The 55,691-nt window shown below is 39.2% G+C and carries 46 protein-coding genes and 2 pseudogenes; 4 read left to right on the forward strand and 44 right to left on the reverse strand.

What is annotated here, in order from left to right; genetic code table 11:
• From ODU55_RS05985 to yaaA, 24 genes and pseudogenes are all read right to left on the reverse strand, one after another.
• On the reverse strand, positions 1-341 hold a 341-nt coding region (locus ODU55_RS05985), incomplete at its 3' end, for a PD-(D/E)XK nuclease family transposase (protein ID WP_398582249.1).
• 225 nt (positions 342-566) lie between these two features.
• Positions 567-935: pseudogene (locus ODU55_RS05990) on the reverse strand (UDP binding domain-containing protein); the annotation flags it as partial.
• A gap of 42 nt (positions 936-977) precedes the next feature.
• Positions 978-1,667 carry a CTP--phosphocholine cytidylyltransferase gene (locus ODU55_RS05995; protein WP_029187142.1) on the reverse strand — a complete coding sequence of 230 codons (690 nt, stop codon included), beginning with the start codon at positions 1,665-1,667 and terminating at the stop codon, positions 978-980.
• A 12-nt stretch (positions 1,668-1,679) separates the two neighbouring features.
• Entirely contained in the window at positions 1,680-2,600 is a 921-nt protein-coding gene (locus ODU55_RS06000; RefSeq protein ID WP_398582250.1) for a DMT family transporter, read from the reverse strand.
• A 52-nt stretch (positions 2,601-2,652) separates the two neighbouring features.
• A complete protein-coding gene (locus tag ODU55_RS06005; RefSeq protein WP_029187144.1) occupies positions 2,653-4,143 on the reverse strand; it encodes a nucleotide sugar dehydrogenase in 1,491 nt (496 codons plus the stop codon).
• A 195-nt stretch (positions 4,144-4,338) separates the two neighbouring features.
• Positions 4,339-5,394, reverse strand: a complete 1,056-nt coding sequence (locus ODU55_RS06010; RefSeq protein ID WP_398582251.1) for an NAD-dependent epimerase/dehydratase family protein — start codon at positions 5,392-5,394, stop codon at positions 4,339-4,341.
• Between the two features lie 92 nt (positions 5,395-5,486).
• Positions 5,487-7,031, reverse strand: a complete 1,545-nt coding sequence (locus ODU55_RS06015; RefSeq protein ID WP_029187146.1) for an NTP transferase domain-containing protein — start codon at positions 7,029-7,031, stop codon at positions 5,487-5,489.
• 10 nt (positions 7,032-7,041) lie between these two features.
• Complete coding sequence (locus ODU55_RS06020) at positions 7,042-7,896, reverse strand: phosphorylcholine transferase LicD (protein WP_029187147.1); 855 nt, start codon at positions 7,894-7,896, stop codon at positions 7,042-7,044.
• Positions 7,889-9,382: a lipopolysaccharide biosynthesis protein gene (locus tag ODU55_RS06025; protein ID WP_029187148.1), complete on the reverse strand. Its 1,494-nt coding sequence runs from the start codon at positions 9,380-9,382 to the stop codon at positions 7,889-7,891. Before ODU55_RS06025 ends, ODU55_RS06020 begins: the two co-directional genes overlap by 8 nt.
• 27 nt (positions 9,383-9,409) lie before the next feature.
• Positions 9,410-10,336, reverse strand: a complete 927-nt coding sequence (locus ODU55_RS06030; protein WP_029187149.1) for an ATP-grasp fold amidoligase family protein — start codon at positions 10,334-10,336, stop codon at positions 9,410-9,412.
• Positions 10,337-10,400: 64 nt separating this feature from the next.
• The gene (locus ODU55_RS06035; protein WP_398582252.1) at positions 10,401-11,621 is read right to left on the reverse strand and encodes an O-antigen ligase family protein; all 1,221 of its coding nucleotides are present in this window, start codon (positions 11,619-11,621) and stop codon (positions 10,401-10,403) included.
• Positions 11,618-12,685, reverse strand: coding sequence for a glycosyltransferase (locus ODU55_RS06040; protein WP_029187151.1), 1,068 nt, complete (start codon positions 12,683-12,685; stop codon positions 11,618-11,620). Before ODU55_RS06040 ends, ODU55_RS06035 begins: the two co-directional genes overlap by 4 nt.
• Before the next feature lie 457 nt (positions 12,686-13,142).
• On the reverse strand, positions 13,143-14,153 hold the full coding sequence (locus tag ODU55_RS06045; protein ID WP_398582253.1) for a glycosyltransferase family 2 protein: 1,011 nt from the start codon (positions 14,151-14,153) through the stop codon (positions 13,143-13,145).
• Positions 14,146-15,411, reverse strand: coding sequence for a hypothetical protein (locus tag ODU55_RS06050; protein WP_029187152.1), 1,266 nt, complete (start codon positions 15,409-15,411; stop codon positions 14,146-14,148). Before ODU55_RS06050 ends, ODU55_RS06045 begins: the two co-directional genes overlap by 8 nt.
• A complete protein-coding gene (locus ODU55_RS06055; RefSeq protein ID WP_398582254.1) occupies positions 15,389-16,222 on the reverse strand; it encodes a glycosyltransferase in 834 nt (277 codons plus the stop codon). Before ODU55_RS06055 ends, ODU55_RS06050 begins: the two co-directional genes overlap by 23 nt.
• Before the next feature lie 29 nt (positions 16,223-16,251).
• Entirely contained in the window at positions 16,252-17,469 is a 1,218-nt protein-coding gene (locus ODU55_RS06060) for a DegT/DnrJ/EryC1/StrS family aminotransferase (protein ID WP_398582255.1), read from the reverse strand.
• A gap of 9 nt (positions 17,470-17,478) precedes the next feature.
• The gene (locus ODU55_RS06065; protein ID WP_398582256.1) at positions 17,479-18,177 is read right to left on the reverse strand and encodes a sugar transferase; all 699 of its coding nucleotides are present in this window, start codon (positions 18,175-18,177) and stop codon (positions 17,479-17,481) included.
• Positions 18,178-18,213: 36 nt separating this feature from the next.
• Positions 18,214-18,930, reverse strand: a complete 717-nt coding sequence (locus ODU55_RS06070; protein ID WP_398582257.1) for a Fic family protein — start codon at positions 18,928-18,930, stop codon at positions 18,214-18,216.
• Positions 18,931-19,015: 85 nt separating this feature from the next.
• Positions 19,016-20,842, reverse strand: a complete 1,827-nt coding sequence (locus ODU55_RS06075) for a polysaccharide biosynthesis protein (RefSeq protein ID WP_398582258.1) — start codon at positions 20,840-20,842, stop codon at positions 19,016-19,018.
• A gap of 28 nt (positions 20,843-20,870) precedes the next feature.
• A complete protein-coding gene (gene cps4B, locus ODU55_RS06080) occupies positions 20,871-21,602 on the reverse strand; it encodes a capsular polysaccharide biosynthesis protein Cps4B (protein ID WP_024377021.1) in 732 nt (243 codons plus the stop codon).
• Positions 21,603-21,640: 38 nt separating this feature from the next.
• A complete protein-coding gene (locus tag ODU55_RS06085; RefSeq protein WP_024377020.1) occupies positions 21,641-22,327 on the reverse strand; it encodes a tyrosine-protein kinase in 687 nt (228 codons plus the stop codon).
• A gap of 9 nt (positions 22,328-22,336) precedes the next feature.
• Complete coding sequence (locus ODU55_RS06090; RefSeq protein WP_398582259.1) at positions 22,337-23,026, reverse strand: Wzz/FepE/Etk N-terminal domain-containing protein; 690 nt, start codon at positions 23,024-23,026, stop codon at positions 22,337-22,339.
• 15 nt (positions 23,027-23,041) lie between these two features.
• Entirely contained in the window at positions 23,042-24,481 is a 1,440-nt protein-coding gene (locus tag ODU55_RS06095) for an LCP family protein (RefSeq protein WP_398582260.1), read from the reverse strand.
• A gap of 105 nt (positions 24,482-24,586) precedes the next feature.
• Positions 24,587-25,321: a peroxide stress protein YaaA gene (yaaA, locus tag ODU55_RS06100; protein ID WP_398582261.1), complete on the reverse strand. Its 735-nt coding sequence runs from the start codon at positions 25,319-25,321 to the stop codon at positions 24,587-24,589.
• Positions 25,322-25,443: 122 nt separating this feature from the next.
• Between yaaA and ODU55_RS06105 the strand changes: the two genes are divergently transcribed.
• On the forward strand, positions 25,444-26,703 hold the full coding sequence (locus ODU55_RS06105; RefSeq protein WP_398582262.1) for a PLP-dependent aminotransferase family protein: 1,260 nt from the start codon (positions 25,444-25,446) through the stop codon (positions 26,701-26,703).
• A gap of 256 nt (positions 26,704-26,959) precedes the next feature.
• On the opposite strand, the gene ODU55_RS06110 is transcribed toward ODU55_RS06105, so the two are convergent.
• Positions 26,960-27,811 carry a DegV family protein gene (locus ODU55_RS06110; protein ID WP_398582263.1) on the reverse strand — a complete coding sequence of 284 codons (852 nt, stop codon included), beginning with the start codon at positions 27,809-27,811 and terminating at the stop codon, positions 26,960-26,962.
• Between the two features lie 126 nt (positions 27,812-27,937).
• Between ODU55_RS06110 and ODU55_RS06115 the strand changes: the two are divergent.
• Positions 27,938-28,160, forward strand: a pseudogene (locus ODU55_RS06115) (TetR/AcrR family transcriptional regulator); the annotation flags it as partial.
• Between the two features lie 204 nt (positions 28,161-28,364).
• Here ODU55_RS06115 and proC read toward each other — a convergent pair.
• From proC to ODU55_RS06135, 4 genes are all read right to left on the reverse strand, one after another.
• Positions 28,365-29,150, reverse strand: coding sequence for a pyrroline-5-carboxylate reductase (gene proC, locus ODU55_RS06120; RefSeq protein WP_398582264.1), 786 nt, complete (start codon positions 29,148-29,150; stop codon positions 28,365-28,367).
• A 9-nt stretch (positions 29,151-29,159) separates the two neighbouring features.
• Entirely contained in the window at positions 29,160-30,398 is a 1,239-nt protein-coding gene (locus tag ODU55_RS06125) for a glutamate-5-semialdehyde dehydrogenase (RefSeq protein ID WP_398582265.1), read from the reverse strand.
• A gap of 64 nt (positions 30,399-30,462) precedes the next feature.
• Positions 30,463-31,539: a glutamate 5-kinase gene (proB, locus tag ODU55_RS06130; protein WP_398582266.1), complete on the reverse strand. Its 1,077-nt coding sequence runs from the start codon at positions 31,537-31,539 to the stop codon at positions 30,463-30,465.
• 154 nt (positions 31,540-31,693) lie between these two features.
• A complete protein-coding gene (locus tag ODU55_RS06135; protein WP_398582267.1) occupies positions 31,694-34,162 on the reverse strand; it encodes a bifunctional DnaQ family exonuclease/ATP-dependent helicase in 2,469 nt (822 codons plus the stop codon).
• 109 nt (positions 34,163-34,271) lie between these two features.
• Between ODU55_RS06135 and ODU55_RS06140 the strand changes: the two genes are divergently transcribed.
• Positions 34,272-34,907 (forward strand): MBL fold metallo-hydrolase, encoded by a 636-nt coding sequence (locus tag ODU55_RS06140; protein ID WP_398582277.1) that lies wholly within the window; start codon positions 34,272-34,274, stop codon positions 34,905-34,907.
• Between the two features lie 47 nt (positions 34,908-34,954).
• Here the strand turns inward: ODU55_RS06140 and ODU55_RS06145 are convergent, their stop codons facing one another.
• From ODU55_RS06145 to rplK, 15 genes are all read right to left on the reverse strand, one after another.
• Positions 34,955-35,455 (reverse strand): GNAT family N-acetyltransferase, encoded by a 501-nt coding sequence (locus ODU55_RS06145; protein WP_398582268.1) that lies wholly within the window; start codon positions 35,453-35,455, stop codon positions 34,955-34,957.
• 68 nt (positions 35,456-35,523) lie between these two features.
• Positions 35,524-37,539: a M13 family metallopeptidase gene (locus tag ODU55_RS06150; protein ID WP_398582269.1), complete on the reverse strand. Its 2,016-nt coding sequence runs from the start codon at positions 37,537-37,539 to the stop codon at positions 35,524-35,526.
• A gap of 60 nt (positions 37,540-37,599) precedes the next feature.
• Positions 37,600-38,622, reverse strand: a complete 1,023-nt coding sequence (locus ODU55_RS06155) for a PhoH family protein (protein WP_398582270.1) — start codon at positions 38,620-38,622, stop codon at positions 37,600-37,602.
• Between the two features lie 122 nt (positions 38,623-38,744).
• Positions 38,745-46,049 (reverse strand): ZmpA/ZmpB/ZmpC family metallo-endopeptidase, encoded by a 7,305-nt coding sequence (locus tag ODU55_RS06160; RefSeq protein WP_398582271.1) that lies wholly within the window; start codon positions 46,047-46,049, stop codon positions 38,745-38,747.
• A 152-nt stretch (positions 46,050-46,201) separates the two neighbouring features.
• Positions 46,202-46,417, reverse strand: coding sequence for a YozE family protein (locus ODU55_RS06165; RefSeq protein ID WP_004194895.1), 216 nt, complete (start codon positions 46,415-46,417; stop codon positions 46,202-46,204).
• A 5-nt stretch (positions 46,418-46,422) separates the two neighbouring features.
• Positions 46,423-46,878 (reverse strand): DUF1801 domain-containing protein, encoded by a 456-nt coding sequence (locus ODU55_RS06170; protein WP_398582272.1) that lies wholly within the window; start codon positions 46,876-46,878, stop codon positions 46,423-46,425.
• Between the two features lie 9 nt (positions 46,879-46,887).
• A complete protein-coding gene (locus ODU55_RS06175) occupies positions 46,888-47,808 on the reverse strand; it encodes a 2-dehydropantoate 2-reductase (RefSeq protein ID WP_398582273.1) in 921 nt (306 codons plus the stop codon).
• A gap of 3 nt (positions 47,809-47,811) precedes the next feature.
• A complete protein-coding gene (gene cvfB / locus ODU55_RS06180; RefSeq protein ID WP_398582274.1) occupies positions 47,812-48,666 on the reverse strand; it encodes an RNA-binding virulence regulatory protein CvfB in 855 nt (284 codons plus the stop codon).
• A 130-nt stretch (positions 48,667-48,796) separates the two neighbouring features.
• Positions 48,797-49,354, reverse strand: coding sequence for a ribosome recycling factor (frr, locus tag ODU55_RS06185; RefSeq protein ID WP_024384951.1), 558 nt, complete (start codon positions 49,352-49,354; stop codon positions 48,797-48,799).
• 464 nt (positions 49,355-49,818) lie between these two features.
• A complete protein-coding gene (pyrH, locus tag ODU55_RS06190) occupies positions 49,819-50,553 on the reverse strand; it encodes a UMP kinase (RefSeq protein ID WP_015445263.1) in 735 nt (244 codons plus the stop codon).
• 166 nt (positions 50,554-50,719) lie between these two features.
• Positions 50,720-52,360, reverse strand: a complete 1,641-nt coding sequence (locus ODU55_RS06195) for a polysaccharide biosynthesis protein (protein ID WP_029179721.1) — start codon at positions 52,358-52,360, stop codon at positions 50,720-50,722.
• A gap of 254 nt (positions 52,361-52,614) precedes the next feature.
• Positions 52,615-53,403 (reverse strand): glutathione-dependent disulfide-bond oxidoreductase, encoded by a 789-nt coding sequence (gene yghU, locus ODU55_RS06200; protein ID WP_398582275.1) that lies wholly within the window; start codon positions 53,401-53,403, stop codon positions 52,615-52,617.
• Between the two features lie 6 nt (positions 53,404-53,409).
• Entirely contained in the window at positions 53,410-53,697 is a 288-nt protein-coding gene (locus ODU55_RS06205; RefSeq protein WP_398582276.1) for a hypothetical protein, read from the reverse strand.
• A gap of 94 nt (positions 53,698-53,791) precedes the next feature.
• Complete coding sequence (gene rplA / locus ODU55_RS06210) at positions 53,792-54,481, reverse strand: 50S ribosomal protein L1 (RefSeq protein WP_004194879.1); 690 nt, start codon at positions 54,479-54,481, stop codon at positions 53,792-53,794.
• A gap of 40 nt (positions 54,482-54,521) precedes the next feature.
• On the reverse strand, positions 54,522-54,947 hold the full coding sequence (gene rplK, locus ODU55_RS06215; protein WP_002935890.1) for a 50S ribosomal protein L11: 426 nt from the start codon (positions 54,945-54,947) through the stop codon (positions 54,522-54,524).
• 154 nt (positions 54,948-55,101) lie between these two features.
• Here rplK and ODU55_RS06220 point away from each other — a divergent pair, with 154 nt between their 5' ends.
• The gene (locus ODU55_RS06220; RefSeq protein ID WP_105115022.1) at positions 55,102-55,470 is read left to right on the forward strand and encodes a DUF3397 domain-containing protein; all 369 of its coding nucleotides are present in this window, start codon (positions 55,102-55,104) and stop codon (positions 55,468-55,470) included.
• The last annotated feature ends 221 nt before the right edge of the window (positions 55,471-55,691 follow it).

The raw sequence follows: 55,691 nt of genomic DNA on the forward strand, positions 1-55,691 counted from the left end.
TGTGTCTGTGTGACCTTGTCACGAACATTGGGCAAATCCTTAACCAAATGTTGGCAGGAATAGGTCCATAAGCGTTTGATAAAACTGTTTTGATAGGCAACCTGTATCTCGATGATGACTTGTGTTCCATCATCCATACGAGCCAAAATATCCACCGTAGTACTAAAGTGGCTAGTCCTTTCCTTTTTTACATCCGCAATAGTTCCATTCAAAATCTGAACAGACTTGGGGCGAAAACCTAGAAAAGTATTGATGAAATCAATGGTGATTTCGTGGTCATTGAAAATCTTTTTTGCAATAATATCAGCCATTGGACTGACTGCCTGTCGGCGTTTTGTCATCTCTATCCTCCAAATAAAGTAATCGAGAAATACTCCCTATCTATTTATTCGGAAAAGTTTCTAGTTATATTATAGCACGGTATCTAAAATTTTCAAGTCACTTTCCTATTACAGCAACTACTAAAAAGCGTCCCAAAGCCATGTTGACTACGGAACGTTTTCTACTTTATCTGAAGAAAAAATGAAAATTCGTTCTATCCAAATGCAAGTTCAAATACCCTATATTTAATCCCTCCTAAAAATATCCCGTGTATAGACCTTGTCAAGAACATCATCCAAACTCAAGTCGTATCGATTGGCTACAATGGCTTGACTCATTTCTTTAAATTTCTTAAGATTGTTGACGACTTTGGAGCCAAAGAATGTCGTTCCGTTCTCTAAGGTCGGCTCATAAATTATCACCCTTGCTCCCTTAGCCTTCAAACGCTTCATAACTCCCTGGATAGAACTTTGACGGAAGTTATCAGAATTACTCTTCATGGTCAGACGATAAATTCCTATCGTGATATCCTTTTCTTGCTGTTGCGAATAGGAATCATGTTCTGAGTAAGCATAGTAGCCAGTCATCTTCAGTACCTGATCGGTAGCTACATCAACAATACGTTCGTTAATTCCGGAAATGCAGCAATCCTATGATTAGCTATGTGAATTTAAAAATTCTTGTAACTGTCCTAAATCATCAAGATTATCAATCTCAAATATAACGTTCGAAGGAATATCTCGCTTATACACTGTCAACTTATCCAAGTTATCTTTTACAAGATTATCCCAATACAAATTACAAAAATCGTTTGATTCTAACACTTCTTCAATAAGTTTGTTTAGAACCTGACCAGATTTTGCATCCCAATATGATACCCCAGATAGAATAGAGCCCTCGCCACTATCTATCACAATTTCTTTCACTTGACCATTATCATCACATTTTAAAAGCCACTCATCCTCAAAATTATCTTTATATGCCGAAAAATATGTAGAAATGGTTACATCAGAATCTAAGAAGTTCGTGTGCAAATAATTGTCCGCATCAATCACATAAGCATCACTTAAAAAATCCCTCACAAGATACATGCTATAAAAGTTATTATAGGTATCATATTTATCATTGTGAATTAACCTTACCCCATATTTACTCTCTAAAAAGTCAAACTTTTCTGATAAATAACCTGTCACAATAATAATTTCCGAAATACCTATTTCATTTAAAAATAAAATTTGTCTTTCTATTAATGTTTGATCTCCAACTTCAATCAAAGATTTAGGAGTTGTAAAAGTCAAGGGTCTTAATCTAGTTCCCATTCCTGCTGCTAAAATAATCGCTCTCATCAATTCTCCCCCTTAGTTTTTCAAGACAAATAGTGTACCAATAACAATAACTATACTACTGATGATTAACTTTATATCTAATTGACCACCGAAAAGAAACAGTGAAAAGATGACTGTCCAAATAGAATAAGTGACATTTAAACCTGTCGCTCTTACTGGACCTATAGTATCAATAGCAGAATAATAAAATAAATAGGAAAGCGTTCCTATAACGGAAAGACAAACGATAAAAAGAATAGACGGTGAACTAAAAACAGTTGCTATACTGTAAACAACATCCCCCTCTATTATCATAAATAACAGATAAACTAAGCTTGAAGTCCATTGCCTGATAAATAAAGCTTGTTTAGGTAAAATATCTTCTTTCATACCATAAGCAGTAATAACACTCTCTGATGCCCAGCCAATTACACATAGCAATGCTGCTAAAGAACCAATGAATAATTCTTCTATTTGAGAAAAACCACTATATCCAAGAAAAATAACTGCCAAGATAGTTAAAGCTAGCCCAAACCATCCCTTTCTTGTCAAATAATCTTTTAAAAAAATCATACCTAATAAAGCTGCGACTGCAGGGTAGATAGCGGATATTGTCGCTGTCAAGCCTGCCCCCAACTTCTCCACTGCAAATAGATAGGCTCTCATTCCTAAAGGTCCTGCGAATACTGCTGCTATCATTACAAAATAAGCACTTCTAGTTTTCAAAATTTGTATCGTATTTTTAAACCGACCTCTAATAGATAAGTCAATTGTTAAAAAAATAGCAGAAAAGAAATCGTGAAAAAATGCTAATAGTAACGTAGAGGATAATAGCTTGCTATCCCCAACAACGAAAGGAACCATTAACAATATCAAACTATTCAAGGATGTATCCAATCCCCAAAACATTCCTGATAACAAGCCCTGTAAATTTCCTCTTAAACTAATCTTCATAGTTACTCCTTTTAGAATAAGTATATATATATTTAAAACATCGATACATTCTTTAATCTCTTCTAAAAATATCTCGTGTATATACCTTATCTCGCACATCGTCCAAAGAACTATCATAACGATTGGCTACAATGGCTTGACATTGAGACTTGAACTTCTTCAAATCATTGATAATTTTAGAACCAAAGAAGGTTGAGTCGTCCTCTAGAGTTGGTTCAAAAATAATAACTTTTGCACCTTTGGCTTTCAATCGTTTCATGACACCTTGAATGGAACTCTGTCTAAAGTTATCCGAGTTGCTCTTCATCGTTAAACGGTAAACACCAACAGTAATTTCTTTTTCTTGCTGACGAGAGTAGCTATCATGTTCAGAGTAATCATAATAACCAGCCATTTTCAGCACCTGATCGGCAATAAAATCTTTCCTTGTTTTATTGGCTTCAACAATGGCCGTCATCATGTTCTGTGGAATATCATTGTAATTAGCCAATAATTGCTTTGTATCTTTTGGCAAGCAATAGCCTCCATATCCGAAAGAGGGATTATTATAATGATCGCCGATACGAGGATCCAAACCAACTCCTCGAATAATCGATTCTGTATCTAATCCTTTTAGCTCAGCATAGGTATCCAATTCATTGAAGTAAGAAACACGCAAGGCCAAATAGGTATTGGCAAAAAGCTTAACCGCTTCAGCTTCTGTCGATCCCATATGTAATACATCGACATCCTCTTTCAAGGCACCTTCTTGTAGTAGCGAGGCAAATAGTCTTGAACCTTCTACTACCGAATCTGGAGCTCCTTCTTCACAGGATACAATAATCCGTGAAGGGTAGAGATTATCATAAAGTGCTTTTGACTCTCTAAGAAACTCTGGACTAAAAATAATATTTTCCGTAGCAAACTTTTCACGCATAGACTGGGTGAATCCAACAGGAATCGTTGATTTGATGACCATTAATGCCTTAGGATTGACCGACAATACTGTTTGAATCACAGATTCCACATGACTAGTATCAAAGTAATTCTTAGCACTATCATAGTTCGTTGGAGCAGCAATTACAACAATTTCTGCCTCTTTGTAGGCTTTTTCTGCATCAAGTGTTGCTACTAAATTCAAGTCCTTTTCCGCAAGATATTTCTCTATATAATCATCCTGAATCGGAGAGTTCTTAGAATTGATTAAGTCAACTTTTTCTTGGATAATATCCACAGCGGTAACTTGATGATGCTGTGCTAATAAGACAGCGATAGAAAGACCGACATAACCGGTTCCTGCAACAGCGATATTTTTTGCCGGAAGAGTGCCGATTGACTTCGGAAAATCAGAAACAAATAAACTGTTAATTTCAAATTCAAGCACATTGCTCAAAGCCAGTAACTGAGGAATCGAAGGAAGATATTCACCTTGCTCCAGCTTGCTAATCATAGCCCGATTTATCCCTGTCAAATCAGAAAGTTCCTGCTGAGAATATCCCAACTCTTTTCTTTTAGAAAAAATAATAGTTTTAAGAAATTCTTGAGAAAATTCTTTGTTACTCATAATTTCACCTCTACAAAAAAATGATATACAAAGTATACCATTTGTTACTAAAAAAATCAAAAAAATATCATCGACAACATAGTTTTAATCAAGTGCTATAAGAGAACAAGATAAATCAATCCTTCTCATCTTTGTGTATCTTGATATATTTTTTATCCATACAAACTATGAGCATACTAGTCTAGAAAACAAGGTCTATTTATAATACTCCTTATACCATTGAGCAAATCGACGTAAGCCTTCTCTGAGAGTGGTAGAGGGACTAAAACCAAAATCTCTCTCCAAATCAGAAGTATCAGCGTAGGTTACTGGTACATCTCCAGCTTGCATAGGCACCAGTTTTTTATGTGCTTCAATATCAAAATCTTCTGGCAATACTCCTGCCAAAACTAGTTCCTCACTCAATATGTGAACAAAATCCAATAAGTTTTCAGGATTGCTATTGCCAATATTGTAGATTGCATACGGCGGAATAGGGAGACCATCACTTCCACTTCTCTTCTGTGGTGCGCCAAACATGACACGCTTGACACCTTCCACAATATCATCGACATAGGTAAAATCACGTTTACAATTTCCATAGTTGAAAATTTCAATCGTTTCCCCTTTTATCAGTTTATTTGTGAATCCAAAATAAGCCATATCTGGACGACCTGCTGGACCGTAGACCGTAAAGAAACGTAGTCCCGTTGTTGGAATGTCATAGAGCTTACTATAAGCATGAGCAAATAACTCGTTTGACTTTTTGGTTGCTGCGTAAAGCGAAACAGGATTATCAACCTTGTCATCTGTTGAAAATGGTACTTTTTCATTCCCACCATATACTGAAGATGAGGAGGCATATACAAGATGTTCAACTGGATAATGGCGACACGCTTCTAGGATATTTTGAAAGCCAATGATATTACTTTCAATGTAAACTTCTGGATTTGTAATCGAATATCTTACACCTGCTTGTGCTGCCAAATTCACAACAATATCAGGCTGATATTGTTCAAAAATTGAATTTACTAATCCTTTGTCCGCCAAATCGCCTTCAATAAAAGTCCATTTATTTTTACTTTCGTTTGATAGTTGATTTATTTGTTCAAGACGATACTGTTTCAACGTTACATCATAGTAATCATTCAAATTATCAAGACCGATAATACGACAAGGTTCTTCGCTCTTCAATAGCTCTAATACAAGATTACTGCCGATAAAACCGGCTGAACCTGTGATGAAAATAATTCTGTTCTTATTTAATTTCAATATACTTCCTCCCTATCTATTTTATAAAGCAAACATCTCCGATTATATTTGCATTCATCATTCAAACAAGAAAATAAAAATATTAGCACTTCCTAATTATCCTCATCTTCGAAAGTTGATAGATACTCACTGACAATAACTGAAAACTCTTTTGCATATTCATACTGGTATCGAGCGTAGTCACCAAACTCAACCCCTAGTTGCTGTTTATATTCACACCAATTGCTCCATAACAAACCAGCAGTAGCAACATATGCATAAATTTTCATTCTTATTCTTTCTTCGCACCCTTCTTCAAAGTATGCGTCTATCAAAAAATCTATTTGCTCCCTATTGTATTGAGAATAAATAGCAAACATCGCAATGTCTAAATCAGGATCCTGCATCCCAGCATACTCCCAATCAATTAAACGAACTTCTGTTTGATTATTTTTCTCAAAGATTAAGAAATTATCGGGATTTGCATCAATGTGACAAAGAACCTTTTTTTCTATATTCAACTGAATATAACTCTTAAGAGTAAGTACTCTATTTTTAACAGATTGATAGTCTTCGTATATAGATTCCCTATTTCCTCTTAAGCTTTCATAAAATTCTATTTCCCCAAATAAATCAAACTCATGAGAAGTAATTAATTCGCTTTCATGAAAACCTCTTAATTTTTTCATACATAAAGAAACATCGCTTTTATTATTTGAATCACAGTTTCTTGCACCATCAATAAAAGAAGTAATTTTATATCCTTTTTCAGGGCTAATATAAATCAATTCGTCACTAATACTTTCCCCAGCAATTACTCTGTAAACTTCAGCTTCCTGTTCTCGATTAATTAATTTATCGGTTCCCTCCCCAGGAATTCTCATAATGTAACTTTTGTCTTTGCATTCAAACATAAAAGAACGATTGGTCATGCCTTTTTTCAAGGCAAGTACATTCTTTATTTCTTTAGGAGCAATATCAAAAGTTGTACAAATAATATCTATTGTTTCTACTCTTAAATGATTAGACATATCATCTAAGAAAATCAAATCTTCAAATGTATTAATATCTTGTATAAAATGCTCGCAATTTTTGAATGTAGGTATTGCTAGTTCCCCATCTGTAACCAAAAGCTCTTCCCAAGCTAGCATTTGTTGACTAGGGTTATTTGCCAACTCTCGAAGCCTCTGTTTTATCCAAATTGAATCCGATTGCTCTATAAAAGCAACACCTAATCTTTCGCTCAAATCATCTAACTTTGTTACGTTTTTTGAAATATCAGCAATCATATACCAAGAAGAGTCATCTTTCTTGCTAGTAAAAGGATTTGTTGCGCACCAGATGTCACATGGAATTATATAGGAATTCGACAAATAGGATTCCGCTAAACTTAGGGAGTATAGTGTATTGGAGTTAGCAAAATCATCATTTTCAATTAATTCAACTTCGTACTTATCTATTAAATATCGGAATTGTTCTTTTTTGTATCCAATAACAATAATAATTTCAGAAACCCCTGCTTCTTTGAGTTGTACGATTAAGCGTTCAATCAATATCTCACCATTCACTTCTAGAAAAGCCTTGTGAGTCTCAAAATTTAATGGGATAGTTCGTCTACCTAAGCCCGCCGCGAGAATAATGGCATTTTTTAGTATCATCCATGCAACCTCAATAAATATTCTTAGACTGTAAACTATGATGTTTCAGTAATTCTTTGATTCTATTTTCTAATGCAGGTACCTTTAAATAATCACCATAGAGTAACGATAGTAAGTGCTTGTAAGACGTTGGCACACAAAATTCTCCTTCTAAAGTTTGCATTTTTTCTATCGATAGTACATTTTTTGTTGGAATCTCATACCATGTAGCAAAAATGTCTGCTGTTGTGGCGTAACTTGACTCTTCTAGTCCGTACATACTACATAATTTTTCAAATTTCTTATAATCTCTTTCAACATCGCGAAATAAGTATCTCAGCTTAAATAAGCCGATTTTTACTGCACCTTTAAATGAATTAGCTGATTTTATAAGAGAAATCAATTTATAGTATCTAATAAAGGCCAGTTGTTGTACTTCTTTAGAAAATCTCTTCCTTTCTTCTGACTCTTCTGGCATACCAATCAAATAAAATACATCTAAATGAAATAACTCAGTAGAATAACCTTTTGGTGCAATCCGCATCATATAATGACGACAGTTCTCATCAACTTCTGGACAGTAAAAATAAAACTCGTCGTTCAAATCATTCTTTAGTGCCTCAATAAGCTCCTCTTTTTTCGAATATGGAACAAAAACATCCACATCATAATCCCATGGAATTTGACCATTATCTCTCACAGCACCTAATAAGGAACCATATGCTAATTGATATGGAATTGAGTTCGTGACACAAACCTTATGAAATTCTCTCAAAGCATTCAAAATTAAATCTTGATAGGATTTGAACTCTTCAAAAATTTGTTCGAAATCTTTACGATAATATGAACTCTTACGAACCTCTTCCAAAAATTCATTTCTATCCATTTTTTCCTCCCAAAAGATTTTTTTTCTGATTTAAGAATTGTTTAAACTCTGCACGGAATTTATAAAGCACAAAACCTAGGTAAGTAAACATTACAACAACTCTGTACCCAAACTCAATATAACTAAATGTAAACGGATAGTTAAGATATGTAAAATACAGCCCAATCCCCATAAAAACAACAACTACCATGATGATATAGACAAGCTTTGAAAGCTTTAATCCTATATCTTCAAATCGTTTGCTAATTGCTATGACAATCCCGACTCGTATGAGCATTGAAATAAAATCTGCAAGGATTGAGCCGGTTATACCTAAGATTCCAATCAAATAATAAGAAATTACTACATTCACCAGGCTACTTGATAAGGTTGCAACAAAAATCAATCTTGATGCTTTCTTATGATAGAAGAGAATTTCTACATAAAAATAGTAAAGTATCTTTATCAAAAATACACTTACTATCAAAGGAATATACTTCCAAGAAGAAGCATATCCTTTATCTAATAACAAAATAATATAATCATGAGAAAATAGTGCAATGCCCAAAAGGAAAAAACCAATTACATACGTTAAAATTTCTGAAATTTTCGCAATATTCTTCCGAACTGAATCGTTTAATATCGTCATCTGCTCATAGAGCCATGGACCGTAAGCACTATTCACATAACCTTGAACTATATCAGCAATACCACCGAATTGGGAGGCAATCGCAAACAGTCCTACATCTCCTAGATTCCCAATGTCTCCGATAAAAAGCTTCGACAAAAAAACTGTAATATGGGTTGATAAATTATGAGGGATTATTGGTATCGAATATAGTAAAGCTTCCTTTAGTAATCTCTTATCCAAGCACCATATTATCATACTAGATTTCCATAAATCAATTAACATTACAAAGAAGTAAACAGCATATGTTATGAGATTGGCAAGTAAGACTCCATTTGCTCCGAGTTTAAAATGTACTACAAATAATATATTCAAAACTAGGGTAAGAATAAAAAATATCAGTGTAATGATTGCATACTTTCCAGCTTGCTGCTGACTTTTTAAAATATTTTCATAAATAGTATACTGACAATAAAAAACTAGCGATAAAATAGAAATGAATATTGTCGGAAAAAAGTCTATATTATTAAAAAAATAATAACCCACTATTTTCTTTCCAAGTATCATAACTATACTAGCAATAATACTAATTAGTAAAACAAATAAAATTATAGTTCCATAAAAACGACTTAACCTAACCGTATCATGTTTTAGATCTACATAAAAACGAAATATCGCAGAATACAACGATGCCGCAACAAGAAATGAACCTGTTATTAAAAAACTACTTACAAGACTCGTAATACCATAATCAACAGTGGTTAAATAAGAAGTATAAAGCGGAAGTAGAAAAAAACTAAATCCTCTGATTAACAACCCACAAACCATGTAAATAATAGTATTTTTAAATACAACTTTTGTCGTTAACTTTTTTATCAATTATATATCCTCATAGTCGATGATTTATCAAGGAGATGTTTTATCAATCTGCGACAAATCTAACAACTCTCCAAGTTTTTCATCTGTTTCTTTTGGTGAAAATGGTAAAAAACCTCCTGCTGGATAAAAGGTAAATTCCGAAAAATATATCCTACCATTAACAGAATACAAATCTATTCGTACAAATGGGGCATTACAAATATCATAAAGTTTTTCTGCTATCTTTCTCATTTCTGGAAAATTTGGAGGTAAGACAAAATCACCTAAACGTCTAAAATCAGCTCTACAAAATTCTAATTCATTTCCCTCTAAATCATAGAATGAAATTTGAGCAGTATTATGATCTTCAAGTCCTTTAGAAATATATATAAATTCCGCTCTCCCATTAAAAAAGAAAAATTTATAATCTACTGTATCAGCTACGTTAGCTAAATCTTCTAAATACTCTTCCGCTATAATTCTAGGTGGAACATCTTTATAAACCCATTCTCTATAAGGATAGTAAAAATTACGTTTTAATGCCCTGCAAAGCAATTTTCTTGCCTTTTCTCTATCAAATTCCTCTTTATCCCTGCAAATAATCACGCTCCCTGAATCATGCGTACATTTTAAAACAAATTGATTTGGCAACGTATCAAAATCGATTTCTTCAGCACGATTCCAAACGTCCAATGTGGGAACAATATACTGCTTGCCAATGCTTGCAGCAACAACCTCTTTCACTTTATATTTATCAACCAACTTGATATATTCTTTATTTCGATCATGAATTTTTAACCATTGTAATTTTTCGTTATATGTTTTAGGTGATAACAAATTCAACTCTTGGTTCATATTGATTTTATACAACCTTTTCAAAAAAACACTATCTGGCATATTTTTGAAAAAACCATTCCTTGCTAAAACTTTGAATCTGTAATCTTTATTAAATAAAAATTTAAAATATTTATTCATTTCTCACTCCCTAATGTCTATATCGGTTATCCATTTTAAAATTAATCGGACATTTGTTATTCTTCTATTTGGATTCAGGCTTCCGTAAAATTTCATTCAACATTGCGCAAGAAATAATAATAGGTAGGTACCAAAAAACCTGTGCGGAGAAAGTTACCGCAGACCATTCAATAAACAATATTGTACTAACTAAAGAAAAAGATAAGAGAGAAAAATTATTTTTTTTCTTATTTGCTAAATCCCTCAAACCATTCAAAGATATATAGAGATTATATATGTATCTACTGTAATATGTGAATAACCCCATCAAGCCAAATGTAACCGATAATTCTGCAATGTTACTATGTGAATAATCATAGTTTAAGGTTGTTTTTAAACCAAAATAATTCCATCCACCTCCAAAAATCGGGTGCTCCAGAAAAAAATGTAGGGATTCAACTAACATTTTTTCACGCATGTCCGTTGAATAAGAATATGTAAGAGTATTAGAATCCCCCAGTAAAGTCATCAACATCTGCTCGATTCGAAACCCCATAATAGAATAAAAATAGGGAATCTTAAAAATTAGAATCCATAAAAAAAAGAAAGACAGGATGACCTTTAACCAAATAATCGCTTTATGACGATTATGATAATAAAAAATAAATAAATTAGTCAATAAAAAAAATAAAGTCTTTTTAGATCCTGTCAGCAACATAAAAATTACAAATACTAAAAATAAGAGCAGATCGCGCTTATTCTTAGTTATACAATATCTCCATGCCAGCAAAGAACTAACCAAACCAAAGTTAAATCCTACAGAGTTTACATTTCCACTTAAGGAGGAACCTATTCGTACCCCTCCCGATAATATGTCTGCCCCCTCTTTAGAAATCAGATATATAATTGAAAACAATCCTGCTAGAACAAATGGAAGTGTTATTTTTATGTAATTCTTTCGTAAAATAGATGAAATCGATAAATATAAAGCAATATTTTCAAAATATCTGTACAGTATCGAATCAATAGGAAAAACTCCAGACCTTAGAAAAAATATTCCATAAACACAAAACATAAAGTAAATCACTGAAATCCAAATGATAAAATGATTCAATCTTACTCTATAGCGAAAATATTGCACTCCCAAGCTGTACGAAATAACCATACCTATCATTGTTAGCACCGAATAAACTTTTATACTCTCAGGAGTATAAAAGTTTATTTCAGATACTAAAATTAGCACAATTGCTATAATATTTAAATAAAACTCTAATGTTGAAACTTTTATTTTTCTACTTTCAATCATTTGATTCTCCGCAAACACTCTTCCCATTGATCATATATTTTTTCACTGCTAAATTCTTTTACACTATTATTTGCAGTTTTCCCCATTTCCTCTGCAATCTGCGGATTCCGCAACATCCACAACATCGAATTTGACAAGGCTGCCCTATCATTTCTTGGCACAAGAAGTCCATTTTCCTTATTATTAATAACATATCTCGCTCCCCCTGGTCGACAATCAGTCGAAATCACAGGTAAACCCAATGCCATTGCTTCTAATAAAGTATTGGGAACTCCTTCATAATCAGAAGACAATACAAACAAACTTGCGTCGATCATCTTTTTATGTATTTCTGAACAAGTTCCCTTTAAAAAAATTCGTTTTGATAAATTCAATCGTTGAATAAGGGTTCTTAATTCATTTTCAAGAGGTCCCTCTCCATAAATTTCCAAATCATAGCCTTCAAGTTGTTTGGAAATATCCGCAAATGCCTTTATTAATAACTTTTGATTTTTTTGTTCATGTAATCTACCAACTGAAACAATCACTTTTCGTCGGCAAATCAATTCTGGAAATTCCAAATCGTTTATAAAAATAGGATTCATGATAATCTTACTTTTTCTTTGAACTTTTTGGTTGAAAAACTCCTGTGCTCCCTTTGATTGAAAAATAAAATAATCAATTCTAGGAATACTAATCATACGAATTAGCCCCATAATTCCTTTATATTCCTTATCACTTGGATCTCCACGTTCTGCGTAAATAATTTTACCAGTTACTTTCTTAGACATAAATGATGTCAAATAGGCTGTTTGAAACCAAAAATGAATAGTGATATCAGGTTTAATTTCACTCAAAAATTCTTTTATAGCAGAATATCTAGCTAAAAGTCTACCTACTCCCTTTGCTGTGTCTTTCAAGTATATATACTTAACTTTCGTAGACAGCTCATAACATACATTATCTACAGAGAGGGATACTAACCAAACACTATGCCCCCGTTCAGCCATTTCGTTCGCTAAAGCAATATTTTGCTTTTCGGCTCCTCCAAAACCATGTAAAAATGATAAAAAAACTATTTTCATACTTACTCTCTAAATTATTTTAGCTGAAACTCCAGCAACTGTACAATTTTCAGGAATGTCCTCCAGTACCATAGCGGTCGCTCCGATGTTGACATGTTCCAAATTCTAACATTATTAAGAAACGCAGCACTATTCATTATATATATTATCGCCAATAAGCGTATTTTTTCATACAGTCATATTCTGTAATAGTACATCTTGACAACGAATAATTCTCCCTAAAAAATGAACATTTCTGGCAATCACTGTGCTGCTCAATATATGTTTGTAAATTATAAACAAAAACTCAACCAACACTATTCCCACACTCCCAAGGATACAACAACCTTTGATTCAGCACGTTTTAACCAAAATAAATAATATAATACAAATTAAAATAGAATTGTTTAGAATTAGCACTCTTTGTACCTAATATCTTTTGTATTAAACCGTTTGGCGATTGATAATAAGAAATCTTTCAGTTTTGTCTCCTAATCCTAAAAATAACACGATATAATGTAGCTAAAATTCTGTAATCAATCGCACATATCATTGCTAGTATTTTTCTGTTTAAAGGCATCGGAGAAAAAAACAGATGAACATAATTTTTTCTCAATTGAATCGTCAAAAAAGCAATCTTTTCTCTTGAAACATCTGCGGAAATACCACCAATAGCAGCCTTCGCTAATAGTGAAAAATAACTTCTAGCCAACTTAATCAGAGATAGTTTTTTTAACTCCTTATTATCATATTTTCTGGTTAAATCATATAATTCTTGACATGCTACAAGAAGATCGAAGTCCTTAGATTTTAAAACACCACTTGTAAGACTTGTGACATTATCTTGATAATAATAATAACCTATATCGCGTATACGGATCATTTTTTTAGCGCATTGCAAGACTTTAAAATTAGTAGCGATATCCTCATTTACTTTTCCTTCTGGAAAGTAGACATTTTCAAATAAAGATTTTAAGTATACTTTTCTACAAACAGAAAATGGGCATTTCTCTGTTTGACCTCTATAAAGATAATCGTACAGAATATCTTCATCGTATAGTACAAACGGTTCTCTGTCTATATTTTGATTGGATATTTTTTGTCCTTCTTTCACAAATTCAACATTAAAATCAATAACATCTGCTGAATATTCATGTAAAAAGGTAATACATTTCTCATAAATGTTCAAGTCAACCCAATCATCACTATCTACAAATGTTACATATTTTCCGTTTGCATTGGCCAGACCGACATTTCTTGCTGTACTCAATCCCCCATTTTCTTTATGAATAACTCTAACTCTTTCATCATTTTTTGCAAGTTTATCGCATAGTTCCGATGAACCATCGGTAGACCCATCATCTACCAATATCACCTCTATATCTCTATATGTTTGGTTAACCAAACTATCAATACATCTTTCTAAGTAAGTGACTACTTGATATACCGGAACAATAATAGATAAAGATACGCTCTTTGTATTATTCAACTTTGACAATATACAGTCCTCGCTTCCCTTCAAATACCGAATCAAAACAAATTACATTCCCTTTTCTATTCCATCTCGGATGCAAATCACATCTAAATTCATTGTCATAACGAAATGGAGAAAAAACCTGCGCTATTACTTTCAAATTTGAAGAACTTTTGTTGTCAGCATCGCTTATTCGAATCGAAGATATACGTTTTTTATCAGGATAAGAATCAAAAACAATCTTATCACGATTTGGTGAATAACTAGGATGCCCATCAAAATCTATTTCATTCCAATATTGTTCAAATATCGAAGTTTTATCTTGCATTAAAAAATAACCTGTTCCAAATCCTTTTTTATTTTCAAACGCTAAAATTGAACGATTATCCCTCCAAAAACAATGCGATACCATATCATCGTCGCTTAAATTATACATATCCGAACCATCAACATCACAAGTAAGTAGTCGAGTATATTTTCTATCCCCCTTAAACCATCTATGAAGAAACATAAATCTTTTATTGTCAGGAGAAATCATTATATGATTTATTTTGTGGACTGCATTCTTCATTTCCTTACGAAACTCGAATGATACGATATCATCATACAAAAGTACCTCACTAACGTCTCCACTTGCAAAATCAAGTTTCCAAATTGCAGTCCCTACAGGTAATGATACAAACTTTTCTTCTGTGATATTTGAATAGCCATATCCTGGTGCCAATTGATGCAATCTAGAGAAATCCAAGCTCAAAGCAAAACTGCCATCACTTGCTACGCTATATACAGGGAAAGGAAACAATTTCTCCGAAATCGTTCTAATCTCTGATTGTTTAAACTCTAGTTCCAGTACTATTGAACAGTATTTTCCATTTCTAAAATCATTGAATATTATTTTGTTTGATGAATTGCCAAACCACTGTAACATACATCCTTGTTGCGTATTCCATGTTCGAGTTTCTCCAATTTCGCTAACTATACCTGTTAACGTATCTATTATTACAATTTTTGCTACTGTCCTTGGAGCAACTTCTTTATAGGTTTCTTTTGCTTTAAGAGATAAAATATAACGATCCGTTTCATCCCATGGACACTTATCATAGTATCCAAAAAAATACTCTGAACCATCATCTGGTGATACCCGAACAATATCCCCAGTACTATTTATTTTGGGTGATAAATGATACATGCCCAATTGATAGACTCGTTTAAGTGTTTTTTTTATTACTGGATATTTATTTAACTTTTGATTAATGACCTGCTCTATCCCCATTATAATTCTTTTCCTTACTTCTCAATAAAAATCTATACAAATTTCGTAAAAGTTTGACTGGCAAAATAAACACCAAAAGTTGTGCAACCGCTACAATAAAAAAGTCTACAAAACTATTGAAACCACTACGCCATGCTCTATAACGCAACTTTATTAAAATTTTTGTATTTATCCAAGACTTTCTTTTTTTATAAGTTCCTTCATCAAATCTAAATTTAAGTAAAGGTTCTGAGAGATTTAAACACTCAACATTATTTGATAATAATCTTATCCATAAATCAGTATCTTGATTCTTACGATAATTCCCATATCCTCCAACTTCCAACACCTTTGACTTCCTATACATCGTCGAAGGATGATTAAAGGGATCTCTACGCTTTGCAAAACTATAAATATCCGAATTTGTGAGTGGAAGACTACGATAACCGATTACATTTGATAATTCATCAACAAATTCTTCGACAGGGCAACTAACAATGGTAAGTCTAGGATTTTGCTCAAACGCTCTAAGTTGTTTTTCGCATCTTTCTGGCATGGAATAATCATCCGCATCCATTCTTGCAATAAGGTCGTTTCGACATTCTTTTAGACCCGCATTTAATGCCTCTCCAAGTCCAACATTATTTGGTAGTTGAATTTCATTAAAGTAAATGTCACAACTGTTTTGTACATTAACAATAACCTGTTCTAATAGATTAGGAATCGGGCCGTCCTTTACGATAACGATTTCATCAGGTTTTATTGTTTGCTGAACCATACTATTCAATGCAATATAAAAATAATCAGCATTATCATTTTTATACACAGTCATTAAAACACTATATTTCACGAGAATTCCTTCTATTTATTTGTATAAACAACACGTTTAATCGTTTCTATCACATACTCCACATCTTCATCACTCAAGTTGGTATGAAGAGGAAGTGTAATTTCATTTTCAAAATACTGATAGGCATTCGGAAAATCTTTCATATCAAAACCAATATTTTTATAGGCTGTAAGAAGAGGCAGTGGCTTGTAGTGAACATTACAAGCAATCCCTGCTTCAGCCATTTTTTGAATCACTTCATTTCGTTGTTCCAAAGTAAAGCCTTCCAGATGAGTGATATACAAGTGCATAGATGATTGTCTATCTTCGGTCTGATGTACCAACGGCTTAATCAATGTTCCTTCAAAGCCTGCATTGTATTTTTCGACAATTTCTTTTCGACGTTCCAACAGAGATGGGTAACGTTCCAACTGTACCAAACCGATACCAGCCATAATATCTGTCATATTACACTTGTAACCAGGATTAACAATGTCATATTCCCATGACCCTAATTGTGTCTTAGCTAATGCATCCTTTGTCTGACCATGAAGAGAGTAAATCTGAAACTCTTTATACATCTCTTCATCATCCAAACCAGAATGTGGTCTCCATGTCACACTACCTCCTTCAGCAGTTGTAAAATTCTTAACTGCATGGAAAGAAAATGAGGTAAAATCTGCTAGGGAACCCGCTGGTTTCCCCTTATAACTAGCTCCTAGAGAATGTGCACTATCCGATAGAATAATAACTCTGTCGAAAAGTTTCTGCCATTTATTATCAGAAGCAGCATACAAAGAGCGTTTGTTTTCTACGATGGTATAAATCTTATCATAATCACAAGGAATACCAGCTAGATCAACTGGGATGATAACCTTTGTTTTCGGAGTAATCGCTTTTTCCAAAGCATCATATTCCATCTCAAAGCTATTTTTTTGAATATCAACCATCACAGGAGTTGCTCCTACATGAGTAATGACACTACATGAGGCAGTATAGGTCATAGCAGGAACAATAACTTCATCTCCGGGTCCAACACCAAGAATTCGTAAGACTAGTTCCAATCCTGCAGTAGCAGAATTTAAACACACAGTTTTATTGGTTCCTGTAAATACTGATAACCTACGTTCTAGCTCTTTTGTCTTTGGTCCTGTTGTAATCCAACCAGATTTTAGTGTGTCAATAACTTCATCAATTTCAGCTTGGGTAATATCTGGTGGTGAAAATGGAATATTTTGTCTTTTTGTCATTTCAATCTCCTATTTTATTACATTAATTACTGTATCTATCATTACCTTAAAATCAGAAACAATTCCAAAGTTTCTGATATACTCCAAATTGTATTTCATTTTTTCTGGTAACACTTTTTGAACATATGCTTCATCAGGACTGTAGCCTTGAGAACAATATTCTTCTAAAACAGCATCTTCATCCTTATATGCAATACTTGCTGGTGAAGTAATTCCTGCTGGCAATAGCAAAGTCGCAAGCATTTCATCAGTGTAATGGTCAACATATTTTTGTACTTCTGGTCTTACGCCAACAAAACTCATATCCCCTGTCAAAACATTAAAGAGTTGAGGCACTTCATCCAGCCTATATTTTCTGATAATATGACCGACTTTTGTAATACGATTATCTTGACCGACTGTGACAAGACTTCCGACTTTATCCGCATCAGAAATCATCGTTCTAAACTTAAATATTCTAAAAATTCGACCATATCTTGTAACACGTTCTTGACGATAAAAAATTGGTCCTTTGCTATCTAGTTTTATCCAAATAGATAGACCGATGATGGCTGGCGATAATAATACTAATAGGATTAGTGCTAGTAACTTATCCGTAGTATATTTAAAAAATAACTCGAACTTTCTTGACTCAATTTTTTCAAAATATTGGGCTGTTATTTCATTCGCTTTTAGATATTCTTTTGTTATAGGTCTTCTGCTATACATTCATTCTCCTATTTGCAAGGTTAGCTGGTTTTGTCACTAATCCTCAATCCTAAAATACTCTAAATAGTCCTTAAATCGCTCTTGTGCGGCTAAGCAAGTATCTAGCAAGAAACCATTCTGTTCTCCCCATTCAGCTAAGCCACGATAGTAAACATACTTCATGTCATCTCCAATGATAAAGGGGATATGTCCATGTTTAAGACATTCTTTGAACATAGTCAATCGACCTACTCGTCCGTTACCATCTTGGAAGGGATGGATGCGTTCAAATCGAACATGAAAGTCAAGAATATCCTCAAAGGAAGTCTCAGGCAAGTCGTGATAGCTGTTCAGCAGTTCTTGCATGTCCGACTCCACATGTTCAGGTAAGCTTGTTTCTCGACCGCCGACTTCATTCGGAAATCTCTTATAATCACCGACTTGAAACCATGACTTCCGCGAATCAGAGGTCCCTCTCTTCAATATAGCATGGATATCCTTTATCCATTTTTCGTTCAATTTCTCTTGAAAACTATCCAAGAGAAAATCGAAAGCAGTAAAATGATTGGTGGTTTCAATAATATCATCCACCCTTATGGTTGGATTATCCTCAAAACCAATCGTATTGGTCTCATAGATATACCTTGTCTGGTCATGCGTCAGTTGACTCCCCTCTATGTGGTTTGAGTTGAAAGCCAGCTCGATTTGAATCTTATGGTAAAGACCACCTTTGATCCTATTTTCTTTTTCTCTTACTAACCTATGACCTAGCATATCTTACCTCTGAAAAGTTTTTCAACCTTCCTAGAATTTAAACATCGTTTAAACTCTAGGAAAGTAAAAATATCTTTTACTTTCTTTATTCTTGTTTTGCAAATTCAATCAACACATCTTTTAATTCATTTCTATCTTTTTGGAGTAATCCATTGATAAATGAATTGACAATGTCCGATTGCTTATTTGTAACGCGACCCACAAATATTTTTTCATAAATCTGTTCGCTGACACGTTCTTCTGTTGATAGTAATTCCTCGTAGAGTTTCTCGCCTGGTCTGATTCCAGATTCTACAATCCCGATTTCTTCCTCAGTATGACCACTCAGCAGAATAACTTTTCTTGCCAATTCCAAAATTTGTACAGGCTCGCCCATATCCAAGACAAAGATTTCTCCACCTTTTGCCAAATGTCCAGCTTGTATAACCAAACGACTTGCCTCAGGAATCGTCATGAAATAACGAGTCATCCTAAAGTCGGTGACAGTAACAGGACCACCTTTTCTAATTTGCTCTTTGAATAGCGGAACAACACTTCCACGACTACCTAAAACATTTCCGAACCGTACTGCAGCAAATTGAGTCTGACCTGGCTCGTTTAAACCTGTTACAATCATTTCTGCAACACGCTTGGTCGCTCCCATTACATTTGGCGGATTAACAGCTTTATCTGTTGAAACCATAACAAATTTGGCAACTTTTGCAGTTTTAGCCGCCTCAGCCACATTCTTCGTTCCAAAAATATTATTCTTCACTGCTTCATGTGGATTGTATTCCATCAAAGGAACATGCTTATGTGCTGCAGCATGGTAAACAACATCGGGTTGATATTCAGCCATTATGCTAAAAATCAATTCTCTATCTTGAATATCTGCAATGAGAGGGACCAACTCAATCTTACCTTGGAATTTTTCCAGTAACTCTCGATGAATGAGATAGATTGAATTTTCTCCATGTCCAAGCAACAACAAGCGTTTAGGCGTAAACTTAGCAATTTGACGACATAACTCTGAACCGATAGAGCCACCTGCTCCTGTGACAAGGATTGTTTTCCCTTTGAAAAACTGATTCAATTCATCCTGATCCAAAACAACCTCTGGTCGACCAAGAAGATCTGCTACGTCAATTTCCTGAAAGGCACTGACAGACATGTTTCCCGCCATAATGTCTTCAATGCTCGGCATATTATTGACGGTCACTCCTGTAGTGTTACAGATTTCAACAATCTTCTCTCGCTCCTTACCATTTAAAGAAGGGATGGCAATCGTCACTTGGTCAACAGCTAATTCCTCTACCAATCGTGGAATATCATTACGGTTTCCTAAAACTTTAGCGGTACAGATAAATGTTCCAAGTTTATTTGGATCACGATCAACAATACCGACAATTTCAAAATTCAATTTTCGATCTTCGACGGTATTGATAAAAATATTCCCACCATCTCCAGCACCTACTACTAAGATTCTTAGTGGGCTATCCTTCTTTCGAATGACATTTTTTCTCGTCTCATGTAAGACTTTCCAAACAATCCTCGGAGTAATGAGCATTACATACGACAAAAATAAGGACACTAAGATGAAACGATAACTAAAGGTCTGCCATAGAATCATTGAAATGATTAAAAATAATGAATAAGCGGATATCAAACTCAGTCCTATTTTCACATAACTTTGATATCCAGTATACCTCGTAATTAACGAAAAAACCTTTAGTCTAACTGAGATAATCAGGTAGAATATTAAAACAAATAAAACTGCAAGAATAAAGCGTTCATCTGGAATGTCAATAATAACATCCAAAAACAGCCTGCTCAAAATCATGGAAACTATAAGAAGACACGTATCCATGCACATGAGTATCAATCGTTTACTGTTGCGCTCTAACAGTTTGTCAGTAACAGTTCCTAAATCCATTTTTTCTCCACAATCTAGAGTAACCAGTTTAAATCGCCTGGTTTTTTAATAGCATAAGAGGATTCTTTTTTAGCAACGCTTTCGCTTTATCTTTGCCAAATTCCTCTGTTAGTAACTTATAAGCCTCCCTCATAAACGGAGGTCTACTAGATAAATTATGCATATCGCTAGCAACACAATGTACTAAGTCCTGCTCTAAAAAATACCGAGTACGTTTTTTAAATTCTTTTGCTCGATCGCCAATTAAAGCGGGCTTCAGCACATGGTTACTATTTACCTGAGTATAGCATCCCTTGTCAATTAACTCTTCTACTCTCTCTGCATGAAACGCTAGCGCATCATATCGTTCTATATGGGCAAGTACGGGAGTTAGCCCAAGTAGCGTCACTTCATTCACTGCTTCTTGAATCTCTTTCCAAGGAGTATTCATACTGAACTCCAAGAGAATATAGCGCGAGCCATTAAGTGTGGGTACTTTCTTTTTTTCAAGTTTGCTTAAGATATCTTTACTATAATACAATTCAGCACCATAGCACAATCGTATTTCAGGATAAACTTCTGCTACTGCTGCTTTAAGTTGAAGAAAGTTAGTCATGATAACTTTTTCTGGTGTTTCAAACATCCCTTTTCGTCTATGAGATGTCGCTACGATATAGCGAACACCTTGACGATAAGCTTCGCCTATCAAACTCAGGCTCTCTTCAATAGTTTCGGGACCGTCATCCACACCAAATATGATATGCGAATGAATATCAATCATACTAATACCTACTTATCAAACTTATATTATCTGAGAAATTAAGCTTTTTTGCCGTAATGTCCGTAGTTTCCGTATTCACTATACTTCTCATTGGCAATATCATATTTGTTCAAGATAACGCCTAAGAACGGTGTGCCTGTTTGATCCAACTGCTCTTTTACTTTTTTCAAAGATGAGCGCTTAACACTGCCTGCTTCTACTACTGCAACCATCGCATCACATTTTTGTGCAATGATAGCTGCATCAATTACCAGTCCTAATGGTGGACAGTCAACGATAACATAATCATAATAGCGACGAAGAGTCGCAAGTAGATTTTCAAAATTCTTACTTTGTAAAAGGGCAGTAGGGTTGGGAGAAACCTTTCCTGACTCAATGACGGTCAAGTTTGGAATATCTGTATCGCATAATCCTTGAGACAAGTCTGTTGTCCCTGCTAGGTAATCCGTCAAGCCTGTAATCTTTGTAATTGGCTTAAAGAAACCAGGCATGACTGAATTTCGGATATCCGCATCTACCAAGACGGTCTTATAACCTGAACGAGCATAGGCAATAGCGAGACTAGCCGCAGTTGTACTCTTACCTTCATTTGATTGAACAGAGGTAATGCCAACAACCTTAATATCCGCTCCGCTAAGCTGAATGTTGGTACGGATGGCATTGAAATACTCCTCGGTTTTATTTACTATCTCTCTTTTTGTACGCGCAATTTCTAACGTTGCCATATTGTTCTCCTATTTCAATTTCTTCGAATCTGGTACTACACCAAGCAAGGTCAAGCCCATTACCTCTTCAATATCCTGAGGGCGTTTGACACGGTCATCCAAAACTTCCATAGCCAAGATAATTCCCGTTGCCAAGATACCTCCAGCTAATAAACCAAGCAAGATATTGCGTTTTATATTCGGAGTGGTTGGTTCTTCCGCTGGGACTGCTTCTTCAAGTGTTGTCACATCGCTTACCTTGGTGACCTCAACAATTTTTTGCGCCGCAAAGGTACGAAGACTATTTGCAATACGTGCTGCTTCATTTGGATCCGCATCACGCACGGAGATAGAAACGATACGAGTATCGACAGGGATAGAAACTGAAACCTTTTCTTTTAAGTTCTCGTTCAAGTTCAACTCTGTAGCTACTTGCGTCAATACATCTTGTGATAGGATAATTTCCTTATAGTCTTTTACCAAATAGGTACCTGCTTGTAACTCTTGGTTGGTCAACCCGGCACCAGCTTCTACATTTTGACTCACTACATAGATACGAGTTGTCGAGTCAAACTGTGGTGTTACCAAGAAACTATTGTAGACAAAGGCAATTCCTGCACCCAAAAAGGATGTTAGGATAATAAGAAACTTCTTTCTCCACAATGTTTTTAATAAGTATAATACATCAATTTCGATTGTATTTGATTCTTGATTATTCATGTTTTCTCCTATTTTTTAATTTCCATCCAATACTGACTGAATCGCTGCCTTTGCTTGCTCCAGACTGTCTTGGTTAATTTCCATCATATAAAGTTGTGATCCAGGCATCGCATAAGAAGGTAAATCCATACGACCTGAACCTGTCAAGGCCTGAGACTCAACTGTAAACTGGGTACCGGATTCTAATTGCGTATTGACCAAGCGCATTATCGTTTCCAAACTCAAGTCAGTTTGAATGGAGTCTTCAAGACCAGATAGAATTGCTTGATAGTTTTTAAGATTTTCTGGTGCGCTCATTTTTTTGATCAAGGCTGCAATCACTTTTTCTTGGTTTTGACCGCGATCATTATCACCATTAGCCAACGAATACCGCTCACGAACAAAGATTAGCGCTTGCTCTGCATCTAGATGCACTGTCCCAACCGGGAAATTGTACCCTCCGCTTGTAAATTCTTGGGTATTTTCAACATCAATACCACCAACCAAATCAATCAACTGCAAGAAGGAAGTAAAGTTGAGTCGGATATAGTTACTAATGTCAATACCATAAAGATTTTCTAAGGTGTGCACTGAGGCGTTAACACCATAAATCCCAGCATGTGTTAGTTTATCGTATTGATTTTGCCCACCATCTGCAATAGCAACGTATGAATCTCGTGGAGTGGTTGTCAATAAAATCTTATGTGTCGCACGATTGACAGTCATAATGATATTGACATCTGAACGCGAAACAGTAGAAATCGGTCCATAAGCATCAATACCACTAATATAGATATTAAAACTATCTCCACTCACCTGCTCAGTAGCTGTTTCAACAGTCTGAGTCACTTTGAAACTATATATTTTTTTCACTTTTGAAGAAAAGTCTGGATCTTCATTTTCTAAAATATTGGTAAAAACTCCGTTGAAGACCATCGCTTGACTCTCACCATTTATCATAGATTGATATGCTGTCAGGTAAGAGGTTGCGGGGCTAGTTGCTAGTTGAGTAGATTCCATTTTGGATATGTCATCCAATAAAGCGGTGATGTTCTCTTGGTCGTATTCGGCTGGAGCAAGAATACTAGTAAGCTGACGAACATCTGTAATCTCACTATTTGCTGGGACAAGGATGCTCATTTCATATTCTGAAAACGTCGAATTTGAATTTAGCCGTGTTGAAAATTTTACAACTTCTTGCATTCCATAGATTCCGACGGAAGTGATGACTAGTGAAAAAATAAGTAAGAATGCTGTAAATATGCGCGCTTTCTTACGCCACATCAATAATCCAGCCAATACTGCCACTCCTACTAGCAAAAGCGTCACAATATAGTTCAAATACCGGAAATCTAGGATGTTATAGCGATACATAGTCACTAAGAACAAACATAGAGTAATGGCATAAAGTCCCAAAAGCGCAAAATTTACCAATTTGAACTTGGACGACTTACTTCGTCCGCTTCTCTTTTTCATAAACAACCTTCCTAGACTTTTACTTATAACGCACCCATTATACCATAGAAATTAATATTTTCCTATCCTTACTTAGTGCTGGAAAACGTTATCTTGTTTATAATTTCACATTTTGATTGATCGTATGAAGGTAAGTTGGTTTGCCGTTGATTCGGAAGCACAATATTCAAAGCCATCCGCCTTAAAATCTTGAATGTCCGATAATTTCTGAATATTGTTCTTAGCCAACCAGGACAGCAATCTTCCTCTGCCTTTTTTTGATATAGTCGAGTGAACTTTTAGCTGACCTGCTTTTTCTTCCATGAAAAGAATTTTAACTAATCTTTTCTGAATCTGTGGAGAAAACACCTGCTCAAATTCTGACGAAGCCAGTGAGAGAATCAGTTCATCATCACCAACTTCTTGGTCATAATACGGTCGCCAATACTGTTTCAAAGACTGATTGCCTATCTTTAAGCTCCCTTGAAAATCTAAGCGGTGAGGTGAAATGAATTCAAAAGGATGAATCAATCCGTATAAGGCTGTCGCTATACGAACATGGTCACGTAGATAATTTTCTTCTTTCGAATCTATATCTCGCCTATCCATATAACGATACATAAGACCATCATATAACTGCCAGGCTGGATAGGTTTTTGCTTGACCTGTCTTGATTCGATACCAACGATCAGCTTCTAACTCAGCCTTTGCTTCATTCAATTTATAAAAGGCAGCCATCTTTTTTACATCAAATTGACTTATGGCATCCAGCACCTGCTTGCTTCGATCAGACAGGGGATAAAACGAGGCATTCTCTAGATTTGTATTTACTTCTTTTGCATTAGGTATAATTATTTTCATCACTTAATTATACCATATAGTAGCTTAATTCCTGAACCACAACCCCATTATTCATATATTGTCTTTCTTCAATTTTTCCTATATACTAGCTAGTAACATAGTCTATAAAAAAGGGGGCCTAGATGAAAAAATATCAAGTTATCATCCAAGATATTTTGACTGGAATAGAGGAACATCGATTCAAACGTGGAGAGAAATTACCTTCTATCCGTCAACTCAGCGAGCAATATCATTGTAGCAAAGACACTGTCCAAAAGGCTATGTTGGAATTAAAGTACCAAAATAAGATCTACGCTGTCGAAAAAAGCGGTTATTATATCTTAGAAGATAGAGATTTCCAAGACCATACTGTAGAGCTCAATCCTGCAGACTTTCAAGAATTACCCTATGAAGATTTTCGGATTTGTCTAAACGAAAGTCTTATTGGGCGGGAAAATTACCTATTCAACTACTACCACCAACAAGAGGGATTGGCAGAATTGATTTCCTCCGTTCAAAGTTTATTAATGGACTATCATGTCTATACAAAAAAAGACCAGCTGGTTATCACAGCTGGTAGTCAACAAGCTCTATATATTCTCACACAAATGGAAACCTTGGCTGGAAAAACGGAAATCTTGATAGAGAACCCTACCTACTCACGAATGATCGAGCTCATTCGACATCAAGGAATCCCCTATCAAACAATTGAACGGGATTTAGATGGAATCGACCTAGAAGAATTGGAAAGTATCTTCCAAACTGGAAAAATTAAGTTTTTCTACACAATTCCTCGCTTGCACAACCCTCTCGGTTCAACTTATGATATAGCAACAAAAACAGCCATCGTAAAATTAGCAAAGCAATATGATGTCTACATCATTGAGGATGACTATTTGGCAGATTTCGACTCTAGTCATAGCCTACCTTTACACTATCTTGATACAGATAATCGTGTCATCTACATAAAATCTTTTACACCGACACTCTTTCCAGCCCTCCGAATCGGTGCAATCAGCCTTCCTAATCAGCTACGTGATTCCTTCATCAAACATAAGAGTCTAATCGACTACGATACCAATCTTATCATGCAAAAAGCTCTCTCGCTCTACATTGATAACGGTATGTTTGCACGGAACACACAGCATCTTCATCATATTTATCACGCTCAGTGGAATAAAATAAAAGATTGTTTAGAGAAATACAATTTGAACATCCCGTATCGAATTTCCAAAGGGAGCGTGACCTTTCAGCTAAGCAAGGGGATTCTTTCGCCTAGCATCCAACACATGTTTGGAAAGTGTTATTATTTCAGCGGACAGAAAGCTGATTTCTTACAGATCTTCTTTGAACAAGATTTTGCAGATAAACTGGAGCAATTCGTAAGATATTTGAATGAATGAAATTTAATAACCTCATACAAACAATCCCCCTCGAACTTAGAAGACGAGGGGGATTATTCTATATAGTGGAAACTACATTCCAAAATTGTTATACTCTTCGAAAATCAAAATTATCCGTTGTCAACTTACCTTGATGAGTGAAAAGCTCCAGTGGAGGTTTTCAGCCTGTTACCTTGAAATAAGATAGTAACAGAGTTCTATCTTCGACTTCGTTTCCTAGGCTACTTTTGATTTTCATTGAGTATTACTCTGTGAATCACGCTTTCACTTCATAGCCCATCAAAAGTCCACCTTCTTCAGCATAAAAACTGCATAGACCTGATGTTGCAACTTCGTCAATAACAGCCGTTGGAAAACTTGCTTTTACCAACTCTGAGAATTGTTGGAAAAACTTGGCATTGTTGCGGTGGGCCATGACAATTCGACCACCATCATAGCCTGCTTTTTTCATTTCTTCAAAGGCCGCTGTCACAGATTTCTTATGGCCACGCGCCTTTTGAAGTAATTCTAGTTTGCCTTCATAACTTGCTTCACCGACCATACGGATATTGAGAAGACCAACGACAGTGCCTACCAATTTGCTCAGTCTTCCATTCTTAACAAGATTATCAACCTTCGCTAAAACAAAGAGGAGCTTACTGTGTTCCCGATAGTGAGTTATCGCTTCTACTACTTGTGGAAAATCTAGTCCTGCACCAATTAAGCGATTGATTTCGTCAACAAGTAAATCCATTTCCCCACTGGCTGACAAACTATCTATCAAATGGATATTGACATTCGGATGCTCTTCGATATACATATCCCTAGCTACACGTGCCGCATTAAAACTACCCGATAGCCCACCTGTAATCGTCACAACGATAATGTTCTCAGCTCCCTCAAAAGCTGCCTGATAAGCCTGCGGACTTGGACACGCCGACCCCGCTGCAGACTTAGATGCTTCCATCACCTCCATCATGTGATCAATATCCAAGCTTGCATCATCAACAAATGCTTGTTCTCCAACTTGGATGGTAAGTGGCACACTAATAAATTCAGTGTCCGGAGCTAGATTAGCTAATTGACGATAGTCACAGCCCGAATCTGCAACAATTTTCCATTTTGACATAATATTCTCATTTCCAATTTTACTTTTTTATTTGACAATAAATCTCTATTTACTTACAATTATATCATTAAACTACCCCATCTGAAAGCATTTTCTTTCAGATGTGACACTCGGAAAAGGAAAACTATGGCAGGTCGTAAAATTTCACCCCAATCTTTGAAAAACCTCTATCAATCAAATAAAGAAGCGAATCAACTGACTAAGGAATCAATAGAAACTGCTCTGCTATTTCTCCTAGAGAAAAAGGAGCTCAAGCAAATTTCGGTATCTGAATTGGTCCGAAAAGCTGGTGTGTCACGCAATGCCTTCTACCGCAATTACAAGTCCAAGGAAGAAATCCTTGAAGACTACTACGAACGGACTTCTAGCAACCTTAAAAAGAAATGGCAGGACTTGCAGGACAAGGTTCAAAAGGACGGCGTCAAGCAAAGCTTTGCAGATTTTGTCCACGAACAAAAACGCAAGGCCGAGCAAAGCAAAACCTTGTCTAATGTCAGCCAATGGATCAAAGAAAAAACAAAACGGGATTAAAAGTCCCGTTTTTTGCAGTCTTCTATTTTTGGCCTAATTTTCTAGTCTTTTTGAGGGCGGCGGCGACTGCCTTGATGATGGCGTAACGGAAGCCTTCTTTTTCCAGCGCAACAACGCCTGCGATGGTCGAACCGCCTGGCGAGGTCACTTCTTGTCGGAGCTGGGCTGGGTGCTTGTCGCTGTCCAAGACCATCTGAGCAGTTCCAGCGAGGGTTTGAGCTGCAAGAACTTTGGCGTCTTGAGCCGTCAGCCCGTTCTGCACACCAGCATCCGTCAGGGCCTCAATCATCTGATAGACGAAGGCAGGGCCGCAGCCTGCGATAGCCGTTGCTGCGTCGATCAGGCTCTCTGGCACCTGTTGGACCTTGCCTGATTTTTCTAGGATTTGTTCCAATAGCGGAGCGAGCTCTTGATTGACCAAGCTATAGGTCGTCATGCCTTGGCCGATAGCAACTGGTGTATTGGGCATGATACGGATGAGGTTGTCTGCCGACAGAAATTCTGCCAGACTGTCAATGGTCACCCCCGCTGCCATGGAAATCCAGATAGCCGACGGATTCTGGCTAATCTGATCCTGTAAGCCTGACAAGACTGTCTGAATCAGGTGAGGTTTGACCCCAAGGAAAATGACCTCGGCCTGCTCTGCTATTTCCCCATTAGAAAAAAACTGACCGCCTACCTTCTCTTGAAGAGCCTGGGCTTTTGCTGGGTTGTGGTTGCTGAGTAGAAGCTGGGTATCTGGTTGCTGGCTGACCGCTTGGGCCAGGGCCGCTCCCATGTTGCCCAGTCCGATAAATCCAATCTTCATCTTGTCCTCCTAACGAATGTGGCCGTCGCCTGTGATGATGTACTTGTAGGTGGTCATCTCACGCAGGCCCATAGGACCACGGGCGTGCATCTTCTGGGTGGAAATGCCCAACTCGCAGCCCAGACCGAACTCGCCACCGTCTGTGAAGCGGGTCGAGGCATTGACATAGACCGCTGCCGAATCCACATAGAGAGTAAAACGCTCTGCCGTCTGGCTATTTTCCGTCACAATGGCCTCGCTGTGCCCTGTCGAGTGTTGAGCGATGTGGCTGATAGCCTCTTCTACATTTGAAACAACTTTGACAGCCAGGACATAGTCCAGAAATTCTGTATCAAAATCTTGATCGCCTGCCGGTGTGGATTGGTTGAGAAGAGCCTGGGCCTGATTGTCAGCACGTAGCTCCACCTGACCAGCCAGAGCTTCCTCCAAGCGAGGTAGGAATTGGCTGGCAATTTCTTCATGGACTAGCAATACCTCTGCTGAATTGCAGACAGATGGGCGACTGGTTTTGGCATTGACCACAATCTGAAGAGCCTTATCCAAATCCGCATCCTTATCTACATAGACATGGCAGATACCTGTGCCTGTTTCGATAACAGGCACAGTCGCATTTTCAACGACGGCTTGAATAAGCCCTGCACCGCCACGTGGCACCAAGAGATCAATCTTGCCTTTGGCAGTCATCAACTCTGTCGCAGAGGCCCGGCTGGTATCTTGGACCAACTCAATGACCTTTGGAGAAAGACCAGCCTCTTCCAAACCAGCCTTGAGGGCTGTGACAATGGCCTGAGCCGAATGAAAGGCTTCCTTACCTCCACGCAAGATGACTGCATTTCCGCTCTTGATAGCAAGGGCAGCAGCATCTGAAGTCACATTTGGACGACTTTCGTAAATCATTCCCACCAAGCCAAATGGAATGGATTTCTTGCAAATGTTCAAGCCGTCTGCCCGAGTGGATTCTTCCAAGACTAGCCCAACAGGATCTGGCAAGTCGATCAAGGCCCGAATGCCATCTGCCATAGCTTCAATCCGCTCAGCTGTCAAGAGCAATCTATCCTGCATGACCTGGCTGATTTTTCCTTGGGCATGTTCCATATCAATGGCATTGCCAGCTAAAATCTCCTCAGTCTGAGCAACCAACTGATCTGCCATAGCTGACAGGGCCTGGTTTTTCTGTTCGGTTGTTGCAAGGTTGATAGAAGCCTTGTGGGCCAATAAACTATCTAATAATGCTTGAGTTGTTGTCATAAATTTCTCCTATTTAGTCTTTCAGTTTGCTCGTTCGTCAACATAATCAAGACAAACTGAATAACTATAAGCTCACCCAATCGTTGCGGTGAATCAACACACCCTCTGCTCTGCCATTGACCAACTGGTCCTGCAAGTCCTTGGAGGACAATTTGACCCGTCCTTTACCAATCAAGCGGTGATCTGCTTGACTGTAAACTTCCACGACCTGCCCTACTTCAAAGTCACCTTCCAGAGCTTTGACACCAGCAGCTAACAAACTGCGGCCTTGGTGTAACATGGCCTCAACCGCACCAGCATCCACCTCAACTGCTGCATCTGTCCGAGCGTAGAAGGCCATCCACTGCTTGCGTTGGTTCATGGCATGGTCATCTGCTAAAAAGAGGGTGCCACGGTTGGCTTGAGTGACCGCTTGTAGAAGGGCCGTATCCTCCTTGGATGAGCAGATAAAGACTGGCACGCCTGACTTGGTCGCAATCTGTGCTGCCTGCAATTTGGTGGTCATGCCACCAGTCCCGTTGGACGAGCCTGCTCCTGCTGCCATGGCAAACAAATCTTCCGTAATTTCCTTGATTTCAGGCAAGCGCTGGGCTGTCGGATCGCTGTTGGGATTGGCAGTGTAAAGTCCATCCACATCAGTCAAAAGCACCAAGAGATCTGCTTTCAAGAGCGAAGCCACCTGGGCAGACAGGGTATCATTGTCCCCCACCTTGATTTCCTCAATAGCAACGGTATCATTTTCATTGATGATAGGAATAGCCCGTTGCTTGAGCAAGACCTGCAAGGCCTGAGAGGCATTCTGATAACGTCTAGCATCCGCAAAATCATCCTGGGTCAGCAAAATCTGAGCCGACACAATACCATCTTTCATCAGATTCTGCGTGTATTCCTCAATCAGCAAGCCCTGACCCACAGCTGCAGAGGCTTGCTTTTCCGCAATTTTGGTCGGTCGCTTGTCAAATCCCAATCTCCGAAAACCAGCAGCAATGGACCCCGAAGTCACCAGCACAATCTGGTAGCCCTTCTGGTGCAACTGGGCCAGCTGATTGGTAATCCGAGCAATCTTGATCCGGTCCAGACTGCCATTTTCTTGAGTCAGTGAACTGGTACCCACCTTAAATACGATTGTTTTTTCTGTCATAATCTCTTCTCACAAAAACTAATATTTGAAAAATTATACCATATTTTATACATAAAGAAAATCACTGTTATTCAGCAGAGAATGAGTGAAAATTCCTAGAAATAAGTAAGCTTATACTCAAAACTAAAAGGAGAGCTTGCCGCCTCCCTTTAATCTATTCAAAAAATTCCTGTGCGATTGCTACCATATCCCTTTCGCTAGGTTGTAACACTTGATAATCTTTCTCAAAGAAGGAGAGGACTTGCTGTCCATAGCGTTTGGTATGGATACGCGGATCCAAAACCAAGACTAGAGAATCTTGGTTGTCATACCGATTGGTACGCCCAATGGCTTGACGCAACTTAATCATCATCATAGGCAGACTGTAATCGTAAAATGGATTTTTTTCTTGCTCACGTAGATGGTGATTGATTTTCTGGACAAAACGGTCCTTGGGATTGTCGAAGGGCAGTCTTGTAATGACCTGAATTAGTTGGTCATGACTGGCAAAATCAACTCCCTCCCAGAATACACCTGTGCCCAGTAAAATCTGGCATTCGCCCCGTTCAAATTTGCGTTTGAGAGTTATTTCCTGTCCATGCTTGTGTTGGGCTAGGTGGGGAATATTATTGTCTTCTAGTAAATCTGATACCTGCAAAAGCAGTGAGATAGAGGTGAATAAGACCAAAATCGGTCTGCCCAGCTCTGCTATTTCTCCTAAAGTGGTAGCCAAATAGGCAGCGTGCTCCTCCTTGGTCCAAGCGAGGATATCAGGGAGGTGGGTCGGAAAGAGTAGCTGCTGGTTGGGCACTGCTTGCGTGGGAAGCAAGTCCATGGTGACCTGCTCAAAGCCCAGCAAATCCGCAAGACCGACCTTTTTACTAATGGTCAAGGTAGCGCTGATGCAGAAAATCTTGGTGTCTGGCAGGTAGTTGGTCACATTCATGAGAATGTCCTTGGCGCCCCGCAGATAAGCAATCCGCTTGTCATCAAAATTCTTCTCCTCCAGCCAAAAGGTATCGTAATAGTCTATGAGCTCATGCAAGTCGTTCAAATCAATATCTCCAAGCTCCACCAGGTTCTGAGCAAGTTGATGAAGTTCAACCTTTTGAACTTCCCGCTGCCCATGCTGGCGAAAACGGGTCAAGAGGTGGTTAAGCTCAAACTGACAGGATTCATAGAGGCGTTGGTCTAGGAGTTTATCAGCCTTATCTTTTTTACTCTGCAATACCTGTAAGAGAGCTGTCAAATCTTGAGAATCCGTCGCAAGATTTTCAGCAGCCAAGAGAAATTTCTGGGCCTCGTCGATGACCACCAAGCGATTGTTCATCAGTGGATCTTGGTCCTTGAGATGACTAAGGAAATAGGCGTGGTTGGTGATGAGCAACCTGCTGGATAAGGCTTGCTGGTTCAAACGTTGCCAAAAATCCCAGCCCCAGAAAAGACTTTCTGGCTCCAAATGGCCATCATGGGCAATCTCATCAAAGTAGGCTTGATAACGCTGTTTCTGCTTGAGTTCGTCCAAATCGCCTGTGTGAGTTTCTGTTAGCCAGACCAGGACCTGCATCTTGAATTGATTGACCAAACGATTGTCATCCTGTCTTTGCAGGGTTTTCCAATAGCTATCCAATTTGATAAAATACTTGGGCGACTTGAGGGATGCCATGGAAACATGGAAAATCTCTCGCAGCTTGCTTCCCTCTTTGTCCATAATTTGCTCTTGAAGGAGCTTGGTCGGTACCGTCACCAAAAGGGGCTGGTCCGACTTGGCAAGCAGGGGCAGTAGATAACCGTAGGTCTTGCCCAAGCCTGCCTGTGCCTGTATAAAATGCACTTTTTCTTCGTCAGCCAAGCGTTTTTCAACCACATGAGCGAAGGCTGTTTGTTTTTTACGTTCGTGCAGACCGAGTAGGGCAAGATTGGTCACAAAATCTTCCGATAAATGGTAGGCTAGCTGGTCTTTTTCTGGCTTTTTCAAGACCAAGCCATGAATACTTTCCAGACTGGTCGATATCGTTTCAGCTAGATAGGGCACCAGCTCATCAATAACTAGACGGGATTCAAAGAGCAGATTGTCCGCTAGCTCTTGCAGGTTTTCTACAAGCGACAGAGGTAGGGACCTGATTTTCTCTTGGATTTTGATAAGGAGGCGAGCTGTTGCCATGGCGTCCGAAATGGCTGTGTGGGCCTGGTCTAAGCCCAAGTCCAAGTGTTCTGCTAGGTTGCCCAGACTGTATTTTTCAAAAGTTGGGAAAAATAGCTGGGATAATTCCACAGTATCTACGCGCGGAGTTAACAATTCATAGCCTTCAAAAAAGAGAGCTTCCGCCAAGAGATTGGCATCAAACTTGACATTATGGGCAACGAAAATAGCATCTCCAATCATGTCGTAAATGGTACTTGCGACCTGACCAAAATCTGGAGCCTGCTCCAACTGCTTGTCTGTGATACCTGTCAGATTCTTGATATGGTCATCAAGTGGTTCATAGGGATTGATGTCTGTCGCGTAACTGTCAATGATTTCTCCGCTTTCAACCAGAACAATCCCAATTTGAATGATTTTTGCATCGGCACCTGTACCAGTTGCTTCCAAATCCACAACGGCATACCGATTGCTTGTTCTTGTGTCTTTCATACTGTTCATTATAGCATATTCGCTCCCACTGAAAAAGCCTCAAACAAAATCCATGAATTCACTGGATTTTTTTGTTAGACTACTTGTATAAAAACTGTTTCTGGTAAGGAGAAGTATGATGTTCATCCATAAATCTGTCAACCCTGTTGCCTTTCAAAATACCTACTACATTGAAAACGATAGCCACCTGCTTGTCGTTGACCCAGGTAGTGACTGGACCAAAATCCAAGCTATGATTGAAAAAATTGGCAAACCCATTTCAGCGATTCTCTTGACCCACACCCACTACGACCATATTATGAGTTTGGATATCCTGCGTGAAAGCTACAATTTCCCGCCTGTCTATGTGGCTGAAAGCGAGGCCAGCTGGCTCTACACGCCAGAGATGAATCTATCAGGTCTACCTCGTCACGATGATATGGACAATGTGGTCTGCCGACCAGCTGAAAAAACCTTCCAATACCAAGAGGACTACCTGTTTGACGGTTTTCACTTCAAGGTTGTGCCAACTCCAGGCCATTCCATCGGCGGTGTATCCTTTATCTTCCCAGAAGCTGAAGCGGTCATTACAGGAGATGCACTCTTCCGTGAAACGATTGGCCGTACAGACCTGCCAACCAGCAACTTTGACGACTTGATTGCGGGTATCAGAGAACACATCTTCACCCTGCCAAACCACTACACTGTCCATCCCGGTCATGGTCAAAATACCAGCGTTGGACATGAGAAAAATGTCAATCCATTTTTTAGATGACAAGAAAACCTGCCTAGTTCATAAAATCTAGACAGGTTTTTTATCTATCAGCCAAAAGCGTACTCTGCTATGACAATCGTTTTACCAGCCAACTCTTTGACCTCGCCTGTTGGACAAAATCCGACTTTAGACCAAAAATGAGCGGACTGGGGATTGCTTTCTACATAGCCAAGACGAACCTTTTTGAAACGAGTTGCTAACTGGGGCAGAAGCTCTGCTATAATCTTTGAACCAAGACCTTGTCCAGAAAAATGAGCATCTACCATAAAAAGTCCGATATAGGCAACCTCTGCAGTCGGATAACCGTCAATTAGGTCTAAGATGGCAACTAATCGCTCTTTGTCCCAAAATCCTAGAAAATACTTGTCTGATAGCTCCTTACCTGGTGGACAATCTACCAGGTCATTTGCCAAACTTTCCAGACTAGGCAGGGGTGGAAAATGTTCAAAATAGAGGGGATTGGTCTGGTAGAGGGCCAAAACCTGCTCCAAGTCAGCTTCAGTTAGCTTTCGAACTTGAAAGCGACTGGATAAATTGGAAATTATCATAAAATCATCCTGCATTCTCAACATTCATCTTGGAATAGGTAAGCCCATCATAGATTGTTACCTTTCCTTTACCAAATAACCATTCTCTCTTCGGGTGCCCTATACATGGGGTCTCCCTTTTGAATAGTGTAGACTTCATAAAAATCATCCATCTGCTGCAACTGGATATTCACCCGAAATTCCTCTGGAGAATGTGTATCTACCTGAAGTTGATAACGGCCATAATCAACCGCAACCATTTCTCGACGGCTACGGGCATAATTCTCAAAAAATTCTTTTAGGTTAGCTGACGGTTCTTCTTTTTTGAGCGTAGCCAAAGCAATCTGTATTCCTCCCAAATCCGCAAGATTTTCAGACAAGGTTAGGTGACCATCTACTCTACCACCATAGACTTCCAGACCATCAAACAAGTCTACTAGGGCTTTATTTTTTTCTTCAAATGCTAGTCTATCTTGCTCTGCCCACCAGTCTTTTAGACTACCAGTCTCATCAAAATTTGCTCCTGTGGCATCAAAAGCATGAACAAACTCATGAGCAATAATTTTGCCAATCCCGCCATAATTCTCGGCTACAGATTGATTTTTGTCATAATAGGGAGCTTGTAAAATAGCCGCCGGAATATAAATCGCATTCTGACTAGGAGCGTAGGCGGCTGTTACTTCACTTGCCGATACATTGCTAGCCCAAGTTTGTCTATCTATTGGCTGACTATAACGCTCGAAAACTCCTATTCTAGCTTGAATCGTAATTGCCAAAATATTTTCAATATAAGACAAGTCTTCACGAATCTTTAATGACTTGGTCCAGTCGCTCAACTCCCTTGGATAGCCGATATGATAAGTGATATTTTCTAATTTTTTTATTGCAGCTTGCTTGGTGGTTTGACTAAGCCAATCATTGGCTAGAATCCTTTCCTGATAGGTCCTAGAAATTGCCTTAGCCATTTCCTGAATGGCAAGTAAGTCCGTTTCATCGGCATAGTTACGACCATAATAAACACCCAAACTTTCCTTGAACATTCCAGTCACATCCAGATAAGTCATATAATCATTTGGATAGGAGGCTGAAAGTCCTTGGACTTCTGCATGAAATCTCCCTGCTGTCTGCATGATTTCCCCAGTCAAATAGGGGGCTAACTTCATTGCTTGACTAACTAAAGCCCATGACCGATATTCTGAGAAATTTTCTTCCTTGATAAATTGGGATAATTGTTCAAAATAGCTTGGATTAGAAACATAAACCTCCTCCGGTTCCAAGCCCACCAGTCCTACTAATTGTTCTCCAATTGCTAAAGTTGGAGAGTAGTTTTTGACCTCTGAGAATGTTCTAAGTTCTTCTGCATTCACAGGTCCCCAATCACTATGCACACTCTCACTAGCTGGTAGAGTGTCAACGAGTCGATTGTCAAAAGTAATGGCTCCTTCAACCAAAGCAGTGGCCTCCTCAACTGAGTAGCCACATTTTTCCAAAATATGTCTCGCAGATATACGGTAAGAATCCATAAGTTTCTCACGAACAGTCCTGTCTTCATAGTAGGACTCATCTGGTAGAATCGTCTGAGGTGGCAGCAAAATCAACATTCTTTCAGATGTATTTCGTGGATTGGCAATCACATCAAGACCATAGGGCAATGGATAGTCCTTACGAATCCAGTCTTGACTAAGCGATTTCAGCTCAGAAAACGAAGCAATTCCCATCATTTCATCCAGTATCATGCTAGCTACTCTGACACCATCTTCTTCCCTTTTGGTAAAATCAAGACCCTGCTGATACAACTTGATAAATTCTACTAAATCCTCAGACTGAGGCTCTAGCTGACCAGCTACCATTTTGTCAAAATCCGATTTTAATTGCTCATCGACTTCCATTTGCAATCTTGTAAACTCATTGTAGAAAGGTGTACCACTTGATAACCAGCTGCCATTTAACCAATCCCTATTTATAGCTTGATAAAAATTAGTTTGGATAGTCGGTTCTGCTTTTTCAACTTGTGTTTGGTCATCTCCTATTTTCTGACCACCACAGGCAGCTAAGAGACAGACAAAACCAAGTAAAACCAATCTAAGTAGACCTTGTTTTATCACGCGTCACTCCCTCACTTGTTTTCCACAAACTATTTCGACAGGCAAAGAAGCAGAAAATAATTACTCCTCCGCATCTTGCTCTTTCTTCAGCTCCCCAATCGTTTCAAAACTTGCTCGACTATCAGCTGCCAGAGCCTCCTGTTCGTAGGCATTGATAATTTGGGCAACGACTGGGTGACGAACCACATCCTTAGCTGAAAAATGCACGAAATCAATCTGCGGTATTTTGCTTAGTTTCTCCGTCGCATCAATCAAACCTGACTTAACCTTGCGCGGCAGGTCAATCTGGCTAATGTCCCCATTGACAATCATCTTGGAATTAAAGCCCAGACGGGTCAGGAACATCTTCATCTGCATAATGGTGGTATTCTGCGCCTCATCTAAGATGACAAAGGCATCTTCCAAGGTCCGACCCCGCATATAGGCCAGCGGTGCAATCTCGATGATTTCCCGCTCCATTAGGCGCGTGGTCTGCTCCTTGCCCAAAATCTGGTAGAGGGCATCATAGACAGGACGCAAATAGGGGTCTACTTTTTCTTTTAAGTCCCCCGGCAAAAAGCCTAAACTTTCGCCTGCTTCTACCGCAGGACGTGTCAGGACAATCCTCTTGACCTGTCCCCGCTTGAGTGCAGTTACAGCTAAAGTAACCGCCAAGAAGGTCTTGCCTGTACCAGCAGGACCGATTCCAAACACGATGTCATGACGCTTTACGCTGTCAACATAGAGTTTTTGACCAAGAGTCTTTACGCGAATGGGTTTGCCGTAGTTATCCTTGATAATCTCTTCTTCGTAGAGAGCAACGAATTTTTCAATCTCATCATTTTTTACCATGGAGATGGCCGTGACCACATCTGGCGTATTGATGACCAAACCACGACTCACCAAAACAAGAAGAGACTGGATAACAAGACGTGCCTGTTCAACATGGTCTTCCTGTCCAATGACTTGAACTTTCTCCGTTCGAGCATGGATAATCACCCCAAGCTCTTGTTCCATCAGGCGCAGATGGCGTTCATTGGACCCAAAGAGGCTAAATAGGTCATCTGGGTGTTTTAAATGAATATCAATAGAATGTTCTTGCAAGAAACTTCTCCTTTGATGCTTTTCTATTATTATACCAAAATTACAGGCAAACTGGATTTTAAAGGCAAGAAAAGCAGTGAACAATCTGTCCACTGCTCATCTATCTGTGCATAACCCACTCTTTATGGAGTATCCTTGTAGATAGACTGTCTAAAGTCATCAGTTGCACGGAGGTATCCGTTTAGAAGTGCTGCTTTTAGGCTGTAGACACGGGAATCCGTTTTGTTGTAACCATTTGCCTGAGAAGCATATGGTTTTTGAGAAGCGTATAAGGTACGATGTGCATCGTATTCCACCGCTTCTTTCATTAACTTCCGGATATCTTGAACAGAGTTCAAGGTTTGACTACCTTCGTAGAAGTAACCTTCTCCATCAGATTTACCCAAAACTTGTACCGGTTTCAAGAGCTCCAACCTATCTTTCCGACGCTTAAACATCTCCTTGCGGAAGGCTTTCGAGTCTGCATAGATTCCGTTAGTAATCTTAGAAATCAACTGATTATCTGAGATGCGGCCCGCAGGATCTGCCTGACCAAGTTCAGCCTTGTATTGGTTAGATAGATAAGGAACAAAACCGTTCTCATAACCTTTTTCTGCCAATAACTCAAAGGCAATCTTACGGAATTCATACTCATTTCGACTTGAGCCATTGTTATTCATAGCTCCATAGATTGGGTTGAGAGCATTGACAGTCAGATAAGAATTACCTGGGAAGAGCTCATTGTCGCTATGACCATCTGGATCATAAGAGCGACGAGAAACCATACCGTTGTCAATGAGTTCATCAATAGTCTTAAATTGTGCTGCACGGCGGAATTTTTCTATCCAAGCTGCATTACCTTCTTTGGTATCCAATTTATTGAACCAATTTCTGCGAGCAGAGTTCAAGCTATTATTTCCAGATAAATTAAACACAGCTTCAGCTTCCAAATAGTCCAGAGTATAGACAACATCCAAGTAACCTCTCATATAATTTTCAAGGTCTTGTGTAGATTGGAAGCGTTCAGGATTGAGGTTGGTCAAACGACGACCATAGGAATTCTTCTCATATTCAGAAAAATCATAGATGGTATTAAAACCAAGTATATCTTGATCAAACCAATTGATGGTTTCAAACAAACCACGCGCATACACCTCGAATTCCATACTGCTACGACGACCATGGCCTAGCAAGAAGGTGTCATCGTCGGCGACGTGTGTCAATTCATGGGTATAAATCCGAGCACCTTCATTACCAATCGCATCCGCATTTGAATAGAAAATATCTTTCAAGTCTGACTGAGCTGTAGCACCTGTTCCGTATGGGAAACTATAACCTAACGGCATGTAGAAATCCTTCATAGAAGGTACATCCCTACTACTTAGAGAATCTACTGGACGCCAAGAACCTTTCAACCTTCTATTATCCCAAGTGATAATCTGTCTAAACATCTTTTCCTTATGTTCTTGCGGCAAAATCCTGTAGAGATAATCTGCGTGTCCAGCCCATGTCTTGGCAGTTTTGGCAATGGCTTTCTCAATCTCCTCGCTGCTTCCTGATTGATTATCATAAGAACCAATCAGAGTATTGGCCATATCCGTCAGGACAAAGATATTCCGCTCTGGCATAGTAAGAAGAATAAGAGCCATCTCTTTAAAGGACCAGGTATCGCTCTTCAACTTATCATAGAAACGATTAGAATACTTCTTGTTGTTTGCATCTTCTTGTTTAGCCCTTACCTCGTCAACTGTTGAATTGGTTTCAATAATATTTGCCTTGGTCGCAGACTTGAACCAGTCACTATCCGACATCTCTGGAGCAAACCGTTTGCGGTAAGCTTCTAAATATGCAAATAAATCTCCATTTACAGCTGGTTTTGCTATCAGCTGACTACCAAGAGCAAAGTTATTATTTGGCTTCAAGGCTCCAGAACCTAAATCACCTAGTGTCATCAATTGTTTCAAGGAGCTAGCAGAATTACCAAAGAAGTCAGCCTTCTTAGTCATCCACTCTTTGGCATTTGTTTCTCCAAATTGGATATTGTACCAACGATCCATGTAGGCTAAACCAAGCAACAACTGTACTTTATTGTCCTTGATATAGTTGAATGTATAATCTTCCGTCACTTGACTTGTCAAACTGATAGCATGATTTGACACCAACAAGTCTCGCAGATGTTGACGAATATTAGCTTTGACCTTACCAAAGGATTCTTTCAGGAACAACAATTCTTTTATAGCATAATCATTCGGTGAATCTGTCAATCCTAAGACATCCAAGACTTCTTTTGAAGCATAGGTTAGCGACTCAAATTCTGGCAATAGGCGAGTAACTAACTGATCGAGATGAGTAGCTGAAACCATGCTTTCTGGTGTATAGGTTACTTCGCTATCAACGACGTAGTACTCTGTAATAGCTCCGCTATTTAAATCTTGTTTCTTAACTAACCAATCATAGTCAATAGAACCATCTTCAAAATGGAACATCACCTTGTTTATATACTGTTTTTGACCTTGGGTATCAAATACTGGCCTATTCTTGTTATGACCATCAATCGCCACAACATCCAATAATTTCTTGGTGACAAGCTTATCTTTTAAACTTAGACGATTGGCCTGTTGGATGATAACATCTTTAGTAAAGAATGGCAACAGTTTTTCCATGTTTTCATAAGCCAACTGCCTATTTTCTTGATAGTGAGGATGAGTGCTATAATCTGTATACACTTTAGCTGAAACAAATGAGTGGTTTCTAGCATAGGTATCTCGTGACTGGATGCTATATTCTGTTAACTTCCCATCCACTTGGCTTGCTTCTAAATGCTCCTGTTTACTATTATTCTGACCAGATGCTTCTCCAATAACAGCATAGTTTTTACCAACTTGAAGTTTTTCATCTGTGACAGAATGATACACCTTACGACCATTTGGCACATTGACAGCTGAAATAACATCCTCAATTATGGAATTATTTGAACCAACAATTGTACCAACAATACCACCAATTTCACTATTCATTGTCTTCGGAGCTGAAATCATTCCTTTCGCATAAGCCTTGCGAACAGAAGCATTTGCCCCTTCCATTTGACCAACGATACCACCAATTCTTGCTCGTTCAGAATTGCTCGTCAATAGCACATCGGTATGTATACGTTGCGCTTGTCCGCCTTGACCAATCCAGCCAGCCAGACCACCAACGTAATTGTCTGTAGTTTCTGTTGATTGACTAGATACCCTAGCCTTGATACCAACATTAGCAATTTGAGTGTTCGTAGCAATCCCTACCAGAGCACCGACATGATTACCTCCAGTAACACTTCCTTCTACTCTGACATTTTCTATACGACCACCTTTGGCTTCCTTAGCCAAAGCACCGACTTCTTTCTTATCCTCCTGATGGATCGTCACATCTTGTAGATTTAGATTTTCAATTCGACCAGCTGTCTTGTGGAAGAGAGGAGCTTGCAAGTCATAGATGGTATAGCCTGCACCGTTTAATGTCCCCGTAAACTCCCCAGTAATATAACTATCTTTTCCAGTTACATCCATCGTCGAGGCTGTCAAATCTGCACCAAGGGTAAAAGTAGCCCAAGGGCTGGCCTTAATAGCTTGAACCAAGCTTGTAAAATCAGTATAGGTATTTGTAGTCACAGATGGTTTCTGCTTAGCAACTCGGAAGGTCAAGCCTGAGCTATAAGTATTATCCTTCAAGTTGTCTTCAACTAAATTATCCAAACTTGCTTTGATGAGGTAGAAGGATTCTCCATCCTCTGACTGTAAATCAACTTGACTGATTGGTAATAAAATCTCTTTTTGCTGGCTCGAAATCACCTTGGCAAAATAGTTTGTAAGGTTTTCTGGTTTTTCAGCTAATTCTCTTTGGATGCTAGCCTTATTATTTTCTAATTTCCAGAGTTCTACGCGATCAATATTCTTAATCTGTAGCTGGCGTTCTTCTATTTCGATAGCAGCCTCATCCACTAGACTATCTACCAAGCTTTCTGATGTTCCACTGTAGGTCAATTCTGTTCGTACAACATAATCAACATTGACATCTAAGTTTTCAAAAACAGCCTGTAGTTGATTATTACTTTCTTTCACAGCAACACTAGAAACTACCTTATCATTAGCATATAGGTAGGCCATGGCTCCTTCAAAACGTTCAGCTGGATCATCTAGAACATACCGAACTACCGCAATTTGCCTATCCTTTTGAAGATCAACTCCCCGAATATTCATAGTAGGCTTCGGTAAAAGACTTATATCATCTATTGGAGTAATACCTGTATCCGCATCTTCTTCCAACTCTTTCTCTTCAGGTTTTGAATCAGCTGGAGTAGTTGGTGTTGTTGAACCAGATGAGTCTGGCGATGGCGGAGTAGATGAGCTAGTTTCTGAAGAATTAGTTTCTCCTGAAGAACCGCTAGTCGACGCCCCTTCGCCTGATGGAGAGGTTTCTGGACCACATGTATCCTCTGGTTGTGGATCTAGCGGACAGAGCTCTTCTTCGATTTCTGGCGATGGGGCGGTGGTAGAATCCGATGGTTTCGGAGTCGTTGCACCAGAAGAACCTGGGGTAGTTGGAGTAGATGGGATAGTTTCTGAAGAATTAGTTTCTCCTGAAGAACCGCTAGTTGACGCCCCTTCGCCTGATGGTGCTTCTTCTGTCGGAGAGGTTTCTGGACCACATGTATCCTCTGGTTGTGGATCTAGCGGACAGAATTCTTCGTCTGGTTCAGTTGCAGCTTCATTATTTGGAGTTGCGGGGTCTGACTGTACTGAATCCTCTTTTTTTGAATCTGTTGGAGTCGATAGAGACGGAGGTGTTACTGTCTCACTGGTTGATGTTGGCAGTTCGAAAATCAGTTCCCCTTCTTTTTTATGGCTTGCTCCGCTATTGGCATCTGTTTCAACAAGAAGGAAACGGAGATCATCCTCTATCAAACTTGTCTGAATGAGCATATCAGCTAAATCCCTTGCTTCCAAAATAGCTCTGGAAGCCTCATAGACAGTATTGATATAGTCTGTCCATTCTTTACCTTTAAAGCGGGACTTATAAGTCTGAAGCTCTTCCATTTTTTCTCTGAGTTTTGTTACTGCTTCCTCTATTTGTTGAACTTGGACTTTAGGGTCCACTTTCTCCTCTGTTTCAGGCCAGCAGGTTGACGAAGGGTCCAGAATACAATGAATTTCTGCCTCGGTTAGCTCCTGCGAAGTTGGATTCTCAGTAGATTCACCATGCTGACTTGCACCACTAGTGGCATCTGTCGAACCTGTATTTGGAGTTGTTGCTACCTCTGTTTCTGGAACCGCTTCTGGTTGCGGCGCTACGGGAACCGCTGTTTCGGGACTGGTTTCAGGCTGAGGCGCTACGGGAACCGCTGTTTCGGGAACCACTTCTGGTTGCGGGGGGACTGGAACGTCTGTTTCTGGGTTTGATTCCGGCTGCGGAGATACAGGGAACTCGGTTTCTGGAACCACTTCTGGCTGCGGGGGGACTGGAACGTCTGTTTCTGGACTGGTTTCAGGTTGCGGCGCTACGGGAACCGCTGTTTCTGGACTGGTTTCAGGCTGCGGAGATACGGGGACCTCCGTTTCTGGGTTTGATTCCGGCTGCGGAGATGCGGGGACCTCGGTTTCTGGAGCTAATTCGGGTTGCGGCGCTACTGGGACTGCTGTTTCTGGACTGGTTTCAGGTTGCGGCGCTACGGGAACCGCTGTTTCGGGACTGGTTTCAGGTTGCGGCGCTACGGGGACTGCTGTTTCGGGACTGGTTTCAGGTTGCGGCGCTACGGGAACCGCTGTTTCGGGACTGGTTTCAGGCTGAGGTGGGACTGGAACATCTGTTTCTGGGTTTGATTCCGGCTGCGGCGCTACGGACACCTCGGTTTCTGGAACTAATTCGGGTTGTGGGGCTACTGGGACTGCTGTTTCTGGACTGGTTTCAGGCTGAGGTGGGACTGGAACATCTGTTTCTGGGTTTGATTCCGGCTGTGGAGATACAGGGAACTCGGTTTCTGGAACCACTTCTGGCTGCGGGGGGACTGGAACGTCTGTTTCTGGGTTTGATTCCGGCTGCGGAGATACGGGGACCTCAGTTTCTGGACTGGTTTCAGGCTGAGGTGGGACTGGAACATCTGTTTCTGAAACCACTTCTGGTTGCGGGGGTACTGGAACGTCTGTTTCTGGGTTTGATTCCAGCTGCGGCGGAACTGGTGCTTCTACCTGCTTAGCACCTACATACATTATAGGTGCTACTGCGCTCTTTGTCACCTGTTCAGAAATCTTTTCACTCCGAAGAATCTTCTCTCCTTGAACAAAATCAGCATAGGTAATCTCTTTCTCTCCCTCTTGACCAGGAACAAGGCGATACTTGCCAACTTCAAGCAACGGTTCCTCTTGTTTAACCATCTCCAAAGCAAACGATTCTTTTTCCTTACGAAAGGCCACAAAAGGTAATGCTTGACCAACAGGTGCCACTTCTGTTACTGCATCTGTTCTATCCTTCCGATTTAAGATAAGTAAACCTGGAATCTGCAAAGTAGAATCAAGTCCGCTATTTTGACTTTCTTCTGCATTTGGAGAATCCTCTATTTTATCAGCAACAGTTGATGTATCTGATGGAGAAGCCAGACTATCGCCTGTTTGCGAATTTGTTGCTTCTGAAGAGTCTGTATTCTCCGTTTTTTCAACCGATGAGTCCGTAAGAGGTAATTGTGGACTCTCATCTCTGTTGGAAAGTTGGCTTTCAGAATTTTCCTGAAGAACACTTGGTTTCGCAAGTTCTTCTAACTCAGATTTCTTACCTTCTGATTGCGCTGAACTAGCTTGTGTCCCCTTAGCGGTATCATTTCTTTCCATTTCTGATGGAGGAAGACTGGTCTTGACTGATGACTCCTGAACATAATAGCCTACAAAGTCATAGCCAGCAATCGTCAACCTACCATCTGGCAAAGCCTCGCCAGGTTTAAGAACATAGGTCTGATTGTAAGCAGCTAGTGCTAAACTTTGAACTGCTCCTACTTCCAAAACAGGCAGAGCCAGACCACTAGTTGTCACATAAAGCATGGTCAAGACACGCGCCTTCTTAGACTTGGTCGCAGAAACGGCTAAAACCAAGAAACCTAGCCCTAGGACAGCCAGACCTGAACCAACTAGCTCACCCGTTGCAGGAAGAACTTTCTTAGATGGACGGTAGACCACAAAATAGGTCGCTTCTTCCCTCAATTCTGCTGGCAAGCTAGACTGAATCAACTGCCGCTCCTCTGCCGATAGCTCCACCTCTAAAACATATTCGAAACGAATCTGGCTAGGACTTACAGTCGAAGCTGAAACTTCTTGGGACTGGATACCAAATAGTAGGCTAGTACCTACACACAGGGAAACAAGACCAATGGTCAGTTTTCTAAAAGAAAACGCTTTCCTCTGTTCGTAAAAAAATTTGTTCATATGATCTCCTTTCATTTATCTTGCATCAAATGAAACTTTCTACCGTCATTATATCAAAAAACGAACGATTCTTCCATCATTTATCGGTGCAAAGTATACAAATAAAAAAAAGCAAAATACAAATATGTATTTGCTTTATCTTCTTTTGCCCATCAATGTCCCAAATACTCTTCCCAAATCGCATCAAAATCAGACATGGAAAAGGCAAAGCTGGCCGATTCCTCCAAAAATCGACTGACTTCATCGAAATTATCTGATTGCTTAGGAAAATCAGATTCATCAAAGGCATAATCTGCCAAGATAGCTACTGGTTCATTACTTTTCGGGTTGCGCTGGGTCATCAACCAAGAATAAAAACTTCTTCTCACTACATCTACTTTCTATGATTTTTTTCGTAGAGCTCTATATAGCGCTCCATAGACATTTTTGTCACCAATTCACCAATCAGTTCATATGGAATGTTCTTGGGATTTTTCATCCGAACACAGGACTTGCCCATATCCAACTTGGTCGGAACTTGTTCTTGATAAGCTGCTACAAACCAGTCATGCAATTCCTTATCCATATAGATTCCCATATGATAGAGTGCAATATGGGCCTTTTGTGAGGCCAAAGCCAAAAATGGTAGGGGCTCTCCTGGTGTACAATGATAGCCATTTGGATAGGCAGTCAGGGGGACAAAATAATGAATCATTCCACCTAATACAGCTACTTCAAATCCAGCAGGTAAATGATCAAGAATAACTTGGTGTAAGCGTTCAACCGCCTCTCGGCGATTATCTGGCAAGGCAGCCATGTATTCTTCTATCGTCTCCACTTCAATCAGCATGATTCACCCCTATCTCAATCCAAGCATGGCTTCCTTGGCATGTACCATTTCCGTCATCATCTGGCAATAGGGTGTTGGGATGCCTGCACGCTTGCCCTTAAAAACAACAGCTCCATTCAAATAATCAATCTCTGTCTTGCGACCATGTTGGACCAAATCCTGATGCATAGACGGATAGTGATTGGAAGCCTTTTTCGAGGTGTCCATGATGTATTTCCAAATCGCAGCCTCATCAATTCCCTCTGTCTCAGACTTGGCAACGGCGATAAATTCTTTGAAAATTCCCTCAACCAAATTCAAACCAGCCTCAGTCCCGAACAATTCACCAATGGTACAATTCAAAATAGTACAAGTCGGATTCATAGTCCCATTGACACAGGCTTTTTGCCAAATGGCATTGATAACATGATCATCGTAGGCCGCATTCAAACCAGCCTCATTAAACATATCAATAATAGCAGCCACAGACTGACCATCACCGATCATATTCTGAACGGAGATTGAACCAGGTCCTTCCAGATGCACATGACCTGGCCCCTTTAGACCTGCCAACCAAATGGTCACCCCAACCATAATACTCTCATCGGGTACATAACGGCGCATGGTGGTCGCATGTCCCAGACCATTCAACAGACTGAGAACCTTGGTCTCTTGACCAATTATCCCCTTAATGTCCTGCAACATCTTTGGCAACTGATCCGCTTTAGTCAAGAGGATGATCAAGTCAGCCACTTGAGTCGCTTCAGTTGGCTTCATAATAGGCAGATGAACTGTCTCATCAAAATCTCCCGTCACCTTTAAGCCATTTTCACGAATGGCCTCAATGTGAGCATCCCAATTATCCAGCAAAATCACTTCGTGCTTGGTTTTAGACAACTGATAGCCAAACCGACAACCCATGGCACCACTTCCAGCAATATAGACCCTCATCAGCTAGATCAACTCCGTTCCAAATTCATCTTGCTTGACCTTACCAGCCTTCATCAAGCCACCCAGTGCTTTTTTGAATTGTCCCTTGGAAATACCAAAGGTGCTCTTGATGTCTTCCGGAGCAGACTTATCGTTCAAGGTCATAAAGCCTCCATTGCTTTCCAGATAAGTCAAAATCATCTGGGCATCATTTTCCAACATCTCAAATGAACGTGGTTTTAGAGACAAATTCAAGGTCCGATCGACAGCTCGATAGCCAATCACACGCGCCTCCAATACCTGCCCCAAACGCGGTTCAGTAAAGCGTTCGCTCGGATGGATAAAACCAAGCATATTATTGTCTGGCAGGTAAACAAAAGTCCCATTCATTTTCAAACGATAGACAATCGCTCGTAAGTTTTGATTCTGCATATTGTCATAGGCAGGTCCAGCCATTTTCTGAAAATCTTCCTGAAAGGCTGGCAGAGCCCAAATACGGTCTTTCTTATCCACATCCAATTTAACATAGAGCTGGTCGCCTTTTTTAGGCCAGAGTTCCTTGATTTCAGGCAGAATGTCTAAGGAAACCACTACCTGCTTATCAGGCAAACCTGTATCTACAAAGACACCCAAATCCTTACGTACCTCTGTGACAGTTCCCCAACCAAAGCTGGTACGACTCGCCCCAACTTCCTTGGTCGTCAAGCGGAGTTTTTGTTTCATATCTGAGTAGGCAAAGCCCTTTACAGATTGCCCCAGTTTAAACTCTCCCTCATCTTTTGAAAGGGCAAAGGTCAGTCCCTCTTTTTGAACAAAGTAAAACTGGTCATTTTCATCGGTCACAAGACCAACCATATAGTGTGCTAATAAATCATTCATGATTTTTCTTCTTTCTGACTAAAAGAGGGGAGTCCTGTCTAACTCCCCTCCATTAGATTTCTTATTTGTTTCACCATCTCAGTTAGACAGGTAGATAGTGAATTGCCTTGAATCCTGTAAAATCGAGCGATTAGACTTCCAACAATTCTTTTTCTTTATCGGCAGTCATCTTATCAATTGTTTTGATAGCATCATCTGTCACTTTTTGAATATCTTTTTCAAGTGACTTCAATTCATCTTCAGTGATTTCTTTTGCTTTTTCAGCTTTTTTTGCTTCATCCATGGCATCACGACGGATATTGCGGATAGCAACTTTTGAATTTTCGCCAACTTTTTTCACATCCTTCGCCAAGTTCTTACGAGTTTCCTCTGTAAGGGCAGGAATAACCAAACGGATAACAGTACCGTCAGATTGTGGCGTCAAACCAAGATCTGAAGCGTTCAAAGCACGCTCAATATCCTTCAAGATTGACTTATCAAATGGAGTAATCAATAGAACACGCGCTTCTGGCACTGTAATACCAGCCAACTGGTTCAATGGTGTTGGAGAACCGTAGTACTCAACAGAAATACGGTCCAACAAACTAGCATTGGCACGGCCAGCACGAATGTGGCTAAATTCACGTGCCAAACTCTGATGAGATTGATTCATGCGCTCTTGCGCTTTAGCAATAATTTCTTTAGACATAAGACTTCCTTCTTTGTATTTTTTTACAGTTTTTTAGTTTACTTTTAGTACTAGGCAACGAGCCACAGGCATAACTGAAGTTAGGCAAGGCGAGTTCAAATGAGGCTGGGCAAAAAGCCCAGGACCACTACTCAGAGTTCGTGTCAACATCTCAGCGCAGTGGTTGATTGGCAGATTTGTTCGTGTTTTGCATTCCAAATCTGGCCATTACGACTGTTGCGAACAAAGTTCGCTTCATCTCCAACCTCCAAAGGTTCCCCGAACCTTTGGAGCTATGCGGGGGTGGGAGTGAAACAGTCTGGGGATAGACTGTTTCAGCTCAACAACTTAAAACGAAAAATTGTTGACGAACTCTTTTTATCTTGGTCGAGTTCTTTCCCACTCCCGTTTGAAGTTGGAAATAAGGAAACAATATTTCCTCGATCGTCGAAGTACATAAAAGAAAAATTAAATGACGATATGATTTATTTTTCTTCTGAAGAATTTGAAACGGTAGTACCGATTGGCTCACCAAAGACAACACGTTTAATATTTCCTGGTTCATTCATATTGAACACGACCAAATCAATATCATTGTCCATTGAGAGAGTTGATGCCGTCGCATCCATGATTTTCAAACCACGACTAATCACTTCACGGTGGGTCAATTCATTGAATTTAACTGCATTAGCATCTTTCTTCGGATCAGCATTGTAGACGCCATCCACACCATTTTTAGCCATCAAAATCGCATCCGCTTCAATTTCTGCAGCACGAAGAGCCGCTGTCGTATCCGTTGAGAAGTACGGAGAACCAATACCAGCTCCAAAAATAACAATGCGACCTTTTTCAAGATGACGAAGAGCACGACCACGAATGTAAGGCTCTGCAACTGACTGCATCGCAATCGCTGTCTGCACACGTGTATCCACACCAAGCTGTTTAAGGGAATCAGCCATTACAAGAGCATTCATAACAGTCCCCAACATGCCTGTATAGTCTGCTTGAACTCGATCCATACCCGCTTCAGCAGCAGGTTCTCCACGCCAAAGGTTACCACCACCAATAACAAGGGCAATCTGAATACCTGATTCTGCGACTTCCTGAATTTCCTTTGCCATTTCCTGAACAGTTTTAAGATCAATACCGACACCACGTTCACCAGCCAAGGCCTCACCAGATAGTTTGATTAGAATACGTTCGTATTTAGGTTTCATCATCTCTCTCCTCTTTTTTATCCCTACTATTCTACCACAAAAACCGTTTTTTTTATACTGAAATCTCCAAGAAAAAAGGAAAATCCTCAACGAACTTTCCTTCTCACATTCTAAAACGCCTCTTTTTCCCAGCTTTTCAATAGTAGAAAATAGAGATTTTTAAAACAAACTAGCCTAGGCGCAATTTCCTCCGTAAACTCTGAGCCCGACTTCCAATTAAACGATCTAGCTGACGAGTCTTCAATGTCAAGATGACAAAAACAAGCACACCTGCTCCACCTGCAACAGCCAAGTGGATAAAGCTAGATACATAGCCATTTGCTGGAAGGATAAGATTCAGGACAAATTCAATCCCCCATACAACGAGTCCCATTACGATAGAAATCCAACTAATGGTCGCAATATCTTTTATCACTAGTCTTTCATCAATATGCAGAACCTTATCAATTCGTCTATAGAAGAGATACAGCATAATTCCCAACCCAAATATCGTTGAGATAAAGCTACCATATACCTTAAAGACATAGATCATTGGTACTTGTAAAACGATTTTCACTAGCATCCCAATCAAGAAATAATAAATGGCTCTTCTATTTTCAAATATCGCTTGAATGACTACACTAATGACAGAATATAGCCCCAGAGGTAAAATTAAAAATAAGTTCCAAATGAATAGAGTAATGGCGATAGGCTCTGACGGTCCGTAAAAAATCGTATAGAGTGGCCCAGCTAACAGGACTGTTCCAACAATTGCCGGTATAGTGAATATAAAGAGTAATTGTAGATTATCCGCCACTAAATGAGACGCCGCCTTCAAATCTTTCTTGACAAATTTCTCTGTAATCAATGGAATAGCAACACTTCCCAGACTCAGTGAAATCCCGATAATCATCATCGTAATCTTACTTGGATTGGCAGCCATATACGAATAAAGTTCCAAAAGTTCCGAATTACTGTAATCCGTAATTCTTTCCATAACACGAATAAATGTGACTTGGTCAATAAACTGCAATAATTGAATCGTTAGACCTAAAATGATAATTGGAATCGCATCTCGAACAGTTTCCTTAATAAGTTGACCTGTATCCAAAGAAATCTTTTGTTTCTTAGCATGAAGCAACTTACCAAGGTAACCTTGCTTCCATAAAGTATAAACTAAAATCCCAACACTAGCAATCATCCCGACAAAAGCTGCAAAGGTAGATTGGACAACTGCTTCAAGATAGTCTCCGCTACCCAACTTCATAATCATAAATGTTGCTGCCAGTATCCAGATAACCCGTACCAGCTGCTCTGCAAGCTGGCTGATCGCATAAGGCTTCATATCGTGTCGGCCCTGGAAAAATCCACGTAAGATACTCATAGCAGGAAAGATAAATAAAGGCGGAACGAGACTGTACATGACCGGAATGAGTTTTTCTTTTGATCCCGAAGCCTCTGCCAACCACGGCGCACTTAGATACATGACCCCTGCAAAGACAGCTCCAAAGACCAACATGAGCTTGAAGAATTCTCTGACCAAGTAAAGCGACACCTCTTCTTTACCCAAGACATTGTATTTAGCTACTTGTTTGGCAATAGCTGTCGGAAGACCAGCTGTTGAAATCAATAAGAAGTTGGCATAGATTTGATACCCCATACTAAAGAGGGCATTGGCTTCAGCTCGATATTCCCCTAACCAAATATACCAGGGAATAACATAGGCAACACCAAGCAGGCGACTAAGAATATTTCCAGCAGTCAACCAAGCCAAGCCTCTGGCCATTGTCGCCTGTTCTTTGGACTGCTGCATTTCAACTTTTTCGGACATTTTTCTATTACTTTCTATGTAAATATAAGACAGGAAAAACTCATACTCTTCGAAAATCAAAATCAGACGTTGTTGACTTGATTTGATGAACTTCAGTTCTATCTGCATCTACGTCGCCTAGTCTAATTCTGATTTTCATTGAGTATCAATTATTAATTTCTATTTTTGGATTTTCACAAAGTCTAACTCTTTCATTATAAACTTTTATCATACCAAAGTAAAAGAAAAACCCACCCATAAGGTGGGCAAGTCAATTAATTATCAATTGAATGATATTTCACTGTCAACCCTCGTTGTACAGCTGGGCGTTGGGCTATTTTCTCTCCCCAGGACTTTAGATGCTTGTAAGAATCAACATCTAAAAATTCTGCCGAACCTGGATATAGCTCTCCTTGAACCAAGCGACCATACCAAGACCAAATAGCAATATCTGCGATGGTATAGGTATTTCCAGCTACATATTCTCTTGTCCCCAATAATTGATCCAAGAGATCCAGCTGACGCTTAGTTTCCATTGTATAGCGATTAATCGGATATTCTTGCGCTGTCGGAGCGTAATGGAAGAAATGTCCAAATCCTCCACCAACAAATGGAGCGGCGCCAGTTTGCCAGAAGAGCCAATTAAGAACCTCTGTCCGCTCTGCCCAAGCTTTTGGTAGGAAGGCGTCAAACTTTTCTGCCAAGTAGAGGAGAATATTGGCTGATTCAAAGACCGAAATCGGTTCTTGCTCGGAATAATCTACCATAGCTGGTATTTTGGAGTTGGGATTGATGGTAACAAAATCGGAGCCAAATTGATCTCCTTGACCGATATTGATGAGAAAGAGGTCATAATCAGCTTCCGAAATACCTAACTCTTTCAACTCCTCCAACATAATAGCAACCTTAATGCCATTCGGAGTCCCCAATGAATAGACTTGGAAAGGCTTCTCTCCCTTTGGTAGGTCTTGCTCAAAGCGACTGCCCGCTGTTGGACGGTTGCCAGATCGGTTGTCATTTTCATCTTCCCACTTCCAAACGAGTGGTTTTGTATATTCTGTCATCTGTTTTTATTCTACCTTTCCTGGGATAAAACTTGCCATTCGGTAATGATTTTGAAGTTGTTGAATGTAAAGAGAAAGCTGAACCAACTCTTTTGGTGCATGGCAGGTCAAGGCTGTCAGCTCTGCATTGACATAGCGGTTAAGATGTTCAGCAAGTATGTAGAGATTGTCAGCTTGATCAAGCTCTTTTGCTATTTCAAAAACCTTTTCACGCAATACGGGTGTGATAGCATCTTCTGGTAGCTGATAAACCGCCGAAAGATGGCTATAAAATTCTTCACGGGTCGCCTTCATAGTTGCCTCCTAAATCACTTTTTACACATATTATATAGCTTAATCTATTGAATGTCAACTAAAAAAGATTGCCCTAAGACAATCTTTCTATTAATTAAAGTGAGTTAGGATCAACTTTGATACCAACACCTTGTGTTGTTGTGATTGATACTGAAGTCATGTAAGTACCTTTAGCTGTAGCTGGTTTAGCTTTAGCCATTACATCGTGGAAAGCTTTGAAGTTTTCAACGAGTTTGTCAGCGTCAAATGATACCTTACCGATAAGAGCTTGTACGATACCTGCTTTGTCAGCACGGTAAGTGATTTTACCACCTTTAGACTCTTCAACTGCTTTAGCAACATCCATTGTTACTGTACCAGTTTTAGGGTTTGGCATCAAGTTACGTGGACCAAGTACACGACCAAGACGTCCAACAACTGCCATCATATCTGGAGTTGCGATAACAACGTCGAAGTCCAACCAACCACCGTTGATTTTAGCAACGAGGTCATCTTCACCAACAAAGTCTGCACCAGCAGCTTTTGCTTCTTCTGCTTTAGCACCACGTGCGAAAACAAGAACGCGTGAAGTTTTACCAGTACCGTTTGGCAATACCATTGCACCACGGATTTGTTGATCAGCTTTACGTACGTCGATGTTCAAGTTGTAAGCAACTTCAACTGACGCATCAAATTTAGCGAAGTTAGTTTCTTTTGCAAGAGCAACAGCTTCTTCTACGCTGTAAAGTTTTGTGCTGTCGATTTTTTCAAGAGCAGCACGCAAGTTTTTGCTTTTTTTAGCCATGTTATATGTCTCCTTGTAATCAGATAATCTTGGGTGCTACTTAGTCAGTAACAGTGAATCCCATAGAACGAGCAGTACCTTCGATCATACGCATTGCAGCTTCAAGAGATGCAGCGTTCAAGTCAGGCATTTTAGTTTCAGCAATTTCTTGTACTTGTGCACGAGTAACTGTTGCAACTTTAGTTTTGTTTGGTGTACCTGAACCTTTTTCAACACCTGCGGCTTTTTTCAAAAGAACAGCAGCTGGTGGTGTTTTAGTGATGAAAGTGAATGATTTATCTTCATACACAGAGATAACTACTGGGATAATCATGCCAGCTTGGTCAGCTGTACGAGCGTTAAACTCTTTTGTGAATCCCATGATGTTGATACCTGCTTGACCAAGTGCTGGTCCGACTGGTGGAGCTGGAGTAGCTTTACCTGCAGGAATTTGAAGTTTTACGAGTTTTTCGACTTTTTTAGCCATGATATAAAATCCTCCTATTGTGGTTTTGGCGGTAATTAAAGATTTTTACCTCCCACAAATATGTGTTTTACACATACCTTTTCATTATACACGAATTTCAAAGAAATGCAAGCTTTAGGTTTACTTTTTTTCACATTTTTTATAGAATGAATGTATGTTTGAATCGATTATATTTTTAAAAATAGTAGCCTTTCTATTTATCTTTCTAACCTTGGCCATTTCGATAATTGCTGTCAAGTTTTTTAGGTTGCAAAACCGAGGATGGAACTTTGCAGACATTGCCTTTCCTCTCTATGCAATTGAATTTTATCTGATTTCGGACAAGGCCTACTATAACAGTCTACTGCCTCAGCTTGTCCTAGCCCTCTCACTACTAGCGATTGGTCTTTGTGGTTTCTTCCTTTTAAAGAAAAAGAATTTTTTATATCGCCGTTTCTTCAAGGTTTTCTGGCGAGCTAGTTTTATCTTGACCTTTTTGATGTATCTAGCTTTGGTTATTGCGGTCTTCACTATAAAATCCTAAAATCATCCATCCTTTTATAGATGGCATAATAAATCCCCATTGCAGGCGCAGTGGGGATTCTTTTTATACTAAATCATACAAGGCGACGTAGATGTATAGTTGTTTAGTTTTTATTTGATGTATGATAAAATAGACTTATGACTTACGGAATTGATTTTAGAAAACGCGTTATTGCCTATGTCCAATCAGGACACACAAAAAAGGAAACCTGTGACCTATTT

The organism is Streptococcus sp. 2022WUSS037 (assembly GCF_044427225.1).
Classification (GTDB): domain Bacteria; phylum Bacillota; class Bacilli; order Lactobacillales; family Streptococcaceae; genus Streptococcus.

Coding starts and splice junctions, on each gene's coding strand:
- ODU55_RS05995 (WP_029187142.1), bottom strand. CDS start 1,667: ATGAGAGCGATTATTTTAGCAGCAGGAATGGGAACTAGATTAAGACCC.
- ODU55_RS06000 (WP_398582250.1), bottom strand. CDS start 2,600: ATGAAGATTAGTTTAAGAGGAAATTTACAGGGCTTGTTATCAGGAATG.
- ODU55_RS06005 (WP_029187144.1), bottom strand. CDS start 4,143: ATGAGTAACAAAGAATTTTCTCAAGAATTTCTTAAAACTATTATTTTT.
- ODU55_RS06015 (WP_029187146.1), bottom strand. CDS start 7,031: ATGATACTAAAAAATGCCATTATTCTCGCGGCGGGCTTAGGTAGACGA.
- ODU55_RS06020 (WP_029187147.1), bottom strand. CDS start 7,896: ATGGATAGAAATGAATTTTTGGAAGAGGTTCGTAAGAGTTCATATTAT.
- ODU55_RS06030 (WP_029187149.1), bottom strand. CDS start 10,336: ATGAATAAATATTTTAAATTTTTATTTAATAAAGATTACAGATTCAAA.
- ODU55_RS06035 (WP_398582252.1), bottom strand. CDS start 11,621: ATGATTGAAAGTAGAAAAATAAAAGTTTCAACATTAGAGTTTTATTTA.
- ODU55_RS06040 (WP_029187151.1), bottom strand. CDS start 12,685: ATGAAAATAGTTTTTTTATCATTTTTACATGGTTTTGGAGGAGCCGAA.
- ODU55_RS06050 (WP_029187152.1), bottom strand. CDS start 15,411: ATGGGGATAGAGCAGGTCATTAATCAAAAGTTAAATAAATATCCAGTA.
- ODU55_RS06055 (WP_398582254.1), bottom strand. CDS start 16,222: ATGACTGTGTATAAAAATGATAATGCTGATTATTTTTATATTGCATTG.
- ODU55_RS06060 (WP_398582255.1), bottom strand. CDS start 17,469: ATGACAAAAAGACAAAATATTCCATTTTCACCACCAGATATTACCCAA.
- ODU55_RS06065 (WP_398582256.1), bottom strand. CDS start 18,177: ATGTATAGCAGAAGACCTATAACAAAAGAATATCTAAAAGCGAATGAA.
- ODU55_RS06070 (WP_398582257.1), bottom strand. CDS start 18,930: ATGCTAGGTCATAGGTTAGTAAGAGAAAAAGAAAATAGGATCAAAGGT.
- ODU55_RS06075 (WP_398582258.1), bottom strand. CDS start 20,842: ATGGATTTAGGAACTGTTACTGACAAACTGTTAGAGCGCAACAGTAAA.
- cps4B (WP_024377021.1), bottom strand. CDS start 21,602: ATGATTGATATTCATTCGCATATCATATTTGGTGTGGATGACGGTCCC.
- ODU55_RS06085 (WP_024377020.1), bottom strand. CDS start 22,327: ATGGCAACGTTAGAAATTGCGCGTACAAAAAGAGAGATAGTAAATAAA.
- ODU55_RS06090 (WP_398582259.1), bottom strand. CDS start 23,026: ATGAATAATCAAGAATCAAATACAATCGAAATTGATGTATTATACTTA.
- ODU55_RS06095 (WP_398582260.1), bottom strand. CDS start 24,481: ATGAAAAAGAGAAGCGGACGAAGTAAGTCGTCCAAGTTCAAATTGGTA.
- yaaA (WP_398582261.1), bottom strand. CDS start 25,321: ATGAAAATAATTATACCTAATGCAAAAGAAGTAAATACAAATCTAGAG.
- ODU55_RS06105 (WP_398582262.1), top strand. CDS start 25,444: ATGAAAAAATATCAAGTTATCATCCAAGATATTTTGACTGGAATAGAG.
- ODU55_RS06110 (WP_398582263.1), bottom strand. CDS start 27,811: ATGTCAAAATGGAAAATTGTTGCAGATTCGGGCTGTGACTATCGTCAA.
- proC (WP_398582264.1), bottom strand. CDS start 29,150: ATGAAGATTGGATTTATCGGACTGGGCAACATGGGAGCGGCCCTGGCC.
- ODU55_RS06125 (WP_398582265.1), bottom strand. CDS start 30,398: ATGACAACAACTCAAGCATTATTAGATAGTTTATTGGCCCACAAGGCT.
- proB (WP_398582266.1), bottom strand. CDS start 31,539: ATGACAGAAAAAACAATCGTATTTAAGGTGGGTACCAGTTCACTGACT.
- ODU55_RS06135 (WP_398582267.1), bottom strand. CDS start 34,162: ATGAACAGTATGAAAGACACAAGAACAAGCAATCGGTATGCCGTTGTG.
- ODU55_RS06140 (WP_398582277.1), top strand. CDS start 34,272: ATGTTCATCCATAAATCTGTCAACCCTGTTGCCTTTCAAAATACCTAC.
- ODU55_RS06145 (WP_398582268.1), bottom strand. CDS start 35,455: ATGATAATTTCCAATTTATCCAGTCGCTTTCAAGTTCGAAAGCTAACT.
- ODU55_RS06160 (WP_398582271.1), bottom strand. CDS start 46,049: ATGAACAAATTTTTTTACGAACAGAGGAAAGCGTTTTCTTTTAGAAAA.
- ODU55_RS06170 (WP_398582272.1), bottom strand. CDS start 46,878: ATGCTGATTGAAGTGGAGACGATAGAAGAATACATGGCTGCCTTGCCA.
- ODU55_RS06175 (WP_398582273.1), bottom strand. CDS start 47,808: ATGAGGGTCTATATTGCTGGAAGTGGTGCCATGGGTTGTCGGTTTGGC.
- cvfB (WP_398582274.1), bottom strand. CDS start 48,666: ATGAATGATTTATTAGCACACTATATGGTTGGTCTTGTGACCGATGAA.
- frr (WP_024384951.1), bottom strand. CDS start 49,354: ATGTCTAAAGAAATTATTGCTAAAGCGCAAGAGCGCATGAATCAATCT.
- pyrH (WP_015445263.1), bottom strand. CDS start 50,553: ATGATGAAACCTAAATACGAACGTATTCTAATCAAACTATCTGGTGAG.
- ODU55_RS06195 (WP_029179721.1), bottom strand. CDS start 52,360: ATGTCCGAAAAAGTTGAAATGCAGCAGTCCAAAGAACAGGCGACAATG.
- yghU (WP_398582275.1), bottom strand. CDS start 53,403: ATGACAGAATATACAAAACCACTCGTTTGGAAGTGGGAAGATGAAAAT.
- ODU55_RS06205 (WP_398582276.1), bottom strand. CDS start 53,697: ATGAAGGCGACCCGTGAAGAATTTTATAGCCATCTTTCGGCGGTTTAT.
- rplA (WP_004194879.1), bottom strand. CDS start 54,481: ATGGCTAAAAAAAGCAAAAACTTGCGTGCTGCTCTTGAAAAAATCGAC.
- rplK (WP_002935890.1), bottom strand. CDS start 54,947: ATGGCTAAAAAAGTCGAAAAACTCGTAAAACTTCAAATTCCTGCAGGT.
- ODU55_RS06220 (WP_105115022.1), top strand. CDS start 55,102: ATGTTTGAATCGATTATATTTTTAAAAATAGTAGCCTTTCTATTTATC.